The 43221-nt window shown below is 59.3% G+C and carries 37 protein-coding genes and 2 pseudogenes; 25 read left to right on the top strand and 14 right to left on the bottom strand.

What is annotated here, in order from left to right; all coding sequences use genetic code 11:
• Both BEN49_RS28010 and BEN49_RS14040 read left to right on the top strand, forming a co-directional pair.
• The coding region (locus BEN49_RS28010; RefSeq protein ID WP_204376113.1) for a hypothetical protein at nucleotides 1–726 on the top strand (726 nt) is incomplete at its 5' end.
• On the top strand, nucleotides 702–1157 hold the full coding sequence (locus BEN49_RS14040) for a hypothetical protein (protein ID WP_070744379.1): 456 nt from the start codon (nucleotides 702–704) through the stop codon (nucleotides 1155–1157). The genes BEN49_RS28010 and BEN49_RS14040, both read left to right, overlap by 25 nt.
• 191 nt (nucleotides 1158–1348) lie before the next feature.
• On the opposite strand, the gene mltG is transcribed toward BEN49_RS14040, so the two are convergent.
• Both mltG and BEN49_RS14030 read right to left on the bottom strand, forming a co-directional pair.
• Nucleotides 1349–2386 carry an endolytic transglycosylase MltG gene (gene mltG, locus BEN49_RS14035; RefSeq protein WP_070744377.1) on the bottom strand — a complete coding sequence of 346 codons (1038 nt, stop codon included), beginning with the start codon at nucleotides 2384–2386 and terminating at the stop codon, nucleotides 1349–1351.
• 278 nt (nucleotides 2387–2664) lie between these two features.
• Nucleotides 2665–3837: a ribonuclease D gene (locus tag BEN49_RS14030; protein ID WP_070744376.1), complete on the bottom strand. Its 1173-nt coding sequence runs from the start codon at nucleotides 3835–3837 to the stop codon at nucleotides 2665–2667.
• A gap of 237 nt (nucleotides 3838–4074) precedes the next feature.
• Here BEN49_RS14030 and BEN49_RS14025 point away from each other — a divergent pair, with 237 nt between their 5' ends.
• Both BEN49_RS14025 and BEN49_RS14020 read left to right on the top strand, forming a co-directional pair.
• Nucleotides 4075–7152: a SusC/RagA family TonB-linked outer membrane protein gene (locus BEN49_RS14025; RefSeq protein ID WP_070744390.1), complete on the top strand. Its 3078-nt coding sequence runs from the start codon at nucleotides 4075–4077 to the stop codon at nucleotides 7150–7152.
• Between the two features lie 38 nt (nucleotides 7153–7190).
• A complete protein-coding gene (locus tag BEN49_RS14020; RefSeq protein WP_070744374.1) occupies nucleotides 7191–8552 on the top strand; it encodes a RagB/SusD family nutrient uptake outer membrane protein in 1362 nt (453 codons plus the stop codon).
• A gap of 70 nt (nucleotides 8553–8622) precedes the next feature.
• On the opposite strand, the gene BEN49_RS14015 is transcribed toward BEN49_RS14020, so the two are convergent.
• Entirely contained in the window at nucleotides 8623–9534 is a 912-nt protein-coding gene (locus BEN49_RS14015; RefSeq protein WP_070744372.1) for a prohibitin family protein, read from the bottom strand.
• A gap of 109 nt (nucleotides 9535–9643) precedes the next feature.
• On the bottom strand, nucleotides 9644–10132 hold the full coding sequence (locus tag BEN49_RS14010) for a hypothetical protein (protein ID WP_070744370.1): 489 nt from the start codon (nucleotides 10130–10132) through the stop codon (nucleotides 9644–9646).
• Between the two features lie 91 nt (nucleotides 10133–10223).
• On the opposite strand from BEN49_RS14010, the gene BEN49_RS14005 reads away from it, so the two are divergent.
• Nucleotides 10224–10463: a hypothetical protein gene (locus tag BEN49_RS14005; protein ID WP_070744368.1), complete on the top strand. Its 240-nt coding sequence runs from the start codon at nucleotides 10224–10226 to the stop codon at nucleotides 10461–10463.
• Between the two features lie 75 nt (nucleotides 10464–10538).
• On the opposite strand, the gene BEN49_RS14000 is transcribed toward BEN49_RS14005, so the two are convergent.
• The 4 genes and pseudogenes from BEN49_RS14000 to BEN49_RS13990 all read right to left on the bottom strand — a co-directional run bounded on the left by BEN49_RS14000 (nucleotide 10539) and on the right by BEN49_RS13990 (nucleotide 13092).
• Nucleotides 10539–10847: a hypothetical protein gene (locus BEN49_RS14000; protein ID WP_070744366.1), complete on the bottom strand. Its 309-nt coding sequence runs from the start codon at nucleotides 10845–10847 to the stop codon at nucleotides 10539–10541.
• A 105-nt stretch (nucleotides 10848–10952) separates the two neighbouring features.
• Entirely contained in the window at nucleotides 10953–11264 is a 312-nt protein-coding gene (locus BEN49_RS30155) for an S-adenosylmethionine:tRNA ribosyltransferase-isomerase (protein ID WP_262490205.1), read from the bottom strand.
• A gap of 139 nt (nucleotides 11265–11403) precedes the next feature.
• Nucleotides 11404–12201: pseudogene (locus BEN49_RS30150) on the bottom strand (S-adenosylmethionine:tRNA ribosyltransferase-isomerase); the annotation flags it as partial.
• A gap of 105 nt (nucleotides 12202–12306) precedes the next feature.
• Nucleotides 12307–13092, bottom strand: coding sequence for a class I SAM-dependent methyltransferase (locus BEN49_RS13990; protein ID WP_239691938.1), 786 nt, complete (start codon nucleotides 13090–13092; stop codon nucleotides 12307–12309).
• A gap of 206 nt (nucleotides 13093–13298) precedes the next feature.
• Here BEN49_RS13990 and BEN49_RS28665 point away from each other — a divergent pair, with 206 nt between their 5' ends.
• On the top strand, nucleotides 13299–13901 hold the full coding sequence (locus tag BEN49_RS28665) for a hypothetical protein (RefSeq protein WP_070744364.1): 603 nt from the start codon (nucleotides 13299–13301) through the stop codon (nucleotides 13899–13901).
• 73 nt (nucleotides 13902–13974) lie between these two features.
• Here BEN49_RS28665 and priA read toward each other — a convergent pair whose 3' ends face one another.
• Nucleotides 13975–16518 (bottom strand): replication restart helicase PriA, encoded by a 2544-nt coding sequence (priA, locus tag BEN49_RS13980; RefSeq protein ID WP_070744362.1) that lies wholly within the window; start codon nucleotides 16516–16518, stop codon nucleotides 13975–13977.
• Between the two features lie 227 nt (nucleotides 16519–16745).
• Nucleotides 16746–18785: a thioredoxin domain-containing protein gene (locus BEN49_RS13975; RefSeq protein ID WP_070744360.1), complete on the bottom strand. Its 2040-nt coding sequence runs from the start codon at nucleotides 18783–18785 to the stop codon at nucleotides 16746–16748.
• A 136-nt stretch (nucleotides 18786–18921) separates the two neighbouring features.
• Between BEN49_RS13975 and BEN49_RS26315 the strand changes: the two genes are divergently transcribed.
• Nucleotides 18922–19788 carry a hypothetical protein gene (locus BEN49_RS26315; protein ID WP_125916863.1) on the top strand — a complete coding sequence of 289 codons (867 nt, stop codon included), beginning with the start codon at nucleotides 18922–18924 and terminating at the stop codon, nucleotides 19786–19788.
• A 148-nt stretch (nucleotides 19789–19936) separates the two neighbouring features.
• Here BEN49_RS26315 and BEN49_RS13965 read toward each other — a convergent pair whose 3' ends face one another.
• The 4 genes from BEN49_RS13965 to rpsF all read right to left on the bottom strand — a co-directional run bounded on the left by BEN49_RS13965 (nucleotide 19937) and on the right by rpsF (nucleotide 22781).
• Nucleotides 19937–21487 carry a GSCFA domain-containing protein gene (locus BEN49_RS13965; RefSeq protein ID WP_083326093.1) on the bottom strand — a complete coding sequence of 517 codons (1551 nt, stop codon included), beginning with the start codon at nucleotides 21485–21487 and terminating at the stop codon, nucleotides 19937–19939.
• A 91-nt stretch (nucleotides 21488–21578) separates the two neighbouring features.
• Nucleotides 21579–22022: a 50S ribosomal protein L9 gene (gene rplI / locus BEN49_RS13960; protein ID WP_070744354.1), complete on the bottom strand. Its 444-nt coding sequence runs from the start codon at nucleotides 22020–22022 to the stop codon at nucleotides 21579–21581.
• A gap of 92 nt (nucleotides 22023–22114) precedes the next feature.
• Complete coding sequence (gene rpsR, locus BEN49_RS13955; RefSeq protein ID WP_068239553.1) at nucleotides 22115–22348, bottom strand: 30S ribosomal protein S18; 234 nt, start codon at nucleotides 22346–22348, stop codon at nucleotides 22115–22117.
• 55 nt (nucleotides 22349–22403) lie between these two features.
• Nucleotides 22404–22781, bottom strand: a complete 378-nt coding sequence (gene rpsF / locus BEN49_RS13950; protein WP_068235339.1) for a 30S ribosomal protein S6 — start codon at nucleotides 22779–22781, stop codon at nucleotides 22404–22406.
• Between the two features lie 398 nt (nucleotides 22782–23179).
• Here rpsF and BEN49_RS13945 point away from each other — a divergent pair, with 398 nt between their 5' ends.
• The 18 genes and pseudogenes from BEN49_RS13945 to BEN49_RS13865 all read left to right on the top strand — a co-directional run.
• A complete protein-coding gene (locus BEN49_RS13945) occupies nucleotides 23180–24526 on the top strand; it encodes a c-type cytochrome (protein WP_083326091.1) in 1347 nt (448 codons plus the stop codon).
• A 150-nt stretch (nucleotides 24527–24676) separates the two neighbouring features.
• Nucleotides 24677–27733 carry a TAT-variant-translocated molybdopterin oxidoreductase gene (locus tag BEN49_RS13940; protein ID WP_070744351.1) on the top strand — a complete coding sequence of 1019 codons (3057 nt, stop codon included), beginning with the start codon at nucleotides 24677–24679 and terminating at the stop codon, nucleotides 27731–27733.
• 49 nt (nucleotides 27734–27782) lie between these two features.
• Nucleotides 27783–29240 carry an NrfD/PsrC family molybdoenzyme membrane anchor subunit gene (gene nrfD / locus BEN49_RS13935; RefSeq protein ID WP_239691937.1) on the top strand — a complete coding sequence of 486 codons (1458 nt, stop codon included), beginning with the start codon at nucleotides 27783–27785 and terminating at the stop codon, nucleotides 29238–29240.
• Nucleotides 29233–29760, top strand: a complete 528-nt coding sequence (locus BEN49_RS13930) for a DUF3341 domain-containing protein (protein WP_070744350.1) — start codon at nucleotides 29233–29235, stop codon at nucleotides 29758–29760. Before nrfD ends, BEN49_RS13930 begins: the two co-directional genes overlap by 8 nt.
• 116 nt (nucleotides 29761–29876) lie before the next feature.
• Nucleotides 29877–30506 carry a c-type cytochrome gene (locus BEN49_RS25725; protein ID WP_239691936.1) on the top strand — a complete coding sequence of 210 codons (630 nt, stop codon included), beginning with the start codon at nucleotides 29877–29879 and terminating at the stop codon, nucleotides 30504–30506.
• Nucleotides 30507–30524: 18 nt separating this feature from the next.
• A complete protein-coding gene (locus BEN49_RS13925; protein WP_070744348.1) occupies nucleotides 30525–31811 on the top strand; it encodes a quinol:cytochrome C oxidoreductase in 1287 nt (428 codons plus the stop codon).
• Between the two features lie 106 nt (nucleotides 31812–31917).
• Entirely contained in the window at nucleotides 31918–32994 is a 1077-nt protein-coding gene (locus BEN49_RS13920) for a cytochrome c oxidase subunit II (protein WP_070744346.1), read from the top strand.
• A 32-nt stretch (nucleotides 32995–33026) separates the two neighbouring features.
• Complete coding sequence (locus BEN49_RS13915; protein ID WP_083326095.1) at nucleotides 33027–34901, top strand: cytochrome c oxidase subunit I; 1875 nt, start codon at nucleotides 33027–33029, stop codon at nucleotides 34899–34901.
• Between the two features lie 57 nt (nucleotides 34902–34958).
• Nucleotides 34959–36113: a COX15/CtaA family protein gene (locus BEN49_RS13910; RefSeq protein ID WP_239691934.1), complete on the top strand. Its 1155-nt coding sequence runs from the start codon at nucleotides 34959–34961 to the stop codon at nucleotides 36111–36113.
• A 59-nt stretch (nucleotides 36114–36172) separates the two neighbouring features.
• A complete protein-coding gene (gene cyoE / locus BEN49_RS13905; protein ID WP_070744343.1) occupies nucleotides 36173–37045 on the top strand; it encodes a heme o synthase in 873 nt (290 codons plus the stop codon).
• An 80-nt stretch (nucleotides 37046–37125) separates the two neighbouring features.
• Complete coding sequence (locus BEN49_RS13900; RefSeq protein ID WP_070744342.1) at nucleotides 37126–37713, top strand: cytochrome c oxidase subunit 3; 588 nt, start codon at nucleotides 37126–37128, stop codon at nucleotides 37711–37713.
• A gap of 21 nt (nucleotides 37714–37734) precedes the next feature.
• Nucleotides 37735–38505 carry a cytochrome c oxidase subunit 3 gene (locus BEN49_RS13895; RefSeq protein WP_070744341.1) on the top strand — a complete coding sequence of 257 codons (771 nt, stop codon included), beginning with the start codon at nucleotides 37735–37737 and terminating at the stop codon, nucleotides 38503–38505.
• Between the two features lie 89 nt (nucleotides 38506–38594).
• Nucleotides 38595–38945 carry a cytochrome C oxidase subunit IV family protein gene (locus BEN49_RS13890; protein WP_070744340.1) on the top strand — a complete coding sequence of 117 codons (351 nt, stop codon included), beginning with the start codon at nucleotides 38595–38597 and terminating at the stop codon, nucleotides 38943–38945.
• Nucleotides 38946–38948: 3 nt separating this feature from the next.
• Nucleotides 38949–39620, top strand: a complete 672-nt coding sequence (locus BEN49_RS13885) for an SCO family protein (RefSeq protein ID WP_070744339.1) — start codon at nucleotides 38949–38951, stop codon at nucleotides 39618–39620.
• The gene (locus BEN49_RS13880; RefSeq protein WP_083326089.1) at nucleotides 39604–40173 is read left to right on the top strand and encodes a DUF420 domain-containing protein; all 570 of its coding nucleotides are present in this window, start codon (nucleotides 39604–39606) and stop codon (nucleotides 40171–40173) included. The genes BEN49_RS13885 and BEN49_RS13880 overlap by 17 nt, the downstream gene beginning before the upstream one ends.
• Before the next feature lie 64 nt (nucleotides 40174–40237).
• Nucleotides 40238–40495 carry a hypothetical protein gene (locus BEN49_RS13875; RefSeq protein WP_125916861.1) on the top strand — a complete coding sequence of 86 codons (258 nt, stop codon included), beginning with the start codon at nucleotides 40238–40240 and terminating at the stop codon, nucleotides 40493–40495.
• A gap of 103 nt (nucleotides 40496–40598) precedes the next feature.
• Complete coding sequence (locus BEN49_RS13870; protein WP_125916859.1) at nucleotides 40599–42485, top strand: hypothetical protein; 1887 nt, start codon at nucleotides 40599–40601, stop codon at nucleotides 42483–42485.
• A pseudogene (locus tag BEN49_RS13865) lies at nucleotides 42470–43221 on the top strand (hypothetical protein); the annotation flags it as partial. The gene BEN49_RS13870 and the pseudogene BEN49_RS13865, both read left to right, overlap by 16 nt.

Here is a 43221-nt window from a genome sequence, read left to right as displayed (position 1 = left end):
CGTTTTCGGGGGCGCGATTTTACGGCCGGGGCGGGCGGGCTGGTGCTGGCGGCGGGCCTGCTGCGCAGCCACTTCCGGCGGGTGCAGGCGGGGCCCCTGGCCGGGCGGCAGGCGGCGCTGCGCAGTGCCGCGTGGTGGCTGGCGGCGGGTCTGTGCTACAGCTACAAGTTTCTGCTGGTGCTGCCCATCCTGGGGGCCCTGGAGGTGTGGCGGGCCGACTGGCCGGCCTGGCGCGGGGCCACCAAGTGGCAGGTGCTGGGCCGCCTGGCCCTGCCCTACGCAGTGCTGATGGCCGCCGGGGCCCTATTAGCCGGCCTGCCCTGGTACCGCTGGCCGGCCACCTACGTGCGCCTGGTGCTGCCCGATGCGCCTAATCCCGCCGGCCGCCAGTTGGTGCTGAGCCCCGATTTCTTCTTCTACTTCCGCTACCTAGGGGCATTCGAGTCGCCGGTGCTGCTGCCGGGGCTGGCGGCGGGCGCGTGGCTGGGGTGGCGGCAGTGGCGGGCGCTGCCCCTGGGGCCCGTGGGCCGGCCGCTGCCGCTGCTGCTGTACCTGGCCCTCTGGGCGGGGTGCTGGCTCGCGGGCATGGCCCTGCTGCAAAAAGCGCCCCGCGGCCTTACCTACGCCTTTTTGCCGCTGGCGGCGCTGGCGGTGCTCAGCCTGCGCCACCTGCCCGGCCGCTGGCGGGCCCCGGGGCCGCCGTGCTGCTGGCCGCCCTGGCCCTGAACGGCTACCGGCTCTGGCAGCACATCTACCGCTACCCGCCCAGCCACTACCCCGCGGTGGCCGCCTGGCTGCGCGCCCACGGGGCCCAGCGCGTGGCCAGCACGGTGGGCCTGGGCCTGGCCCCGTACTTATCTAAAGAGGTGCAGTTTACCAGCATCACCAACGAGCGCCAGCTGGGGGCCCTGCGCCGCCAGGGCTACGACTACGTGGTGCTGGATGCCTATTGGCAAGTGGCCCACGTGGCGCAATTCGACTCGCTGCGCCGCCAGCCCCCGCTGGCCGCCTGGCCCGAAACCCGCCTCACCGAGCCGCTGCTGTTCCTGGAGCACTCCGAGTTTACCGGCCTCAACTACAACCAAACCCTGGACTGGCAGCGCGAAGCCGCGCAAGATTCGGCGCAGCTCCGCGTGTACCGCCTGGGGCCCCGGTAGTGGGTTTTAATTATCAGGTCTTGCTTAGAATAAGCGCAAAAAAGGACGTCATGCTGTGCGCAGCCGAAGCATTTCTACCGCGCAAGTAATTCGACCTATTAGATTAGTTACGCGGTAGAGATGCTTCGGCTGCGCGGACGCCAGATGAGCATGACGTCCTTGGAATGGTTATTTATCTACAACCAACCTCCTCACCGCTTCACGCCCAGGCTATCGAGGTGGTGTTGGTAGCGGCGGGCGTTGCGCTTGTGCTGGGCGTAGGTGACGGCGAAATCCGAGAAGCCGCTACCGTCGGGGCGGGCGCAGAAGAACAGATTGTCGTTGTGGGCCGGACGCAGCACGGCGTCGAGCGAGCTGGCGCGGGGCGTGGTGATGGGGCCCGGTGGCAGGCCCTTGTGGCGGTAGGTATTGTAGGGCGAATCCACTTTCTTGTCCACGTTCAGCACGCGCTTGCGGGTGCCTAGGCCGTGCAGGGGCCAGAGCAGGGTGGGGTCGGCCTGCAAGGGCTGGCCCAGGCGCAGGCGGTTGAGGTACACGGCGGCAATCAGGGGCTTGTCGGTAAGCTGGGCCGTTTCGCGCTGCACAATGCTGGCCAGCACGCCCACCTGTACCGGCGTGAGGCCCAGCGAATCGGCCCGGGCCCGGCGCACCGGCGACCAGAACCGGCGGTGCCGCGCCGCCATGGTGTCCAGGAAGGCGGCGGCGCTGGTGTTCCACAGCAGGCGGTAGGGCCCCGGAATGAACAGCGTGCGCACCGTGCAGGTATCGAGGCCGTAGCGGGCGCGCAGCCCGGCATTATTATTCAGCAATAAGCTGAGCTTGAACGAATCGGCTTCGATCTGCCGGCTGACCTGCCGGGGTAGGTTTTCGAGGTAATGGAACGGCGCCAGCTCAAAGGCTACTGTGTCCTGCTGCCCGCTTTCGAGCAGCTGCACCAGGGCCAGGTTGCCCAGCCCGGGGCCCAGGCGGTAGCGGCCGGGCCGCACGTGCGCCGGGTAGCCGCGCCAACGCGCTAACCAGTTGAACGCGCCCGGCGCGCGCAGCAGCCCCTGCCGCCGCAGCGAGTCGCGCACGGCGCCGTAGCCGCTGCCGGTGCGGATGTACAGGTAGGCATCGCCTTCCACAAACGCCACCACGTTGGGCCGGTACAGCACGCGCCACGCCAAGTAGCCGCCCGCCAGCAGCAGCCCCAGCACTCCCAAAAATCCAATCAACAGCCAGCGGCGCATCGCATTAAATTAGGTAATGGGGGCCGCACCCCGGGCCCCCAACCGCAAAGGCAGCCCGGAAGGTTCGGGGCCCTATTGGGGACGTACCAGCAACGCCCAAAGCCATTGCCAGCTCGGTCGGCTACGAGTGAACCGCGCACCGACTCCAAACCGCCGCAACGATTAGCGGGCAGCCGGCGAAAAGCCGGCAGCCCGCCCCCGGGCCCCCAGGCCTCATGCAGCAGCTCCCCAAAATCCGTTCTTATCCGTTGAATCCACTTAATCTGCGGTTCAGACAATCAGGCAAACGGAGTGGCAAGCTGCCCGTAGTCTTCGCCGTGCTTCTCAGCTACGGCTTGCAGCAGCTGCTGCTGCCAGGGGCGTAGGGCCCCCGCGGCGCCCTGCTCCACAATGTCGGCGATGAGGCGGTTGCTGAGCACCATGTTGGCCATCACGGGGCCCTGGTCGGTGACGAGGTGGGCTTTGAGGGCCAGCAGCAGGGTTTCGCGGGCTTCCGCGCGGCTGGCGGCGGCCCCGTTCAGGCGGCGCCGGAACGGGAATTTGCGCTGGTCGGGGGGCAGCGGGGCCTCGTCGGGCAGGTCGGTGGTGCCGATGGCCAGCAGCTGGTCGGCGTAGGGCGCCCGTTTCAGCTCGGGGTGCAGGCCGTTGGCAGCGCGCAGCTGGTTAGAGGTTTCGATGGGCTGGCGGGCCAGCTCGGCCAGCCGGTCGTTGCTGATGACGTGGTAGGGCGGGCGGTCGAGTTGCCGGGCCACGGTGTCGCGCAGCTTGTACAGCTCCCGGAAAATGGGCATTTCCTGGGGCGTAATCTTGAACTTGGTGGCGTTGCGGGCCCAAGGGCGGGGCTCGTCGCGGCCGTAGCGCACGGCTTCCAGGGCCTGGTTCTCCTCCACGGCCCACTGGGCGCGGCCCATGTCGGCGAGGCGGGCGGCCAGGCGGTCGGTCAGCTCGAACAGGTAGAGCACGTCGTTGGCGGCGTACTCCTTCTGGGCCTCGGTGAGGGGGCGCTTCAGCCAGTTCGACTTCTGCTCGCCCTTGTCCACCTCAAAGCCTAATTCGCTCTGGATGAGGCGGCCCAGGGAAATATTGTTATCTTCAGCAGCCAGCAGGCTGAATTGCAGGCTGGTATCGACGATGGTGCGGCAGTTGACGCCGAACACCTCGTCGAGGAGCAGAATATCTGACTTGCAGGAATGGAACACCTTGGCCACGGCCGGGTCGCGGAGCACGGCAAAGAGCGGCTCCAGGCCAGCGGCCATGTCGGGCTCCAGCGGTAGCGGGTCGATGAGGTACACCTCCTGCCCGTCGAACACCTGGATGAGCGCCAGGTGCCGGCCGTAGCGGTAGCGCATGTCGTCAAACTCCAAATCGATGCCGATGCGCGGCTGGGTGGCGAAGTGGGCGGCCGCGGCGGCAATGGCGTCGGCAGTGGTGAGGTAGTGAATTATGGGCATCGCCGGCAAAAGTAGGGGCCCGGGGCCCCGCCGCCTATCAAAAGCTGGTTGATCCATCAGGGCGAACAACTCATTACGTCTCGGCAAGGGTAAAAAAATAGGGGTGTAGGTGTTTTTTTTGTTAATTAATAATAGATTTGTCATTTCAAACTAATCCTGTTTTAAGAAAAAATAGTGTTTTTGGGCGTCGACCCCCTCCAGTTTTGCTTGTTCAACTTTAACTTCCATTGCATGAAAATGAAAAACTTTACTCACTACCGGCTGCTGTTGCTGCTGCTGAGTTGTTTGCTAGCCGCCCCCGCCTGGGCTCAGTCCCAGGCCGTAAGCGGCCGCGTGTTGGGTTCGGACAGCGGGGCCCTGCCCGGCGTTACCGTGCTGGAGCAAGGCACCACCAACGGCGCCACCACCGGCGCCGACGGCACCTTCCGGCTGAGCGTGGGGCCCCGGGCCTCGCTGGTGTTCAGCTCCGTAGGCTACGCCACCCAAACCGTGGCCGTGGGCAGCCAGGCCACTGTGAACGTGACGCTGCAAGCCAGCGCCACCGAGCTGAGCGAAGCCGTGGTGGTGGGCTACGGCACCCAAAACAAGGCCGACCTCACGGGTTCGGTGACGCAGCTGTCGAGCAAAGACGTGGGCAACCAGCCGGTGCAGTCGTTCGAGCAATCCATCCAGGGCAAGGCGGCCGGGGTGTTCATCGAGAGCGGCAGCGGCAAGCTGGGCCAGGGCATCCGGGTGCGGGTACGCGGCGTGTCCAGCATCAGCGGCGACACGCAGCCGCTGTACGTGGTGGACGGCATCCCGGTGCTCGCCGACAACCTATCGTCGACGTCGGGCGCCACCAACCCGCTGGCCGACATCAACCCCAATGACATCGAGAGCATCAACGTGCTGAAGGATGCCTCGGCCACGGCCATCTACGGCTCGCGCGCCACCAACGGCGTGGTCATCGTGACGACCAAGCGCGGCCGGGTCGGCGCCACCAAGTTCACCGTGGCGTACCAGACCGGCCTGAGCAGCCCAACCCACACGCGCGATTTCCTGAACGCGGCGCAGTACACCGAGCTGCTGACCGAAGCCCGCAACAACAACGGCTCCTCGGCGGCCTCCACGGCTACCCGCCTGCGCATCATCGCGGGCGACCAGGACCCAACGAGCTACGACACCGACTGGCAGCACCAGGCGTTCCAGCGGGCCCCGTTTTCGCAGTACGACCTAAGCGCCAGCGGCGGCTCGGAGAAAACGAAATTCTTCATCTCGGGCCAGTACAGCGACCAGAACGGCATCTTGGTGAGCAACCGCTACCAGCGCATGAACGCCCGCTTCAACCTCGACCACCAGGCCACCGACAAGCTGACCTTCGGCGTCAACGTGGGAGCCACTCGCTCGGTGAACAACCGCCTGCCCAACGACAACGCCTTCAGCACGCCGATGCAGATTGTGGCGCTCTCGCCCCTGACGCCCGTTAGCGACCCGCGCACGGGCCAGCCCGTGGGAGCCATCGACCCGGCTACCGGCACCTACAGCACCAACTTCCCATTCTACTACAACCCCCTGCTGAGCATTGCGGGCGGCGCCTACACCACCACCGTGTACCGGCTGCTGGGCAACGTGTACGCACAGTACAAATTCACGCCGGACTTGTACTTCCGCTCCGAAGTGGGCATCGACTTCACCAACTACAACGAAGACCAGTACCAGGGCCGCATCACCTCGCGCAACAGCGGCCCGACCAATGGCTTCAGCTACAACGCGGCGCAGGTCAACGCCAAGCTGGTGGTGAACAACTACCTCAACTACCACAAAACGTTTGCCGAGCAGCACTTGGTGGACGTGACCGTGGGCACAGCCTACGAGCAGGGCCAAGTCACGGGCAACAACGTGACCGGCACCCAGTTTGCTTCGGATGCCTACAGAACTATCGCCAACGCCTCGTCCATCACGGCGGGCAGCTCATTTAACAACGGCGGCAACACGCTGGTTTCGTACTTCGGCCGGCTGTCCTACGCCTACGCCGGCAAGTACCTGGTGGGCGGCAGCGCCCGCCTCGACGGCTCGTCGCGCTTCGGGGCCAACAATCGCTACGGCCTGTTTTCGGCCGGTTCGCTGGGCTGGCTCATCTCGGAAGAAGACTTCCTGAAGGGCAACACTACCCTGAGCCTGCTCAAGGTGCGGGCCAGCATCGGCAAAACCGGCAACCAGGGCTTCGGTAACTTCCCGTCGCGCAACCTGTTTACCGGCACCTCGGGCTACGTGGGCGTGCCCGGCCAGTCGCCGTTGCAGCTCGGCAACCCCGACCTAACCTGGGAATCGACCACGCAGTACGACGCCGGCCTGGAGTACGGCTTCTTCGACAACCGCATCTCGGGCGAGTTTGATATCTACCTGAAAAACACCAACGGCCTGGCCCTGAACCAACCCGTGCCGCTGACCACGGGCTTTGGCTCGATTTTCCGCAATGTGGGCAGCCTGGAAAATAAAGGCATCGAGTTCACGCTGACGACCCGCAACTTCGTGGGGGATTTCGCCTGGACGACCAGCTTCAACGCGGCCATCAACCGCAACAAAATCACCAACCTCAACGGGCCGTCCATCCTGGGCAGCAACCTCAGCCGCGCCCAGGAAGGCCAGCCGCTGGGCGTGTTCGTGGGCCCCGAGTACGCCGGCGTAGACGCCGCCAACGGCGACGCGCTGTACTACTCCAACGCCACGATGGCCGACGGTAGCCTCGACCGCTCGACCACCAACGACATCAACGGCGCCACCTACGTGGTGGTGGGCAACCCCAATCCGACCTGGACGGGCGGCATCACCAACACCTTCTCCTACAAAGGCATCGACCTGACGGCGACGCTGGTGGGCGTGTTTGGCAACCAGATCTACGACGGTGGGGCCCAGTACTACTCGGTGGCCTTCAACAACGGCTACGACAACCAGACCACCGACCAACTCAACCGCTGGCGCAACCCGGGCGACATCACCGACGTGCCCAAGGCCTACCTATTTGGGGGCAACGGCACGGGCGCTTCGTCGCGCTTCGTGCGCCAGGGCGACTACGGCCGCCTGCGCACGGTGCTGCTGGGCTACAACCTGCCCAGCAGCGTGGCAAAGCGCGGCTACCTGCAATCGGCCCGCGTATTTGTGCAGGCCCTGAACCTGCTGACTTTCACCAAGTACAAAGGCTGGGACCCCGAGGTGAGCACCGACTACCTGACCGGCACGGGCAGCACGAGCCAGAACAACATTAACCAGGGCACGGACTTCTACACTGCGCCGCAGGCGCGCACCTTCACGGTGGGCGTCAACCTGGGCTTTTAAGCCGTGGGGCCCCTTCTTCTTCTCAACGCGCTACTCTTATGAAAAAATTAGTATTTGGGCTGCTGGCAGCCTGCCTGGCCACGGGCTCGGTGACGAGCTGCAACAACAAGCTTAACGTAGTGCCCGTTGATTCCATCGACGCCGGCAACGCCCTGAGCACATCCGACGACGTACAGGCCGCCCTGGTGGGCACCTACACCAGCTTGCAGTCCATCGACGCATACGGTGGCTACATCCAGTTCATTTCGGACCTGCTGGCCGACGACGGCGACATCACCTTCGTGGGTACTTTCTCCAACCCGTACCAGTTCCAACGCAAAACCATCCGCCGCGACAACGGCAACGCGCAAAGCACTTGGGGACGGGGCTACGCCACCATCAACCGCGCGAACAACGTGCTGGCCAACCTGGACAAGGTGACGGCCGCCGCCAGCAAAACCCGGACGGAGGGCGAGGCCCGGTTCCTGCGGGCCCTGACGTACTTCGACCTGGTGCGCCTGTACGCCCGCGCCTGGAACGACGGCACGCCCAGCGCCAACCCCGGCGTGCCCGTGGTGACCACGCCCACCAGCACCGTGACGGATGCCAACCTGCTGGCCCGCAACACGGTGGCCGAGGTGTATACCCAAGTCATTGCCGACCTGACGGCGGCTGAGTCGCAGCTACCCGCCAGCAACGGCATATTTGCCAACAAATACGCCGCGGCGGCCATCCTCTCGCGGGTGTACTTGCAGCAGGGCCGGTTCACCGAAGCCGCCGCCGCCGCCAACCGCGCCACCGCGGGGCCCTATATGCTGAACCCCGACTACGACACCGAGTTCTACCAGGGCGCCGATTTGCTGGCCAACACGGCGGAAGACATCTTCACCATCCAGAACTCGGCCCAGAGCGGCATCAACCAGCTGAACGTTTTCTATGGTGAGCAGCAGCGGGGTGATATCAGCATCAACGACCAGCTGCTGAACCAATTTGAAGCTGGCGACGACCGCGCCGGCTTGTTTACGGTGACGACTAACCAGACGTACTCGAACAAGTACGACGCCCAGTACGGCAGCGTTAAGCTCATCCGTCTGGCCGAAATGTACTTGACCCGGGCCGAGGGCAACTTCCGCGCCGGCACGGCGGTGGGCGCCACGCCGCTCAGCGACATCAACCGCGTCCGGGCCCGCGTGGGCCTGCCGGCGCTGGCCACCGTCACGCTGCCCATCATCCTCAAGGAGCGCAAGCTGGAGCTGGCCTTCGAGGGCTTCCGCCTCGGCGACCTCAAGCGCAACCAGGAGTCCACCACCGACCCCACCACCGGGGCCCCCGTGGCCTGGAACTCGCCGCGCCTGGTGCTGCCCATCCCGCTGGCCGAAATCAACGTGAACCCCAACCTGGTGCAGAACCCCGGGTACTAGCGCTGGCTACCTAACCAAAAGAGGGCCCCCAACCGCGGTTGGGGCCTCTTTTGGTTAGGTAATTGGTTGGCTACTTCTCGCCGATAAGCAGCTGCGGCTGGGCCCCCCGGCCGCCGCCCATGATGATGACCTTGGCGTTGGGGGAGGTAGCAATGGCCTGGTTGGCCTTGATGGTTTCGTACTGCAGCAGTTTGTCGCTCAGCTCGGTGTTCACGATGCGCTGGTAGTCGGCAATGCCCTGGGCCTCCACGCGCTTGCGCTCGGCTTCCTGCTTCTCCTTTTGCACCACGAACTGCATTTTCTGGGCATCTTGCTCGGCCGAAATCTTGCTCTCGATGCTGGCCTTCACCGACTGCGGGAGCTGGATGTTGCGGATGAGGAGCTGGTCGAGCTGGAGGCCGTTGGTGCGGAAGTCCTTCTCGATGGCCGCCAGAATGCGGGCCTGGAACTCCTCGCGCCGGGTGGAGTACAGCGCCACGGCGTCGTAGTACACGGCGTTGTCGCGGATACGGGTGCGCGAAATGGCCCGCACAATCTTGTCCTGGTAGTCCTCGCCGATGGTGGCTAGGATTTTAGGGGCCTGCACGGGCACCACGTGGTAGAGCACGGTGAGGTCGATGACCACTTCCAGCCCGTCGGCCGATAGCACCCGGATGGCGTCGTCGCCGGCCTGCTGGCCCTCGCTGCGCACCGCCGACATGGTGTAGTTTTGGGTGCGGGTGTCGAAGCGCGTCACGTCCACGAGCGGGTTCACCAGGCTTAGGCCGGGCTGGAGCACGCGCGGCTGCACCTGCCCAAACAGCGTTTGCACGCCCACCTGGCCCACGCCCACCTGCACCACTGTACTAAAGGAGGCCCCCAGGATAAGCAGCGCGCTGCCCAGAAAGATGAGGCCGCCGCGCAGCCGCTCCACGCGCTCCGAGAACCGGCTGGCGTTCAGGCCCACCATCAAAATAAAGAAACCAATTATGACCAGAAACATGGACTAGGAAGAGAAATTTGGGGCCCCACCGGCGCGCGGGCATGCGGAAGCGCCCGGACCGGAAGCCGTTAATTGTTAACAATCAATCCCCGCAATTCATTCGGCTACTTTATTCGTCATCCGCGTTGTCCTCAAAGTCGAGGGTGCGGGCCAGGTCCATGCCCTCGCGGGCAATTTCGGCGAGCAGGTGAGGCGTGTCGGCGTCGAGGGTACGGCCGAAGAGGTTGAGCAATTCTTCGCCCTGCTCGTTCACGTAAAGGTTGTCGTAGAGCTGGTCGAAGAGTTGGGCTTCGCGGCCGATGATGCGGTCGATGTCCTGGGGCGAGCGGCTCTGCTCCAGGGCCCGGTGCAGCACGGCCAGGGCCCGGCGGCTCTCCTCGTGGTCACCGAGGTCAGCCAGCAGCTTCAGCAGGCTCATGGCCAGGCCCAGGCGCAGCTGCTCGAAGCGGAACGGCTGCTCGGGCGGCCCGGCAGCCCGGAACTGGTCGTGGGCCCCGCGGGCGGTGGGGGTGAGGTACTGGGCGGCCTCGGCCGGGTCGGCAAAAGCGAGGTGCAAGAGTTGTTCGTAAGGCGACATAGTGGCAAAAAGCACGTCCATGGGCAAAAAAGGCAGGCGCGCTACCTTCGCGCCGAAAGTTACGTGGGGAACGGGCCCCGGCTTTCACTTCCCAATTCTATAAAACTTCGCTATGACACACAAAGAAAAATGGTTGCTGTTTGCGCCCACCGGGCTGCTCACCATCGGGGTCGGGGCCAGCATGGTGCACTGGGCTGGTAGCCTGAAAGACCGCCGGTTGCCCGCCTCGCAGTGGGTGGCCGCCGGCACCGCCGCCCTCGTGGTGCTCAACGCCGGCGTCAGCCTGTTCGGCCGCGGCGTGGTAGAAAAAGTATTGTACGAAGTGCGCGAAAAAGGCAGTGCGGCTGCCTAGGGCCCCTGCGGCCGACGCCCAATAAAAAAAGCCCCGGACTGCTCCGGGGCTTTTTTTATTGGGGAGTAAAAAGACCTACTCGGTCTTGTCTTCCATTTTGGCCGTGCCCTTTTTGGCTTTGCGGCTGGCTTTCAGGCTGGCGCTTTTCGTCTTGCGAGCGGCCTTTTTGGCTCCTTTTTCTACAGCGTTGGCTCCTTTCTTAACCAAGTTGCCGGCGGCGTCGGTCGTGTTTTCGAGGGCCTGGCCCACGTTGGTTTTGCCGGTCGTGGTCACCACTTTCGTCGTGCCATTATCGCGCGTCTTCACTTCGGTGGTAGGTGCGGTTTGGGCGAAAGCAGCGGTGGTGAAAGCGAAGCTGGCGAGCAGCAGAAGTGCTTTTTTCATGGTTGGGGGTATATAAATTGTGATGGGGCGTTGTACGATCCCGCTAAGCAAAGGTTATTTACAAGGAACGTGCCAGCGTAATAAATCGGGCGTAAAAATCCGTTTTCATTCTGGCAGTAGCAGCGAGCTGTCGCCGTAGCTCAGAAACCGGTAATCGTGGGCCAGGGCGTGGTCGTACACAGTGCGCCAGCTGGGGCCCAGCAGGGCGGCCACCAGCAACAACAAGGTGCTTTCGGGCTGGTGAAAGTTGGTGATGAGCCCCTGCACCAGCCGGAACCGGTAGCCGGGCCCGATGAGCAGCTGGGTGCTGGCCTCCAGCGTGTCGGTGCCGCTGGCCTCCAGGTGGCGCAGCAGGGTCCCCAGGGCCTCCTCGGCCGGAACCTCGGCGGCGTTTTCGTAGGGCTGCCACTGGCCCACGGCCAGCGCCGGGCCGGCGGGCCCCCGCGGCCAGGGCCGCCCCCAGCCAGTACAGGCTTTCGAGGGTGCGCAGGCTGGTGGTGCCCACGGCGATGACCGGCCGCGGCCGGTGGGCCAGCAGCTGGCGCAGCAGCGCGGCCGTTACCAGCAGCGGCTCGGTGTGCATGGGGTGCTCGGCCATGCGGGCGGCCTTCACGGGCTGAAAGGTGCCGGCGCCCACGTGCAGCGTGACGTGCGCCATGCCGAAGCCCTGGGCGCGCAGCTCGGCCAATAGCTCGGGCGTGAAGTGCAGGCCGGCGGTGGGGGCGGCTACGGCGCCTTCGTGGGCGGCGTAGACGGTTTGGTAGCGCACAGCGTCGGCGGCGGTGTCGGGGCGGCCCAGGTAGGGTGGCAGCGGCAGGTGGCCAGCGGCTTGCAGTACCTCGGCAAAGGTGAGGGCCCCGGGGGCCCAGCGGAAGTCGATGAGGGCGGTGCCGCCGGCTTCGCGGGCCTGCCGGGTGGCCCACAGGGTAGCGGGCTGGCCATCGGAGGTGGTGAACTCGACGGCCACGGGGCCCTCCTTCCAGCGGCGGCCGTTGCCCACCAGGCAGCGCCAAGTGCAGGCTTCGGCCTGGGCGAGGGCGGGCTCCAGGGCCCGGTGCGGGGCCACGGGCTCGAGGCAAAACAGCTCCACGGCCCCGCCGGTGGGCCGGTGGGCCAGCAGCCGGGCCCGCACCACCTTGGTATCGTTGAATACTAACAGGGCCCCGGCGGGCAGCTCGCCGGGTAAGTCGCGGAAGGTGCGGTCCTGGATAACGCCGCCGCGGCTCACCAGCAGGCGGCTGGCGGCGCGGTCGGGCAGGGGCTCCGGGGCAATGCGCCCGGGCGGCAAATCGTACACAAAATCTTGGATGGCGAGCTGGCGCGGGTCCGTCGGCTGGTCTGGAGGCGGGTTCATGGCCCCAAAGGTCAGGTTTCCAATTAAAAATTGAGAATTAAAAATTAAAAGGGGCCCGTGGTCACACGCCCGCTTTCAACTTTTAATTCTCAATTTTTAACTGAATCAGGGCCGGCGGAACAGCAGCAGGTGCTGCTGGGGCAGGGTTTCGATGGTGCCGGCAAATTCCAGGCCCACGGCGGCCATTTCCTTGCGCGCCTGGGCCACGTCCATTTTGTGGATGCGCTTGATGGGCACATTGGGGTCTTCGGCGCGGTACTCGACCAGGGCCAGGCGGCCGGTGCCGGGGCGCAGGGCCTGCCGGATGGCCCGGCCCATTTCGCGCGGGTAGTCGAACTCGTGGTAGGCGTCCACGATCAGCACCAGGTCCACGGCACCGGCGGGTAGGTTGGGGTTGCTGGCCGTGCCCAGCACGGGGCGCACGTTAGCCAAGTGGTTTTTGGCTTTGTTGGCGTTTAGCTCGGCAATCATCTCGGGCTGAATGTCAACCGCCAGCACCTGGCCCTTCGGCACCAGCCGCGCCATCCGAAACGAGAAGTAGCCCGTACCCGCGCCGATGTCGGCCACCACATCGGTCGGTTTCAGCTTCAGCTCTTTGAGTAATTGGTCGGTGCCTTCCTCCTGGCTGCGGTCGCTGCGCTCCAGCCAGTCGGCGCCCTCGTGGCCCATCACGTGGGCAATCTGGCGGCCCAGGTAGTACTTGCCGATGCCGTTGGGGTCGCGGGGCGGGGCCAGCTCGTAGCCGCTGGTATCGGGCAGGGGCGCGGCGGTAGGGGGCGCCAGGGCCCCCACGCGGCCGGTGGTGGCGGTTTCGGTGGGCATCTGGGCACAAGCGGCCAACAGGGCCCCCACGGCCGGGCCAAGCAACCAAATTACAGAATATTTACGCATAAGGAGGAGCAGCTATTCGCGCCGGACTAAACAGCAAACTGGGCCGTCCCGTTCAGCACGCGGGCCAGGGCAGGGGCGAAGTTGATAAAAACAGGTCTCAATCCGACGGCAGTTTAGGGCCCCCAGCGTTGCAAAAAACTAACAGCGCCTACTTTTATGCGTAGAACGCCGCGAATCCGTTTTCATTTTATCCTTACCAACACCTCATGAAAAAACTTTCTTCCTCCTTCGCCCGCTTGCTGGCCGTGGCCGGCTGCGCCCTCGCCCTGGGCAGCTGCAACCGCGCCGAGTACGCCATGCTCCCCAAAACGTCGACCTACTATGGCGAGGCCGCGCACCGCCACGTAGCCGCCGCCCCGGCCGCTAGCGAGCAGCCCGCCGCCGTAGCTGCCGCCCCAGTAGCTGCCCCTGCGCCTATCGTGGAGGCCCCCGCGCCCGTGGCTGCCATGGCTCCCGCCGCGCCCCGGACCGTAGCCCCCAAGGCCCTGGCTACGCCCGCGGCCGTGGCTGCTACGACTGCCGCCGCCCCCGCCCCCAAGCCCACGCTGGTGCAGCGCATGCTGGCCAACAAAGCGGTGAAGAGCGTGGATAAAATGATGGCCAAAGTGCAGGGCAAGCAAGCCACGGCCAACACGGCCCGCATCGACGGCAACCTGCGCACCGCCATTATTGCGCTGCTCATCGCGGTAATTGCCAGCCTGTTTGCCGGCATCAGCGGCGGGGTGGGTACCATCTTCGGCATTATCGCCGTGATAGCGGCCATCATCGGCCTCGTCTTCCTGGTGCTGTGGCTGCTCGACAACGTTTAGCCTACGCAAGCTCATAAGTGAAAGGGGCCCTGGCTATGCAGCCAGGGCCCCTTTTTTGTGCGCGCTGGGGCCCCTACATCGGGTCCACGTCGGCCACCAGGCGGGCTTGCTTGAACTCCTTCTGGTCGCGCACCACGTCCATGGCCTCGCCGATTTGCTCCTTGGCGTGGCGCAGCACGGTGTGGGCCCGCTCCAGCTTGATGGTGATTTCCTGCAAGAAGAAATTGCGGATGCGGAAAATGTAGGGGGCCTCGGGGCCCAGCACGGCCCCCGCGCCCAGGCGCTCTACCAGCTCCTGGGCCAGCAAAATGGCCGCCTTTTCGCCCACGCCCTGCTCCACGTGCTTCACCGTCATCTTGATGATGCGGGTGAAGGGCGGGTAGCCGTGCTCGTGGCGCTGGGTGATTTCGTAGTTGTAAAACTCCTCGTAGTCGTTGCGCATCACCTTGTCGAAGATGACCTGCGTGGGGTCGGCGGTTTGAATCAGCACCTTGCCCTTTTTGCCCTTGCGCCCGGCCCGGCCGCTTACCTGGACAAACATCTGGTAGGCCCGCTCGTGGGCCCGGAAGTCGGGGTAGTGGATGATGCTGTCGGCGTTGATGATGCCCACTAGGCTCACGTTGGCAAAGTCGAGGCCCTTGGTCACCATCTGGGTGCCCACCAGCACGTTGGTGTTCTGCTTCTCGAAGTCGGAAATGATTTGCTGGTACGAGTTTTTGGCCCGGGTCGTGTCCAGGTCCATGCGCTGCACGTTGGCCTGGGGCAGCATGATTTTGAGGTCGTCCTCAATCTTTTCAGTGCCGAAGCCCACCGTTTTCACGGCCCGCGAGCCGCAGGCGGGGCACTTCACCACCATGCTTTCGTGGTAGCCGCAGTAGTGGCAGCGCAGCTCATGGCTGTGCTTGTGGTAGCTCAGGCTCACGGCGCAGTTCGCGCACTTCGGAATCCAGCCGCAATCGTCGCAAGCCACCACGGGCGAGTAGCCGCGCCGGTTTTGGAATAGAATGACCTGCTCCTGGGCCCCTAATTTCCGCTCGATTTCACCCAGCAAGTCGGCCGTGAAGTGGTTGTGCATCGTCTTCTGCTCGCGGGCCTTGCGGGTGTCCACCAGCTCCACGTCGGGCATGCCGGCCTCGCCGAAGCGCTTGCTGAGCGTGACGAGCCCGTAGCGGCCCTGGCGGGCCTGGTAGTAGGTTTCGACGGCCGGCGTGGCCGAGCCCAGCAGCACCTTGGCGCCCTGGAAGCTGCCCATCATCAGGGCCACTTCGCGGGCGTTGTAGCGCGGGGCGGGGTCGTACTGTTTGTAGCTCGACTCGTGCTCCTCGTCCACGATGATGAGCGAGAGGTTGTCGAACGGTAGAAACACCGCCGAGCGCACGCCCACCACCACCTGGAAGCGCCCGCCGAGCACGCCGTTCCACACTTCCACCCGCTCGTTGTCGGAAAATTTGGAGTGGTACACGCCCAGCCGGGCCCCAAACACGCGCAGCAGCCGGGTCACGATCTGGGCCGTGAGGGCAATTTCGGGCAGCAGGTACAGCACCTGCCCGCCGCCGGCCAGCGCCTGCTGAATGAGGTCGATGTAAATCTCGGTCTTGCCTGAGCCCGTCACGCCGTGCAGCAGGGCAATGTCGCGGGCCCCGAAGTGCGTCATAATCTCGTCGCGCGCCGTGAGCTGAGCCGCGGTGAGGTCGAAATTGGGCTGAGTAGCCGCGCCGTCGTCCATCGGGAAGCGCGACACAATTTGGTCAAACTGCTCCAGCACGCCGTTCTTAATCAGCGTGTTCACCGCCGATGCCGACAGGCGCGGGCTACTGGTGAGGGCCGCTTTCTCCAGGCCCGCGTGGTTGGCGTGCTCGTTTTGCACCACCGGCACGCGCTGCAAGTAGTGCAGCAGCGCATCGAGCTGCTTGGGCTTGCTGCCCAGCACGTTGAACAATTCTTCCAGGGCCCCCGCGGTTACGTAGCGGTGGGCCAGGCGCACCTTTTTCAGCACCTTGGGCGCGTACTTATCGGCGGTGTGCTCAAAAAGGAAAATCACATCCTTGTGCATCAAGGACTTAATGACCTTGTGGAACGAGGCGATGCCGAGCAGGTCGCCCACTTCGGTGAAGGTCAGGGCCTTGCCGTCGCTCACCGTGCCCAGCGCGTCGATGATGATTTCCTCCTGAGCCGTAAGCGGGTACTCGTTTTCCTCGCGCGCAAAGCCAGGGTGCAACTGGATGCGCGACTCGGAGCTGAGCTTGAGTGCGGCCGGCAGCGCGGCGTTGATGACCTCGCCCAGGGTGCAGAGGTAGTAGTCTGCCATCCAGCGGAACAGCTTGAGCTGCGGCTGCGTGACGACGGGCGCGTCGTCGATGAATTCGAGGATGTACTTGGCCTGGTAGTTGGCCGGCGGGGTTTCGTGCACGGCGGCCACAATGCAGCTCAGTGTCTTTTTGGCCCCGAATTGCACGATGACGCGGCCCCCAATCACCACGTTGTCGTTCAGCTCGAACGGCACCCGGTAGGTGTAGAGCCGAGGCAACGGCAGGGGCAAAATCACGTCCACGAACAGCGTCACCCGGTCGGGCGCGCCGACCGGGGTCGGTGCAACAAAATCAAGCGCTAAAGTCAAAACGGCGGCAGAGTAGGCGAATAGTAAAGATAACAAGTGGGCCCCCGCCGCGGATTATTATTGCGCTAGCCACAGTTTAGCGCGCAGCACATAACTGCGCGCCGGCAAATAGAGTGAGCCTGCGACTCACGGCCACGCAGCGGCCCGGCGGGGCGCACCGGCAGGCCGTTCAATTTTGCGAGTTACAAACTCGCCCCATGCGTGGGCCAGCAGTTGCGCGCGACGCGCTAAACTGCGGCCAGCGCCGCTAGCGCCGCTTGGGCGTCGGCCACGGTTTGCACGGGGGCCTGGCAGGAGTAGTTTTGGCACACGTACACGTCGGTGTGGCCGGGCCGGGCCGGGCGGTGCTGGAGCAGCGGAAGCGGGCCCATTTTGGGGCCCCCGGCCAGCACCGTATCGAACAGAAACCGCTGGTTCAGCTCGGCGCGGAAGACGTCGGCTTGGTAGCCCACGATGGCAATTTCGGGCCCCGGGTGCAGCAACGCGGCGTAGAGCGAGGCCCAGTTGGCGAGGTGCTGAGGCTCCTTGGCCACCAGCTCGCGCACCTGGGCCAGCATGGCGGCGGCCAAGTCCACGTAGTCGGTGCGGTCGAGGTGGCGGCCCAGGCGGCGCAGGTTGTGCGCCATCACCGAGTTGGAAGCCGGAATCACGTTGTCGAACAGCTCCTTTTTGCGCACGATGAGCGGTTCGGCACTGCTGTCGGTGTAGAAAAACTGCGTTTCAGCGGAGTCAAAAAATTGTTCCAGCGTGTACTGCGCCAAGGTTTCGGCGGTGCGCAGCCACTGCTCACTAAACGTCACTTCGTACAAGCTAATGTAGGCCTGAATAACCAGCGCATAATCTTCCAGAAAGCCGTCGATGTGCGCCGTGCCGGCCTTGAAGGTGCGCCACAGCTGGGGCCCCCGGCGCAGGTTTTTCTCGATGAAGGCCGCGTTGCGCTCCGCCATCGCCAAAAACTCAGGCTCGCCAAACGCCCGGTAGGCGTCCGTGAGGCCTTGCAGCATGAGGGCGTTCCAGCCGGTCAGAATTTTGTCGTCGAGGCCGGGGCGCACCCGGTTGGCGCGCACGGCCATTATCTTCTGCTTCCAGCCGGCTACCAACTCCGCTAGGGCCCCGGGTGTGAGGTGGTGGTGAGCAGTAAAGTCGGCGTCGGACTCGCGGCGGTGCAAAATGTTGCGCCCGTGCTCCCAGTTGCCTTCCTCAGTGCAATTGTAATAATCGGAAAACAACGGCTCCTCGGGGCCCAAAATCTCGCGCAGCTCGTCCTTGGTGAAGACGTAAAACTTGCCCTCCTCGCCCTCGCTGTCGGCGTCGAGTGACGAGAAAAAGCCGCCGTCCTCGCTCGTCAGCTCCAGGCGGATGAACTCCACAGTATCGTACACCACGCTGCGGAACAGCGGCTCGCCCGTCAGCTGGAAGGCTTCGCTGTAGAGGCTCACCAGCTGGCCGTTGTCGTACAGCATCTTCTCGAAGTGCGGGGCCAGCCACTCGCCGTCCACCGAGTAGCGGGCAAATCCGCCGTGGGCTTGGTCGTAGATGCCGCCCCAGGCCATTTCGCGCAGCGTGAGCACGGCCTGCTTGAGGGCCTCCGCGCTGCCCGTGGCGGCGTGAGCGCGCAGCAAAAACCGCCAGATGCTGGGCATCGGAAACTTGGGGGCCCTGTTTGTGCCACCCCGCTCGCGGTCGAACTTTAGCCCGAGGTGGTACAGCAGCAGCTTGAACTCGTCGGCCGACACGCCGCCGCCCACCGTGGCGCCGTATTTGGCTAGCTCGCTGGTGCCAATGGCAACCACGAACCGGGCCGCCGACTGCTCCAACTCGTCGCGGTGCTCGCCGGCGTAGGCTTCGCCGATGTTGGCCAGCAGCTGCGTCCAACTGGCCCGGGGAAAGTACGTGCCGCCGTAGAACGGCTTGGCGTCGGCCGTCAGGAACACATTCAACGGCCAGCCGCCCTGCACGCCCATCGCGTGGAGCGCATCCATGTACACCTGGTCCACGTCGGGCCGCTCCTCGCGGTCCACCTTGATGCACACGAAATGCGTGTTCATCACCGCCGCCACCGTCTCATGCTCAAACGATTCGCGCTCCATCACGTGGCACCAGTGACAGGCCGCGTAGCCAATGCTCACCAGTATGGGTTTCTGCTCGGCCTGGGCGCGGGCCAGCGCCTCGGGGCCCCAAGGGTACCAGTCCACGGGGTTATAAGCGTGCTGGAGCAGGTAGGGGCTGGTTTCGTGGGCGAGGCGGTTGGGGGCGTGTTCGGGCATGGGTGGGGTGAGATTGGCGCAGCGGTTAAACAACAAACCCGGCCAACAAGGCCGGGTTTGAATAAATGCCGGCTAAGCCGAAGAATCTGAACGGGCCGCTTAATCGGGCGAAGAAGTGGTCTTTTTCGCCCGGGGCTTGGCCGGTCGCTTCGCGGCGGGTGCCGGGGCCGCTGGCGCAGTCGGGGCCGGAGCCTTGGTTTTTGGTGCGGCTTTGGGGGCCCTGGCCTTGGGGGCTTCAGCCTTTGGCGCGGCAGTATTTGTTGCCTTGGCTTTTGAAGCAGCGGCTTTAGGGGCCCTAACTCCTGGATCAGCAGCTTTTGGTGCCTTAGCCGTCGAAGCAGCCGATTCAGCAGGCTTTGCTTTTGGCGCGGCAGCTTCCGTAGCAGTGGCTTTCGGCGCAGTAGCTTTTGAAGCAGTGGCTTCCGATGCCTTAGCCTTGGGCGCAGCGGCTTTAGGGGCCTTGGCTTTAGAAGGGTTTGGCGCAGTGGTTGGGGCCCCTACGGCCACCGCTTCGGGCGCGGCAGGCTCGATTGCCGGAGTTTCCGGCTTGGCAGCTTTCGGTTCGGATTTTTTAGTTGCGGCCTTTTTTGAAGCCTTAGGTACTGCTGCGGGAGGTGCCGTTGGCACAGCAACTTTCGAGACGGCAGCTTTCGGTGCCACGGCTTTCTTGGCCGGTGCGCTGGCTATCAGGGTAGCATCGGAGCCGCGCATACGGCCCGCGGCCACGCCCGCAGTCCGCACCTCGGTCCGAATCGGCACGATGGGCGTCATGGGCGGGGTTTCGGTAATCAACGAGGGCCGGCGGCGGCTCGATTTCTTCGCTGCGGCCGGCGCTGGCTGGTTGGCAGCGGCCGCAGTACTTGCTTCCGAAGTATCGGAAGTGCCCGGGGCCCCTTGCGCCGGCGTGGCAAACAAAGGCCGGGTCTTGGGCCCCTGGTTGCGCCGGTCGCCCGAGCGGTCATTCATCGAAGCGGTCGGCTCATTGGCCAATGCAGCCGGCTGAGCTATTGGCTCGCTGGTGTCCGGCTGCGGCGCGGTGCTCGGCTGCGGTGCCGTAGCTTCCTGCGTTGGAGCAAGTGCGTACTCGTCAGGGGTGGCTTCCGTCGTAGCTGCGTCGTCCTGTGAACGGTCGCGCCCGCGGCTGCCCCGCTTCACGGGCACCGATTTGGTGATGACGCTCGACCTGCGGGCTTCCGGCTGTGGGTTGCGGGGAAGCGCTGGGGCCCCTCAGCAGTTTCGTCAGGCTCAGCAGAAGCCAGCACTTCATCGTCGCCACCAGCGGCCAGCCGCGCGGCGTTTTTGCGGGCCGTGCGCTTGGCACCACCGCGCGAACGGCGCTTTTTCTTCTTCGTCGGGTCCAGTTCGGCTTCTTCGACAGCGGGTGAAGTTTCCACCACACTATCATCAAATGCCTCGAAAGGCACCGCTAGGTTGGCCATTGCGGCGTGGGCCGCCGCATCGGCAATGGGATGCTCGGGTTTCGAGTCCGCATTGTGCTCCTCGCGCTGGCCGCGCTCCGGCCGGTTATTGCGTCCTGACCGCTGCGCCCGGAATTCCTCCGGCGACAAACGGGCGTGCCGCTCACTATTCGTTGCCAGGGCCCCATCCGCGCTAGCTGCTGCTTCCGTGGGGGTAGATATCTCTGCTGTCTCGTCGCGGCCGATGTCCACCCGCTCTTCGCTGTCAAGCTCTGGCTCGGGCGCCACCACGTCGGCGGGCACGGGCAGCGTAGCCAACCGCTCGTCTACTTCGCGCAGCTCGGCGGCTACGTTCACGCGCTGGCGGCTCAGGCGCTCCAGCCGCTCGCGGGTGGCCACCAGAAACTGCCGGTGCTCGGGGGCAGCTGCGTTCAGGGGCCGGTGGCCCAGGGCCTGGCTTAGCCCCGCCCATTCCTTGCGGAAACGGCCAAAATCGGCATCGAAGTACGTGCGGGCAAACTTCTCCCACACGTAATCCTCCGCCACTTCCGACGGGTGCAGCATGTCGGCGGCGTAAAACCGGTAGTCACGCAAGTCGTCCATCAGCAGCTCGTAGGCCGGGAAATAGCTCACCTCGGGCAGCAGCTCGCTGAGGTAGTGGCAGGCCACACGCAGCACCGATTTGCTCACCGCGTTCAGCGGCAGCGTATCGCGCAGGTGGCGCACTGGGCTCACCGTCAAAATGATGCGCAATTTGGGGTTGACGCGCCGCAGGTAAGCGTGCGTCTCCGCCAAAGCGTTGATGATTTCGTCGGGCGTCAGCAGCTCTTTATTAAATAGCTCGGCGGGCATCTTATGGCAATTGCTCACCAGTTCGCCGGTTTCGCGCAGGCGGTAGGCCCAGGCGGTGCCCAGCGTGAGCAGCACTGCATCGGCCCCACGCAGGAATTCGCCCGTGCGGCGTACCGTCTGCTGGATGTCTTGCAGCAACTCTACTGGTGTGGGGGCCCCTTGGCTGCCGTGTAGGTCATAGCTCTGCCAGCGGCCCCGGGCTTCCACCAGGTGCTGCTGCCAGTCCACGTCTTCGCCTAGCGTTGCCCGTAGCAGCCGGGCCAGCGCCAGGGGCTGGAACACAGTGCCAAAGGGATTTACTACCACGTTCACTTTGTGCGCGGCCAGGCGTGTGCCGATGCTGTCGGCAAAGCAGGAGCCCAGCGTGAGCACCCGCGCCGACGGTGGCAGCTGCTGCGCCACGGGCGCAAGTATCAGTTCAGTTCTAAACATTATGGCAAAAATAGCCGCCCCGCAGCATTAAAAAGCAAAAGGCCCCGCCATCACGGCAGGGCCTTCGCAAACAGGGCAGAGCCCAAGTAGGTTACTCGGCTACTACGCGGAAGTTCACGGTGTGCTTCACTTCCTTGTGCAGGCTCAGCGTAGCGGTGTAGTCGCCAGCCGCCGAAGGCTCCTGGTCGAACGACAGACGCTTGCGGTCCACGTCGATGCCCTTGGCTTTCAAAGCTTCGGCCAACTGCAACGTGGTGACGCGACCAAAAATTTTGCCGCTTTCGCCCACCTTCGCTGGGATGTCCAACACCATGCCGCCAATTTGATCGGCCACGGCCTGAGCATCGCCCTTCACCTTATCGGCCTTGTGAGCCGCTTGGCGCACGTTCTCAGCCGTAATTTTCTTGTTCGTTTTGTCAGCCAGCATGGCCAAGCCCTGCGGCAACAGGAAGTTGCGGCCGTAGCCCGACTTCACGGTCACGATGTCGTTTTTGTAGCCGAGGCCCTTAACGTCGTCTTTGAGGATAATTTCCATGTCTTGTTTTAATTATGAGTTTTGAGTCTTAAAGTATAAGTTACCGGCCGCTGAGGTAAATGGCTGATAACTCATAATTTGTTACTCATAATTTATTTCAGGGCGTCGGCGATGTAAGGCATCAGGGCCAGGTGGCGGGCCTTGGCCACGGCCTGGGTCACTTTGCGCTGGAACTTAAGGCTGGTGCCCGTGAGGCGGCGGGGCAACACGCGGCCCTGCTCGTTCACAAACTTCAGCAGGAAGTTCGGGTCTTTGTAATCCACGTACTTAATGCCGTTCTTCTTGAAGCGACAGTATTTCTTACGTGTGTCCACTGGCTTGTTCATAGCCGAGCGGTCGTTGTTGCGGTTGTTCGAGGACGTTGCCATATCTTTTCTAAAGTTATTGGGCTACGGCTTCGGTTTCCTTCGCAGCCTTCTGCTGGTTCATCTCGCCGTTGCGACGGCGGCGGTTGTAGTCCACGGCGTGCTTATCAAGCACGGTGGTCAAGAAACGGATGATGCGCTCGTCGCGGCGGTAAGCCAGCTCCAGCAGATCAACAATGTTGCCCGAACCCGTGAATTCCAAGCAGAAGTAATAACCAGTGGTTTTCTTCTGAATGGGATAGGCTAGCTTGCGCAGGCCCCAGGCTTCGGTGGACAGAATGTCGGCGCTATTTTCCTTAAGCACCTGGGTGAACTTCTCGACCGTCTCTTGCACCTGGCCCTCGTTCAATACAGGGGTTACGATGAAGACCGTCTCGTAATTTCTTACTTCCATTACGACGGGGTGAATTTGGTGAAAAAAATTTGATTGGGGGCGCAAAGGTACTGATTCTGCGACAGAAAGCAAAGCTGTTGCTGGCTTTTCCCCAAGGGGGGTACTTATTAGCTAAAACAGTGAACAAGTTGCCACTCAAATTTGTCAAAGAAGAGCGAGTGTATGATAGGCCAGTGCGTCTTTTCCAGGGGCCCTAACGGCTGAGTTTATGGGTTTGTGAAGTTGAATAATTGGTATATAAATAAGACAATTCTGCTTATTTAGTCATATTCCAAATAGTCTCCTATAGCCTTATCGAAGCTTATAAAACCCCCGCCAGCTTTTGCTGCCCGCGAATCGTATCCTACCTTTGTGGCCCTGAAATGCCTTGGCATTTCGTTATTTCTGCTAGTTTTTGTATGAATAGCAACCGACTACGTTCGTTACCTCACCTGTTGCTGGCGCTATTGCTCACGTTTGCCGGGGCCCAGCAGGCCACGGCCCAGGATGCAAGTGCCAGCACTGCCACCGTGAGCAAAGCAGGCGTCACGCCCGGCGCTACCGATGGCGCCACCGCTTCCACAGCCGCCGCCCCCGCCGCAGGTGGGGCCGATGCCGCCGCCGTTTCGGCGGGTGATGCCTTGTTTAAGGCCAACTGTACCCAGTGTCATGCTGTGAATGAACAGGTAGTGGGCCCCGCACTTTCTGGCATCAGCAAGCGCCGCCCCATCACTTGGATCATTCCGTGGATCAAGAACTCAGCCAAAGTAGTTGCCAGTGGCGACGAGTACGCCGTAGCTCTCTACAACAAGTACCAGAAGCAGCAGATGCCCAGCTTCGGGCTGTCGGATAAAGAGATAACTTCGATTGTTGCCTACATCACCTCGCAAGAGGGTGGTGCAGCTGCAGCGGCGGGCGGGGCTACTGTACAGAACGCTGGTGCAGTTGACGGAGCCGCGGCAGCTGGCGCTGCTGATACTGGAGCCGGTAAGTACGTTGACATACTCCTCATCGCGCTGGTAGTGGTGCTGATTGTGATGGTGGTAACGCTGATCATCATTGGTAACCTGATGAAGGATGTGCTGCGGGGCCGTAAGGACCTTGACGGCCGCGATACCGAGATTCTGGAGCAGCGTTTTGACTGGGGTAAGTTTTACCGCTCGCCAGTACTGCGTGGTATTGTTGGCGTTGTATTCGCCGTTGTGCTGCTATACGAAGGTGTGCAAAGCGTAATGGCGGTGGGTCTCACCCAAGGATATCAGCCAACCCAGCCCATTGCTTTCTCGCACAAGCTTCACGCTGGGGAAAACCAGATCAACTGCGCCTATTGCCACACATCGGTGTATAAAGGCAAGTCGGCTAACATTCCTTCGGCCAACATCTGCATGAACTGCCACTCGCAGATCAAAACAGAGTCGCCGGAAATCAAGAAGATCTACCGTGCCATTGAGCGCAAGCAGCCGGTGCAGTGGGTTCGCATTCACAACCTGCCCGATCTGGCTTACTTCAACCACTCGCAGCATACCCAGGTGGCTGGCCTCCAGTGCCAGACTTGCCACGGCCCAATTCAGAACATGGAAGTAGTGTACCAGTATTCGGCCCTAACCATGGGCTGGTGCATCAACTGCCACCGCGAATCGCCGCTCAACACCAAGGGCAACGCTTACTACGACAACTTGGTGAAGCTGCACGACACCAAAAATGCCGCAGCTCCCTTTACCGTATCATCGAACGGTGGTACCGAGTGCTCGAAGTGCCACTACTAACCAGCTAAAAAGGCTCTGCAATTCCTAGTGTTTGTTCACAGAATTGCGGAGCTGCTAGCTGTTAAATAAAAAATTCCGCTTAAAAATTAAGTACCTCTTGGCTTAGCTGGCTTACGGCCCCTAAGACTCAGAGTCTCTAAGTCCCCGAAAATGAAGTACTGGAAAGGAATTGAGGAACTAGAAAGCACTCCGGAATTCATGAGCACGGCCTTTGCTGAGTTCTTGCCGGTGAAGGAAAGTCACGAGAGCAAGGATGCCACGTCGGCTCCCCGCCGTGACTTCCTGAAGCTGATGGGTTTTGGGGTAGGTGCAGTTGCGCTAGCCTCATGTGAGACCCCGGTACACAAGGCTATTCCTTATTTGAACAAGCCGGAGGAGGTAGATCCTACCATCTCCAACTTCTACGCTTCGACGTACTTCACGGGGTCTGATTACAATGCTGTGCTGGTGAAGAACCGCGATGGCCGCCCTATTAAGCTAGAAGGCAATCCAGAGTCGCCCATTACTCGGGGTGGTCTTTCTGCCCGGGCCCAGGCAGCTGTGCTGGACCTATACGACAGTGGCCGGTTACAGCATTTTGCTGTCAAAGGCCTGCGTACCGAAACGGAAGAAGTAGATCGTCAGATTCAGGCTAAACTAGCTGCAACGACTGGCAAGATTGCCATCGTTTCACCTACCATTATCAGCCCAAGCACTAAGAAAGCCATCGCGGCTTTCGCTGCTCGCTACCGTACCACCGAACATGTGATGTACGATGCGCAGTCAGCTAGCGGCTTGCTTCAAGCTAACAACGGTGTATTGCCAAGCTATGACTTCAGCCGTGCCAACGTAATCGTTAGCATTGGTGCTGACTTCCTCGGTACTTGGATTTCGCCGGTTGAGTTTGCTAAGCAATACAGCAAGAACCGTAAAGTGAGCAGCGACAATCGTTCCATGTCGCGTCACTTCCAGTTTGAAACAGCTATGTCACTCACTGGCTCCAATGCCGATGTGCGCGAGTCGGTTAAGCCTTCTGAGTGGGGTGCAGTAGCTGTTGCATTGTATAACGCCGTGGTAGGTGGCGGAAGCAATTCTACTTTCAGCAACTCACGGGTAGCCCCGCAAATTGCTAAGGCAGCAGCTGAGCTAAAGGCAAATCGGGGCGCCAGTCTCGTAGTGTCGGGTTCAAACGACCCTGCTGTTCAAGCGTTGGTAACCGCTTTGAACCAGAGTTTAGGCAACGTAGGCACGACGGTAGATTTAACCAATGCCAGCAATGTGCGCCAAGGTGACGACGCCCGTATGGTGGCACTGGTGAAGGAGATGAACGCTGGTACCGTAGGCGCAGTAATCTTTTACAACGCCAATCCGGTATATAACCACCCGTTGTCTGCTCAAGTAAAATCGGGCATTGCCAAGGTACCGCTGAGCATTTCGTTCAACGACCGCCTTGATGAGACGGGCAGTTTATGCGATTACGCTACTCCTGACAATCACTGGTTAGAGTCGTGGAATGACTTTGAGCCCAAGCGCGGTTTCCTCAGTTTGTCACAGCCAGCTATTACCCCAATCTTTGCTACCCGCCAAGCCCAAGAAAGCTTACTGCGTTGGGCAGGAAACAACGAGACTTACTACTCGTTTTTGCGCAATAATTGGCGTGGGGTACTTGGGGGCAATAATTTCAATGCTGCCTGGGACAAAGCCGTTCACGATGGTGTAGCTACGGGTTCGGGGTTATTTGCTGCGCCGGCAATGGATACGCCCGCCCTATCTGCCAGCGAGGCAATAGCCCGCATCTCTGGGGCCCCCAAGCCTGCTGCTAACTTAGTAGAGGTTTTTCTCTACGAAAAGGTGGGCTTGCCTGCAAGTGGCTCGGGAGCTAATAACCCTTTCTTGCAGGAGTTGCCTGACCCAGTTTCTAAAGCTACCTGGGGCAACTACCTCGCCGTGCCGCGTGCTATGGCAGTGACCAATAAGTGGGAGCAAGGAGACGTTATCAAGGTTACGGCTCCTAACGTAGCTCCGATCGAACTGCCTGTGCTGGTGCAACCTGGTCAGGCAGTAGGTACGGTTAGTATCGCACTCGGGTATGGCCGTGTTGCAAGCGGTAAGGCTGGCGATGGAGTAGGAGCTAATGCAGCCTCTTTGCTGATGGCTACGCCCAATGGTATCATGTATGCCACGGCTGTGACTTTGGAAAAAACTTCAGCTACGTCGCCAATTGCCCAGACTCAGACCCACCACACCATTATGGACCGCCGCTCGGTGGTGCAAGAGAGTACACTGGCTAAGTACAAGGAAAACCCTAAAGAGGTAACTGAATACGAGAAAGTGGCTACTCCCGATGGTTTGGAGAAGCCCAATAAAGTATCGCTGTGGCAAGACTACCAGTACAATAACCACCATTGGGGGATGGCCATTGACCTCAATTCGTGTATCGGTTGTGGCTCGTGCGTATTGGGTTGCCAAACGGAAAATAATATCGCAGTAGTAGGTAAGCAGCAGGTTATTAACCGCCGCGAGATGCACTGGATGCGCATTGACCGCTATTATTCGTCGGACCATCACAAGAGTGAGTTTGATACGAAAGGCAAGCTGTCGACTTACGCCGCTATGGAAGACCCTTCGGATAACCCGCAGGTGATCTTTCAGCCAATGATGTGCCAGCAGTGTAACCACGCACCTTGTGAAACGGTGTGTCCGGTATTGGCTACTACGCACAGTTCGGAAGGCCTGAACCAGATGACCTACAACCGTTGCGTAGGTACTCGCTATTGTGCGAACAACTGCCCATATAAGGTGCGTCGCTTTAACTGGTTCTCTTACTACTCCAACGAGAAATTTGAGACAGTTAACGGCCACATGTTTACTGATCTGGGCCGTATGGTCCTCAACCCCGACGTAACAGTACGGGCACGGGGTGTAATGGAGAAATGCTCCTTCTGCATCCAGCGCATCCAACTTGGTAAGTTGGAAGCTAAAAAGCAAAAGCGCCGTCCTAAAGATGGAGAAATAGTATCGGCCTGTGCACAGTCGTGTCCTACCGATGCCATTGTATTTGGTGACATGCGCGACACTACCAGTCGCATCAGCCAATTGTTACGCCGCGAAGATGGCGAGCGGGCTTTCCACTCGCTTGATTCCATCAACGTGCAGCCAAACGTGACTTATTTAACGAAGATTCGCAACTCGGCTTCCGAAATGTTCGGTCCAGAGGAAGAAGCTTAACTGCATCGGAGTTCTTAGTTTTTACGCACCTAAGCCCCCAATACCCATTATGCAACACGTATCAGCCATTCGTGAGCCGCTCATCACTGGGGGCAAAACGCTACATGACGTAACCCAGGATATTTGCTACCAGGTAGAGGCCAAACCCAACATTCGTTGGATTGCCGCTATGAGCGTGTCCTTATTTTTCCTGGGAATCTTTTTCTACTCAGTCTACCGCACCTTATGGTATGGCATCGGGGAATGGGGCCTGAACAAAACCGTTGGTTGGGCTTGGGACATCACCAACTTTGTGTGGTGGGTAGGTATCGGCCACGCTGGTACCCTCATCTCAGCAGTTCTTTTGTTGTTCCGCCAGAAGTGGCGTTCGTCCATCAACCGGGCAGCAGAGGCAATGACAATTTTCGCAGTTATCTGTGCCGCTATGTTCCCGGTATTGCACATGGGCCGTCCTTGGCTGGCTTTCTATGTGTTCCCACTCCAGAATACATTGGGCTCTTTGTGGGTGAACTTTAACTCCCCGTTGCTGTGGGATGTGTTCGCCATCTCAACATATTTCACCGTGTCGTTGGTGTTTTGGTACACGGGTCTGGTGCCTGACTTCGCTACCATTCGTGACCGTGCCAAAGGGCCCATTGCCAAATTCAGCTACTCTATGTTGAGCTTCGGCTGGACTGGCTCTGCTAAAGCTTGGTCGCGTTACGAAACGGTGTCATTGATTTTGGCCGGTGTATCTACCCCACTGGTACTTTCGGTGCACACCATTGTATCGATGGACTTTGCTACATCGGTCGTACCTGGCTGGCACACCACTATTTTCCCTCCGTATTTCGTTGCCGGTGCTATCTTCTCCGGGTTTGCAATGGTGCTGACGCTGATGCTTATCACCCGCGTCGTATTTAAGCTTGAGGACTACATTACCCTCGAACACATTGCACTCATGAATAAAATCATGATGATTACGGGTTCTATCGTGGGCGTTGCTTATATCACGGAATTCTTTATTGCTTGGTATTCGCAAGTTGAGTTTGAGCAGTATGCCTTTATCAACCGGGCTACGGGCCCCTACTGGTGGGCTTATTTGAGCATGATGTCGTGTAACGTAATCACGCCGCAGATTGTGTGGTTCCGTCGTGTTCGCTACAGTATTGGCTGGACGTTCCTTTTGTCCATCATCGTGAATATCGGGATGTGGTTTGAGCGTTTCGTAATCATCGTTACGTCGTTGCACCGCGACTATCTTCCTTCGAGCTGGGCAATGTTCTCGCCTACACTGATTGACATTGGGGTGTATGTCGGTACGCTGGGCCTATTTTTCACGCTCTTTTTATTGTTTGCAAAGTTTTTCCCTGTTATCAACATGGCTGAAGTCAAAACTATCCTGAAGTACACTGTTGATAATGGTCCTACCTATACCGGCGACCACGCTCACCACGCGCCGGCTACTCATTCCGTAACTCCCGGTGTGCCTGCTTCGGCTCCCGTAACCTACGACAAGCATGACTAAGCGCTTCGCCCTCGGTGTCTTCGAAGACGAGGACGTACTTCTGCACGCCATTGATAATATGCGTGGCGCAGGGGTTAAGATCTACGATGTTTTCTCCCCGTACCCAGTGCACGGCATTGATGATGCGTTGGGGATTGCACGTTCACGCTTGCCCATCGCCGCATTTTTCTACGGCATGTGCGGTTTGGCATTTGCCCTCTGGCTCCAGATATATACGCTAGGTTTTGACTGGCCCATGATCATCGGTGGTAAGCCTAACATTGCCTTACCAGCATTTATACCCGTTGCTTTTGAGTTGACCGTATTTTTCACGTGTCATGGGATGGTCATAACTTTCTATACCATCACCGGGCTATATCCACGTTTCAAAACTCCGGTAATGGACGTTCGCTCAACGGATGATAAATTCGTGATGGCTATTGAGTTGGACGAAAACAACTCGGCTCTACCGAAATTGACTCAATTATTGCGCGAGAACGGCGCATCAGAGGTCAATCAGAAAGAAATGACTAAGAAATAATGACCCATCCACTGAACTTGAGTCTACGCGTTTCGGCGCTGTTGCTATCGCTGGGAGGACTGGCGTCGTCTTGTACTCCGCAAGCAGATAATCCTGGGGTAGAATATGCTCCGGAGATGTACGAATCCATTCCGTATGAGCCGCTACGCCAGACGGGCTACAATACCATTAATGCCTTTGGTATTAACGAGCGAACTCCTGCCACTGGCACTGTAGCCCGGGGTAAGTTGAACTATTACGACCACATTCCTAAGGATAGCGTAGGAATTGCTGAGCGCACGTTGCGCAACCCCTTAGCCTATACCAAGGTGAATTTGGAAGAAGGCAAGTTGCTATATTCACGCTATTGTCAGCATTGCCATGGCGAGCAAGGCAATGGACAGGGCCCTGTTGGACTTAAGTTCAAGGGAGTACCTAACTACGCGACTGGTCAGTATACCAAGATGAACGATGGTCATATATACCACGTCATCCAGTGGGGACGTAATCGCATGATGCCTCATGGTTCGCAGGTAAATCCGCAGGAACGCTGGAAAATAGCCATGTATGTGAGAGCGTTGGAGCTTGGTAAGGGCCCCGATGGATTGACCGAAATGATTGCTAAAGGCCCCACGTCCTCGGCTAGCGATACTACGGTTACTGCTTCGGCAGCAGGCATGACTCCTACTAGCAAAGCTGGTTCAAGCACCGGCTCTGAAACGCCCGGTCAGGGTAACACCAAAGGCCAAAACGGCTCCGCTAAATAATCCCATCTCGCACGCACTATGGCAACTCTGACGCATCAAGAAAGCGCCACGGCTGAGCAACTCGTCGTTACGGATGGCGCCCGTAAAATATTTTTTACCATAATCCTGGCTGGAGTAGTATTGCTCGTGGTAGGGCTGCTAACTGCCATTTTCCACTGGGGAGAAGCCCATGAAGTTGTTGGCGCTGTGGGCCACGAAGAGGGTAGTCCTATTTGGCTGAAGCGGCTATTGGTAAGCCTATGGCATAGTAACATCTTCTTCTTGGGTGTTTCGGCTGTTGGGACAGTGTTCATGGCCATCAATTACGTGGCTTACGCTGGATGGTCAGTTATCGTAAAGCGGATTACGGAAGCGTTTAGCGTGTGGATCGCACCCGGCGCAGCAATAATGCTGGTGATATTTCTGGTAGGGCGTCATGATATTTTTCATTGGACGCATGATAGGATAAATACCAAGGGCTCGCCTAACTATGACGCTATTATTGCTGCTAAAAGCGGTTTTTTGAACCTGCCATTCTATCTGATTCGGATGGTGTCTTACTTAGTTATCTGGTGGGCATTTTCCTGGAAGTTGCGCAAGCTTTCCCTTGAGGAAGACTTGAATGGTGGCACCCAGTATTTCCACAAGAGTGTTACCACGGCAGCTCTATTCTTGGTGCTTTACGCAGTAACTTCCTCAATGTCAGCATGGGATTGGGTTATGTCAGTCGATGTGCACTGGTTCAGCACCATGTTTGGTTGGTATGTATTTGCTTCCTGGTGGGTATCCGGTATTGCTGGTATTACGCTAACAGCAATATTCCTGAAGCAGAATGGGTACCTGCGTTTTATGAATGCCAATCACTTTCATGACTTAGGCAAGCTCATGTTTGGCTTTAGTATTTTTTGGTGCTACGTATGGTTCTCGCAATTCATGCTGATATGGTATGCGAACTTACCTGAAGAAGCTGTTTACTTCAACCAACGTCTGGGCGGCTTCAACGGACAATACACTGGATTGTTCTTTTTCAATATCGTCATCAATTTCGTCTTCCCTTTCCTGGGGCTGATGACCCGCGATGCCAAGCGTCAGATGATCATTCTCAAGATTGTATGTATTGCAATCTTAGCTGGCCATTGGAGCGACTTTTATTTGATGCTCATGCCGGGCACTCTAAAAGGCGAAAATGGGTTCTTAATAGAGATTGGAGTAGCAGCAATATTCTTGGGTGCTTTCCTTTTGCTGATGACCCGTCGCCTGTCAGAAGCATCGTTGATTCCGGTCAACCATCCTTTCATTGACGAAAGCGTTCATCATACTACCTGAGAAGCTGCTCTCTTTTCTTAATAGTTGCGGTCCATAACTTAAGTCAACCAAACCTGTTCTTAAGGCACCTGCCAACTACTATTTGCTGGCTACCAAATAAATCAAAATGTCTGCTCTCACAATTATAGCGGTTCTGGTGTTGCTGCTGGTCGTATTCGGCCTGTTGTTTCGTCTCCAGATTCTGTCTTCCATATTTTCCGGATCATTTACCCGTGATATAGGGATGAGTAACAGCGTAAATGCTGTGCTTATGCTTGTTTTCTTGGTAGGTGGTGGCGGATGGTTCGCTTATTCTTTTGTCGAGAACTATAGCAAAATGAATCCGCCAATTGCATCGGTCCATGGTCACCATATGGAGACAATGTTTTGGACAACGATGGCAGTAATCGGTGTTGCTTTTGCAATCACTCAGACATTGTTATTTGTATATGCTTACAAATACCAGTATAAGGAAGGCCGTCGTGCTTACTTCTTTTCGCATAATAATAAGATTGAAGTAATCTGGACGATTATCCCAGCTATCGTAATGGCCGCGCTCATTTTTGCTGGCTGGAAGGCGTGGACTCGTATTACTGGACCTGCCCCTAAGGACTCTGTAGTGGTAGAGTTAATGGGTAAGCAGTTCAACTGGTTAGTGCGTTACCCTGGTCGAGATCTGAAATTGGGGGTTATCAACTATCGCCTGATTGATGCTTCGAATGACTTTGGCATTGACCTCAATGACCAAGCGTCGCAAGATGATTTTACGGTAACTGAAATCCATGTGCCGAAAGGCCACCCAGTACTATTCAAGATCCGTTCGCGTGATGTTTTGCATGCAGTATATATGCCAAACTTCCGAGTGCAGATGTACGCCGTACCTGGGATGCCTACTCGATTTTGGTTTACGCCAACAACATCTACCGACGAGATGCGAGCCAAGTTGGGTAATCCTAAGTTCAATTACGAATTGGCATGTAATCAAATTTGTGGCAAAAGCCATTATGCAATGAAAGCAACTATCGTTGTGGACGAGCCAGACGATTATCAAAACTGGTTTGCATCGCAGAAGTCGTTTGCTTCACAGAACCCGGATCTGGTAGCTTCTTTTAAAAAGAAAGCCATCCAAGATATAGCGAAGCCGGTTGCGCCTACCGAATCAAAAGAAGTAGCACCAGTTCCCTTGGCTAACGCTTCGTTCTAAACACAAATTAAAAGCCTTTCAATATGTCAGATATGTCAGCCAAGCCGAACCTGTCGGCCGGGGTACAGACTGCTGGTGGTGTAGGCACTGCCCCTGTTTCGCACACGGAGCATGGCGATGCTCACCACGATGAGCACGAGCATCATGATCAGCATTGGTTGTGGAAGTACGTTTTTAGCCAAGACCACAAGGTTATTGGCAAACAATTCCTCATTACTGGAATCTTTTGGGCCATCATTGGTGGTACCCTGTCCAGCCTTTTTCGCCTGCAATTAGGCTGGCCAGAGGGTACAATGGAGTGGCTTACTCCTGTGCTTGGTAAATGGGTAGAAGGTGGTAAGCTCAACCCTGAGTTTTACTTGGCATTAGTGACGATGCACGGTACCATAATGGTATTCTTTGTGCTGACTGCTGGGCTTAGTGGGACGTTCTCTAACTTTTTGATTCCTCTGCAAGTAGGGGCCCGGGATATGGCTTCGGGTTTCATGAACATGCTCTCGTACTGGTTCTTCTTCTTGTCGAGCTTAGTTATGTTCTTCTCACTGTTTTTGGAGACAGGACCTGCTGCTTCGGGTTGGACTATTTATCCCCCGTTATCAGCTTTGCCGCAAGCGATTCCGGGTTCAGGCATGGGCATGACGATGTGGCTGGTGAGCATGGTATTTTTCATTGTGTCGCAGTTGCTTGGAGGTGTTAACTACGTAACTACCGTTATTAACCTTCGGACACGTGGTATGAGTATGAGCAAATTGCCGCTCACCATCTGGGCGTTCTTTTTGACAGCTATTCTCGGCATTCTTTCTTTCCCGGTTCTTTTCTCGGCAGCTCTACTGCTGGTGTTTGACCGGTCTTTCGGCACTTCGTTTTTTCTCTCGGATATCTACATTGCTGGGCAGGCACTTCCTAACCAAGGTGGTTCGCCAGTATTGTTCCAGCATTTGTTCTGGTTCCTAGGACATCCTGAAGTGTATATCGTGATTATGCCAGCAATGGGTATGGTTTCGGAAATTTTGGCTACTAACGCCCGTAAGCCGATTTTCGGATACCGTGCGATGATTGGCTCATTGATTGGTATTTCGCTGTTGTCTTTCGTTGTGTGGGCTCACCACATGTTCGTGACTGGCATGAATCCTTTCTTGGGCTCGGTATTCATGTTCCTAACGTTGATTATTGCAGTGCCTTCCGGCGTGAAAGTATTCAACTGGCTAGCTACTTTATGGCGTGGTAACATCCGATTTACAACTGCCATGTTGTTCAGTATTGGCTTTGTATCGCTCTTTATTTCGGGTGGTCTAACGGGTATCATCTTGGGTAACGCCACCTTGGATATTCAGATGCACAATACTTACTTCGTGGTTGCTCACTTCCACCTAGTGATGGGTTCGTCGGCATTCTTTGGTTTGTTTGCTGGTGTTTATCATTGGTTCCCAAAGATGTTTGGCCGGATGATGGACGAGAAATTGGGCTACATCCACTTCTGGTTGACGTTTGCCGGAGTATACTTGGTGTTCCTGCCCATGCATTACATCGGCATTGCGGGTTTCCCCCGTCGCTACTATGCTTGGACTGGCTTTGATTCCTTCTCGCAATTTGCTGACATGAACAAGTTCATTTCGGTTGCGGCAATCATTGCTTTTGCTGCTCAGTTCATCTTCATCGTTAACTTCTTCTATAGCATTTTCCGTGGCCGCCGCGCTACGCAAAATCCTTGGAACTCGACCACTTTGGAGTGGACTACCCCAATTGTACCAGGGCACGGCAACTGGCCGGGCGAAATACCTGCTGTTTACCGCTGGCCCTACGATTACAGCAAGCCAGGTTCGGAATCAGATTTTATTCCGCAGAACATTCCTTATTCCCAAACGCAGTCTTCTAACTTGCCTTACGAGCAGGAGTTAGCTGACTAAATAGAAGAATAGACTGAAGTCCTGAGCGGGCCGCCTGATCGGCGGCCCGCTTTTTTTGTGACATACCATGTTACAACAGATGCTTTGCAACCGTCATTTATAAACTTATTACTCATGCAAAATGCTGCTTATCGGCGTTTCCGCTTCGTCGGGTTGCTCACTGTAGTATCAATATATCTATTGATTTTGGTAGGGGGAATAGTCAGAAGCACTGGGTCGGGCATGGGTTGCCCTGATTGGCCGAAGTGTTTTGGTACTTGGGTACCACCCACCAATCTCAGCCAGCTACCCGCTAATTATAAAGAGGTGTACACTGCGCAGCGCGTAGCTAAGAATCAAAAGCTTGCCCTTACGCTGCAACGGTTGGGTTTTGCCCAGGTGGCGGGTAGCATTTTCGCTCATCCTACGCAGTACATAGAAACTGATTTTAATGCCGTCAAGACCTGGATTGAATACGTAAATCGTCTCTTAGGGGCCCTCATTGGCGTATTCGTATTTTTGACTGCTGCGTTTGCATGGTCGTACCGGCGACGCAATCCGACAGTGTTTTGGCTGGCGGTGGGGGCATGGTTGTTAACTGGCGTGCAGGGTTGGTTAGGTTCGTTGGTGGTATCAACGAATCTCTTACCGGTAATGGTGACCATCCACATGGGGCTGGCTTTGCTAATCGTGGCAATGCTGCTTTATGCCGTAGACCGGGCACAGGCGCAAGACGAGCCAGTGGTTGCTATTCGCCATCAGATAGCTGCTACGAACGGCTTGAAAGCTGTGCTTTGGATCGGGATTATTGTAACGTTTGGGCAAATTGTGTTGGGCACCCAAGTGCGCGAACAGGTAGATATCGTGTCTGCTGCGGCCAACTATGCCAACCGTGCCAGCTGGGTTGCTCAGTTGGGCAGCAGTTTTACCACGCATCGGGCCTTCTCGATAGCGGTTACGGTATTGGTATTATACACCGTGTATGAATTGTGGTCGCTGGGGCCCTATTTGCGGCGGTTGGCGCAGGGAATGGTAGCCATGCTGGTGCTGGAGGTGCTGGCCGGTTTAGTGTTAGCTTACGGGGCCCTGCCACCGGCCGTACAACCGGTGCACCTTACGCTGGCTACTATACTGTTTGGGTTACAGTTTTTGGGGCTGTTGGCAGTAGGGCGACTGGGCGTTAAACCAGAAATTGGTGTGCCGACCCGGTCGGCCCACGGGGTTGTTGCGTAACTTTGCGGCCCCATTCGGCCTTTATTGGGCCGGGTGGCTTTTTGTAGTCACTGTATTGAATGATCAAGGCCCGCGCCTATTTTCAACTGCTCAAATTCCGGCTTTCGCTCACAGTGGCGTTTTCCAGCGCCATTGGCTATATGCTACGGGTTGCGGAGTTCCGCTGGACGAATGTGCTGCTGGTGATGCTGGGCGGGCTACTGGTAACGGGAGCGGCTAACATCATTAACCAAATCCATGAGAAGGATTTGGACAAGTTGATGACCCGCACGGCCAAACGGCCAATCCCGCTGGGCATCATTTCGCCGGCCGAGGCGTGGGTGTTCTGCGTGCTGTTGGGTGCGTCTGGCTTGGCGCTACTTGCCTTGCAGTTCAACTACCTCACGGCGGCGCTGTCGCTGCTGTCGTTGGTGCTGTATGGGTTTGTGTACACGCCGCTGAAGACGATTTCGCCCGTGTGCGTGGCGGTGGGAGCGATACCGGGCGGGTTACCACCGCTCATTGGCTGGGTGGCGGGCATGGGGCACGCGGCTACGTTTGCGGCCATGGGGCCCCAGCCGTGGGTGCTGTTTGGTATTCAGTTCATGTGGCAGTTTCCGCACTTTTGGGCAATTGCCTGGGTTGCTGACGACGACTACAAGCGGGCCGGGTTTAAGATGCTGCCCTCGCCGGGCAAGCGTGACCTGCGCACGGCTTTTCAAATTATGACTTATACGCTGCTGCTCATTCCACTGAGTCTGCTACCGCTCGAATTCAACATTGCCGGCCGTATTTCGGCGGGCGTGGCAGTGGTGTGCGGGGTGTTATTTTTACTGCTCACGTTCCAGCTCATGCGCACCCAAGACCGCAAGGCGGCCCTGCGCATTATGTTTGCTTCTTTTTTGTATTTGCCCATCGTGCAAATTGCGCTAGTGTTGGACAAAATACAGTAGTTTCTTGTTGTATACCCGAGGGCAAATTGCTCTTGCCGGCGCAGTAGCCGGCCGCACTTAGCAATCCGCCAAACAACCGTATGAATCCCATCGAAACCTTCTCAGAAAAGGAAGTCGGCCTGGGCTGGCACCCGAAGCGTGTGCTGCTGATTTTGCTCATGGTATCGAGCACCATGATTTTTGCCTCGCTCACCAGCGGCTTCATTGTGCGGCGCGACGAAGGCAACTGGCGCGAGTTTGATCTGCCCACTATAATGCTGCTCAACACCGTTGTGATTGCCTTGAGCAGTATTGCGTTGCAGTGGGCCTATAGCTCGGCTAAAAAAGATGAAATAGGCCGGGTCAAAATTGGCTTGGCGCTGGCCCTGGGGCTTGGACTGGTGTTTCTGGTGGGGCAGTGGCTTTGCTGGGGCGACTTGGTGGCGGGCCGTACTTTTTTCGGTGGCATAGATGCCAACGTATCCGGCTCGTTCGTATACGTGCTCATGGGCATGCACGCTTTCCACTTGCTAGCGGGGCTAATTTTCCTGGCAGTTGTGTTGCGCCGAACCTTTAACTATCAGGTGCATTCGCGGGCATTATTATCCATCGGCAACGCTTCCATCCTGTGGCACTTCTTGGGGGCCCTTTGGCTGTACCTGTATTTGTTCTTACTTTTGAATCACTAAAACGCCCTATTTGTGTCCGCTATGGCCCAACCCACCACCTTGCAGCCCACTGCGGCCTCCACCCTCGACGCTCCCCGCACTGGCAACTGGGACGGTGGCAATGAACCTTTCAAGGCGAGCTATGGCAAGCTGATGATGTGGTTCTTCTTGCTGTCGGATGCTTTCACGTTTGGGGCTTTCCTGACCACCTACGGCATGATCCGCCATAAACACGAAGTGTTTACCGGCGAAGCCTCAGCGTTCCATTTCAGCACGAAATGGTGGCCGATTCCCGACCACGTATTCAATGCTTTTCCTGGGATGGGCCATGCCAATGTGCCCCTTGGGTTTGTGGCGTTGATGACGATGATTCTTATCTTCAGCTCCGTGACGATGGTGCTGGCCGTGGAAGCCGGCCATCGCATGGATAAAAAGGATGTGCAGAAGTGGCTCCTCTGGACCATTCTCTTCGGTACAATCTTCCTGCTGAGCCAGGCTTGGGAGTGGGGTCACTTCATTCGTGGCCACGAAGAAGGTACGCTGATGGCCGACGGCACGGTATTCCACGGCGCCAACCTGTCGATGAACCAGTATGGTCCGGTGCTATTTGCTGACCTGTTCTTCTTCATCACTGGCTTCCACGGTACACACGTACTGTCGGGCGTCTGTTTGCTCGTATGGTGCTTCATCGCTACCACTAATGGTACGTTTGAGAAGCGTGGCCACTACGAGATGATTGAGAAAATTGGTCTGTACTGGCACTTCGTTGACTTGGTTTGGGTATTCGTCTTCACTTTTTTCTACTTGGTTTAACAGTGGATTAAGCACCCGAACGGTTGCGCAATGATATTGCTTAGCCATTCGGGTTGCTGAGGTTGTTCACTCACTCTTATTCGCGCATTATGTCTGCTCCTGTTGCTCCTGACCATGCCGTTGCTGGCGAAATTGCCAAGCCCAATACGGGCGGGATTTGGAAAATATTCTTTGTATTGGTCGCTATTACGGCCGTTGAATTCGCCGTTACGTTTGCTATGGAGGCGCAAAGCATGCGCACCATGCGCAACAGCATCCTGATTGGTCTCACCATCTTGAAAGCTTTCTTTATTGTGGGCGAGTTCATGCACTTGAAACACGAGACGAAGGGCTTGATTTGGACCATTCTAGTGCCGAGCGTACTGCTGGTGTGGCTGCTGGTTGCGTTGGTAACCGAGGGCTCATTCATCGGTGAAACGCTGAGCAACATGTTCAGCTAAAGAATGCGGCCCCGCCAAACCCTGTTGCTGGGCCTGTTGCTGCTGTTGCCGGTGCTGGCTTTCTTATTCCTGTACCGCTTCGGCGCTAACCGTTACGCGCTGCCAACTTATTTGCCCGACCGCGTGGATTCCACGCAGGTTGGCGGTAAGTGGCAGCGCGATACTATTTTCCACCAAATCCAGCCGTTTCAGCTATTGGCCTCTAATGGGCGCGAACTGACCAGCCAAAGCCTTGGCAAAGGCGCGTGGGTGGCCCAACTGTTTGGGCCCGATGAAACCAGTGCCCGTGTAGCGCGTGAACTGCTGCAAGTGCAGGAGAAGTTTCGGCAGGAGCCGTTGGTGCACCTGGTTTCCATCGTGCTGGCGCCTGGCCCCGCGCCAGCCGCCACGCTGGCCCAATTGGCCGAGCAGTACGGCACCATTGCCGGTAAGTGGACGTTTGCAACGGGGCCAGCCGATGCGCTGAAGCAGGTGACGCAGCAGGAACTAGGCCGTGCCGCGCAGCCCCACCAGCTGCCGCCCGTGGTGGGGGCCAACCTCCCGCCCGGTACGCTGTTGTTGATTGACCGGGACCGCCGGGTGCGGGGCGTCTACGACGGCACCAAGCCCCGGGAAATCGACCGGCTGCTCACCGAAATCAACGTGCAACTTTACGAATATGCCCACTCCCACTGACCAATTGCACCCGCCTGTGCTGCCCACCGGCGATTACGCGCGCTACAAAATAATTTTGGGTACCCTGGGCGTAGTGGTGCCGCTGCTGGTAGCCGTACTGTTCTCGTTTCCGAACCTATTCCGCATTCCGGGGGCCCAGGTGAAGTTTTTGCCCGCCGTGAATGCGGGGCTGAACTCGCTGACGGCGGTGGCACTGCTGACCGGGTTTTACTTTATTAAGCAGAAAAACGTGCTGGCGCACCGCGCCGCCATGGGCACGGCCTTCGGGCTGGGAGCCCTGTTTTTGCTCTCGTATGTGGCATACCACTCGCAGGTAGACAGCACTAAGTTTGGGGGCGTGGGGGCGGCACGTTACGTTTACTTTTTCCTGCTGCTCACCCATATCAGCTTGGCCGTGGTAACGGTGGGCCTGGTATTGTTTACCCTGTACTTTGCCCTGACGGGCCAGTATACCAAGCACAAAGCCATTGCAAAGTGGACGTTTCCGGTGTGGCTGTACGTGTCGGTGACGGGCGTGGTGGTATACTTCATGATTTCTCCGTACTATACCTGACACTGGGCCCCCAAAGCCCGGTTGCAGTAGAAACTTTCTCCCTAAAAACCTGTTGGTTAGTTATATGAAAACGAAAGCATTTTTCCGGGGAATGGCGGCGCTGGCGCTGGCCTTTATGTTGATGCTGGCCCCAATGGTGGCCGGGGCCCAGTGCATTATGTGCAAAGCCCAGGTGGAAGCCGCTAAGGCCGAGCGCGACGATTACGACGTGACGGGCCTCAACAAAGGCATCGTGTACATGATGACCGTGCCCTACCTGCTGATGGGCGCCGTGGGCTACTTCTGGTACCGGCGCACGCACCCCAAAGCTCCCAAGGCGTAGTATGCCTGGCCGCGGGCTGCTGCCGCATTAAAACTGTTTTGCAAGAATGCCGCCAATTGGCGGCATTTTTGTTGAAAATGCGTTTCGTACCAGCCTTTCGCCCGTGAGAAAATTGTTGGCCGCCCTGCGCCCGGGCCCGGTGGCGCTGCTGGTGCTGGCGGCGGTGTGCTTCGCGGGTGGCTTTTTGGCCAGCCGCTACGGGCAGCTGCCGGGCGTGGTGCGCCGCACCGACCTGAGCCGCCTGCACCAGCTGGTGCGCGCCGCCGAAACCGTGGCCGGCCGCGACGCCGATACGGTGGCCGCCCAGGTGCAGCGCGGCAGCTACAGCTACGCTCGGCTCCTGCGCCAAACCTACTATCCGACGTTCGTTTTCCAGGGTGGGAAGCTGCGCTACTGGTCGTCGGCAGCGATGCGCCCCAGCCCGGACGATTTGGTAGGGGCCCCACCGGAAACGGCGGTGGAAACCACGTTTGGGCAGTTCCTGCTGGTGCGCCGCCGGGTGGGCCGCTGGCAGGTGCTGGCCTACGTGCCCCTGGAGCGCCACTACGGCATCAGCAACCGCTACCTGCGCGAGGGCGGCACCGCCGACGTGTTCAAGGGCCTGCGGCTGAAAGTGGTGCTCGACAGCGTGAACCGGCAACTGCCGGCGTTCCGCGACAAGAACGGGCGGTACCTGTTTTCCATCCGGCAGCAGGCGCCGTACCGGCTCACGGGCCAGTACGTGCCGCTGGTGCTGCTGCTGTTGGGGGGGCTGTGCTACGCGGCCGGGTGGGTGGGGCTGGCGCTGCGCTACTGGCGGGCCGGGCGCGTGGGGGCCGCCCTGGCCACGCTGGCCGGGCCGCTGCTGCTGCTGCGCGGGGCCCTGTTGTACTGGGGACTGCCTTTTTCCTTGATCGAATTGCCCCTGTTCGACCCGCGCGTATACGCCGCCTCGCGGCTGTCACCCTCGCTGGGTGACCTGCTGCTGAACGCAGGGTTAGCTTTCGGGGCGGCGGGGGCGGGGGGGGTGCTGTGGGTGCGGGCCCGGGTGGCGGCGCGGGTACGCGCCCCGCGCACTTTGCGGGGTCAAATTTCGGTCGTGGCCGGGCTCGCGCTGCTGTTTTGGGTCCTGCTGCAAATGCTCTACGGCGATTACACCAACGTGCTGAGTAGCAACCAGCTCAGCCTGGACGTAACGCGGGGGCTGCCCGTGACCGGCTTCCGGCTGGCCCTGGCCCTGGCCCTCGTGGTGCAAACGGGGGCTTACCTGATCGGGTTTTTCCTGCTCACGCAGCTCGCCGATGCGGCCATGCGGCACGTGTCCGAAGCATTCCTGCTGCCCGCTACGGCCATCACCGCGGCGGTGGTGCTGGGCATTGGCCTCGCCACCGATTCGGTGCAGTGGCAGCTGCTGGGCGTGCTGGCCACCTTTGGGGCGCTGGTGCGGCTGGCGCGGCTGCGCGCCGGGCGCCTGGGCGGCTACCAGATGGGGGCTCTAGGCGTGCTGCTGGGGGCCCTGGCTGCCACCACCGGGGCCCTGGTGCTGCACCAGCAATTCGAGCAGCAGCTGCTGGCCGATAAGCAGCGCCTAGCCAGCAGCTTACTGGTAGACAACGACTTCCAGGGGGAATTTCTGCTGGAAGAACGCATCCGCAAGATTGCAGCCGACCCGTTTGTGCGGCAGGCCCTGATTGGCGCTTTTGGCCAGGCAGCCGATGCCGAGCGGCGCGCCGACCGCCAGTACCTGGGCGATTACTTCGACAAATACGAAAGCCAGGTGACGCTGTACGACGCCGCTGGCCAGCCGCTCGACGCCCCCGCCGGGGCCCCCAGCCTGGCCGCCATCCGGCGGGCCATCCGGCGCAATGCCACCCGCACCGACCAGCGCGGCGTGTTTTTGCTGCGCTCCGACAACTCGTTCAGCTCGCGGCACTACGTGGCGCTGGCCGCGGTGGGGGGCCCCGGGCCGGGCCGCGTTGGGCGTCGCTGGGCACGGTGCGGGTCGATTTGACGCTGAAAAAGCTGTCGTCGTACAGCGTGCTGCCCGAGCTGCTCATCGACCAGAAGTTCTTCCAGCCCAGCGTGGTGAGCCAGTTCAGCTACGCCGGCTACGACCACGGCCGGCTCGTGTACAGCGAGGGCGAGTTCGACTACGCCAACCGCTTGCCCGCCACCCGCCTGCGCGACCCCGACCTGTACGCCAACGGGCTGGAGCTGGGCGGCTTCCAGCACCTGGCCGTGCGCGGGGCCCGGCAGCGGGCCGTGGTGATGACCACCGCCCGCTACTCGCTGGCCGACGGGCTGGCCAACTTCTCGTTTCAGTTTCTGCTCTCGGCGGGGTTTTGGCTGGCGGTGGGCGGGGCGTGGCTGCTGCTGCGCCGGCGCGCCGGGGCCCGGCTGCGGCTCAACTTTAGTGGGCGCATCCAGTTGCTGCTGAACATGGGCATTGTGGTGCCGCTGGCGGTGGTGAGCATTGCCACGGCCAGCCAGCTCATCGCCTCCTACCGCCTCGACCTCATCCGCACCTACGAGCGGCGCGGGCGCCTGGCCCTGAACAGCGTGCGCGCCCAGCGCCGCCTGCTGGCCGACTCCACGGCCCGGCCCGTGCTGGCTGCGCTGGCCCGCAACGTGGCCGCCCTCACCGAAACCGACGTCAACCTCTACAACGCCCGCGGCGCGCTGCTGGCCCAGCAGCCAGCCCCCTCATCTTCCGAGGCCGGGCTGCCTGGGGCCCTGCTCAACCCCGA

This window comes from Hymenobacter coccineus (assembly GCF_001816125.1).
GTDB lineage: Bacteria > Bacteroidota > Bacteroidia > Cytophagales > Hymenobacteraceae > Hymenobacter > Hymenobacter coccineus.
Note: the sequence above shows the minus strand (reverse complement) of the source record. Positions and strands in the feature narration are given on the sequence as shown.

Bases quoted from the DNA above. Each gene is read 5' to 3' on its own strand.
- mltG (WP_070744377.1), bottom strand. From the start codon at position 2,386: ATGCGCCGCTGGCTGTTGATTGGATTTTTGGGAGTGCTGGGGCTGCTG.
- BEN49_RS14030 (WP_070744376.1), bottom strand. From the start codon at position 3,837: ATGCCCATAATTCACTACCTCACCACTGCCGACGCCATTGCCGCCGCG.
- BEN49_RS14025 (WP_070744390.1), top strand. From the start codon at position 4,075: ATGAAAAACTTTACTCACTACCGGCTGCTGTTGCTGCTGCTGAGTTGT.
- BEN49_RS14020 (WP_070744374.1), top strand. From the start codon at position 7,191: ATGAAAAAATTAGTATTTGGGCTGCTGGCAGCCTGCCTGGCCACGGGC.
- BEN49_RS14015 (WP_070744372.1), bottom strand. From the start codon at position 9,534: ATGTTTCTGGTCATAATTGGTTTCTTTATTTTGATGGTGGGCCTGAAC.
- BEN49_RS14010 (WP_070744370.1), bottom strand. From the start codon at position 10,132: ATGGACGTGCTTTTTGCCACTATGTCGCCTTACGAACAACTCTTGCAC.
- BEN49_RS14005 (WP_070744368.1), top strand. From the start codon at position 10,224: ATGACACACAAAGAAAAATGGTTGCTGTTTGCGCCCACCGGGCTGCTC.
- BEN49_RS14000 (WP_070744366.1), bottom strand. From the start codon at position 10,847: ATGAAAAAAGCACTTCTGCTGCTCGCCAGCTTCGCTTTCACCACCGCT.
- BEN49_RS13990 (WP_239691938.1), bottom strand. From the start codon at position 13,092: ATGCGTAAATATTCTGTAATTTGGTTGCTTGGCCCGGCCGTGGGGGCC.
- BEN49_RS28665 (WP_070744364.1), top strand. From the start codon at position 13,299: ATGAAAAAACTTTCTTCCTCCTTCGCCCGCTTGCTGGCCGTGGCCGGC.
- BEN49_RS13975 (WP_070744360.1), bottom strand. From the start codon at position 18,785: ATGCCCGAACACGCCCCCAACCGCCTCGCCCACGAAACCAGCCCCTAC.
- BEN49_RS13965 (WP_083326093.1), bottom strand. From the start codon at position 21,487: ATGTTTAGAACTGAACTGATACTTGCGCCCGTGGCGCAGCAGCTGCCA.
- rplI (WP_070744354.1), bottom strand. From the start codon at position 22,022: ATGGAAATTATCCTCAAAGACGACGTTAAGGGCCTCGGCTACAAAAAC.
- rpsR (WP_068239553.1), bottom strand. From the start codon at position 22,348: ATGAACAAGCCAGTGGACACACGTAAGAAATACTGTCGCTTCAAGAAG.
- rpsF (WP_068235339.1), bottom strand. From the start codon at position 22,781: ATGGAAGTAAGAAATTACGAGACGGTCTTCATCGTAACCCCTGTATTG.
- BEN49_RS13945 (WP_083326091.1), top strand. From the start codon at position 23,180: ATGAATAGCAACCGACTACGTTCGTTACCTCACCTGTTGCTGGCGCTA.
- BEN49_RS13940 (WP_070744351.1), top strand. From the start codon at position 24,677: ATGAAGTACTGGAAAGGAATTGAGGAACTAGAAAGCACTCCGGAATTC.
- nrfD (WP_239691937.1), top strand. From the start codon at position 27,783: ATGCAACACGTATCAGCCATTCGTGAGCCGCTCATCACTGGGGGCAAA.
- BEN49_RS13930 (WP_070744350.1), top strand. From the start codon at position 29,233: ATGACTAAGCGCTTCGCCCTCGGTGTCTTCGAAGACGAGGACGTACTT.
- BEN49_RS25725 (WP_239691936.1), top strand. From the start codon at position 29,877: ATGTACGAATCCATTCCGTATGAGCCGCTACGCCAGACGGGCTACAAT.
- BEN49_RS13925 (WP_070744348.1), top strand. From the start codon at position 30,525: ATGGCAACTCTGACGCATCAAGAAAGCGCCACGGCTGAGCAACTCGTC.
- BEN49_RS13920 (WP_070744346.1), top strand. From the start codon at position 31,918: ATGTCTGCTCTCACAATTATAGCGGTTCTGGTGTTGCTGCTGGTCGTA.
- BEN49_RS13915 (WP_083326095.1), top strand. From the start codon at position 33,027: ATGTCAGCCAAGCCGAACCTGTCGGCCGGGGTACAGACTGCTGGTGGT.
- cyoE (WP_070744343.1), top strand. From the start codon at position 36,173: ATGATCAAGGCCCGCGCCTATTTTCAACTGCTCAAATTCCGGCTTTCG.
- BEN49_RS13900 (WP_070744342.1), top strand. From the start codon at position 37,126: ATGAATCCCATCGAAACCTTCTCAGAAAAGGAAGTCGGCCTGGGCTGG.
- BEN49_RS13895 (WP_070744341.1), top strand. From the start codon at position 37,735: ATGGCCCAACCCACCACCTTGCAGCCCACTGCGGCCTCCACCCTCGAC.
- BEN49_RS13890 (WP_070744340.1), top strand. From the start codon at position 38,595: ATGTCTGCTCCTGTTGCTCCTGACCATGCCGTTGCTGGCGAAATTGCC.
- BEN49_RS13885 (WP_070744339.1), top strand. From the start codon at position 38,949: ATGCGGCCCCGCCAAACCCTGTTGCTGGGCCTGTTGCTGCTGTTGCCG.
- BEN49_RS13880 (WP_083326089.1), top strand. From the start codon at position 39,604: ATGCCCACTCCCACTGACCAATTGCACCCGCCTGTGCTGCCCACCGGC.
- BEN49_RS13875 (WP_125916861.1), top strand. From the start codon at position 40,238: ATGAAAACGAAAGCATTTTTCCGGGGAATGGCGGCGCTGGCGCTGGCC.